Source organism: Brevundimonas sp. UBA2416 (assembly GCF_002343105.1).
In the GTDB taxonomy this organism is placed as follows: Bacteria; Pseudomonadota; Alphaproteobacteria; order Caulobacterales; family Caulobacteraceae; genus Brevundimonas.
Genome location: NZ_DDRM01000011.1, coordinates 1 through 56079, shown reverse-complemented (window position 1 = coordinate 56079; position 56079 = coordinate 1). Strand labels below are relative to the sequence as shown.

The following is a 56079-nucleotide window of genomic DNA, read 5'->3' as shown; positions in this document are numbered from 1 at the left end:
GAGGTGGCGAGCGGCTATCTGGCGGTTCTGGCCGAGGCGTCGGCCAAGGCGTGATCCCGGACCCCAAGGCCTTCATCCTCGCCAACACCCGCCTCCAGCCCGTGCCGCACGCGCCGGAGATTTCTCTGTGGCTGGCGGATGAGGTCACGCCGATCTGGCGGCTGACCGAAGAGGAATTGGGCGAAATGGGCCTGCCTCCGCCCTTCTGGGCCTTCGCCTGGGCTGGTGGTCAGGGGCTGGCGCGCTGGCTGCTGGACAATCCGGCCGAGGTCGCCGGGAAGCGTGTGCTGGATCTCGCCGCCGGATCGGGCCTGGTGGGCATTGCAGCCGTGCAGGCCGGCGCGACCTCGGTGCTGTGCGCCGACATCGACCCCTTCTGCGCCGCCGCGGTTGCGCTCAACGCCGCGGCCAACGGCGTGACGCTCGCGTTCACCGACACCGACCTGCTGGACGCAGGCCCGCCCGAGGCCGATGTGATCTGCGCCGGTGACGTCTTCTACGAACAGCCTATGGCCGGGCGTGTCCTTGGCTGGCTGACCCAAGCGGCAGACCGGGGAACCCGGGTTCTCGTCGGCGACCCCCTGCGGACCTACTTTCCGAAGACCGGCTTTGACCTGCTGGCCGAATACGCCGTCCCCACGACGCGCGAGCTCGAGGACGATGCCGTCAAACGCACCCGCGTCTGGACCCTGGCTCCGGTCCGCTGACGGCCACGCTTGGAGGTCGGCGCGGCAGGCGTCATCATCCTCCCATGACCGCACTCCGCGCGTTCCTCGCCCTGATCGCCCTCGCCATGACGCCGGCAGTGGCTCAGGCCCAGACCTGGCAGCCACATCCCGGCGCGCCCGCGGTCGACCCGCATCGCTATCAGGCGGACCAGCACCGGCTCGAAATGGACCGCCTCCGCGCCCGGGCCGACCAGCGCGACACCTTTGCCCGCCAGCTGGAGACCGAGACCCGTCTCAACCGCCAGCAGATCGAGGCCGCGCGCCTGCCCGAGCCGGTTCAGCTGCCGGGGCCCCGCGCCCTGCGCTCGCCCGAGGAAGAGCTGGCGCTACGCCAGTCAGCCTCCGGTCGGCGCGCCGCCGCCGCGTCGGAGGTGGGTCAGATCGACACCTGGCTGGATCGCCCGCGCGACTAGCTCCGGCGAACAGAGTTCGCCTTTCAGGCTGCATCCCTTCCCCTCGTCCTGCGTTCCGGCCTAGCTTGGGCATCAGGCCTGAGGGAGAACAATCATGCGGTGGCAGGGTGGACGGCGCGGCGGCAACATCGACGACCGGCGCGGCGTCGGCGGCGGGGCCATGGCCGGGGGCGGAATCGGCGTCGTGATCCTGGCCGCGATCGGCTATTTCGTCTTCGACATCGACCCCGCCACCACGACCCAGCTGGCCAGCCAGTTCGGCGGCGCCGGCGTCTCCGAGGGCCGCCGGGGCAGCCCGTCGGATCAGGCGGGCGCCTTCGTCGACGTTATCGGATCCAACATCGACGATGTCTGGAAGACCAAGATCCAGGGCTATCAACCGCCGACCGTCACCCTGTACGAACAGGGCACTTCGACGGGCTGCGGTTTCGGTCAGGCGGCCATGGGACCGTTCTACTGCCCGGCGGACCGACATGTGTATCTCGACCTGTCCTTCTGGTCGCAGCTCGAAACCGATCTGGGCGCGTCCAGCGCCGACTTCGCCCGCGCCTATGTCATCGCCCATGAATACGGGCACCATATCCAGACCCTGACGGGCCTTTCGGAACAGGTGCGCACGGCCCAGCAGCGCGCTTCCGGCCAGGCCGAGGCCAACCGCTATTCGGTCGCTCTCGAGCTGCAGGCCGACTGCTACGCCGGCGTCTGGGCCCGCAATGCCGCCGCGGCCTCAAACGGCGAGGTCGCTCTGGAGGCGGGCGATCTGGAAGCCGGTATGCAAACGGCCTCGGCCATCGGCGACGACACCCTGCAACGTCGCCAGGGCGGACAGGTCCAGCCCGAAGGCTTTACCCACGGCACCTCCGCCCAGCGGGTCGAGTGGCTGCGGCGCGGCTATGAATCGGGCGACCCGGCAGCCTGCGACACCTTCCAGACGCTGTAAGGTTCAGCTGACAGTCAGGTCCAGCGGACGCGACACGAAAAGCGCGCCGGCGCCGAGGTCCATGGCCACGCGACGGCCGTTGAACGCCTCCATCCCGACCAGCCCGCCGGGGAAGTTCGGCAGGGGCGGCTGGTCGAACACGCCGACGGCTACGCGTCGGTACAGGTGGCCCGCGAAGGTCACGGTGCGCGCCTCGACGATGGTGGAACGCAGCGCCCCACCGAGAACAAGACTCACCCCGCTGCCCTGCGGCCTGCCGTCCAGCAGGCCAGCGCCGCTCGCCGCCTCGCGACTCAGGCCCAGCAAGGCTGAGGCCCCTGTGTCGACGACGGCCTCGATCACCGAGCCCTCCACCGTCACCTCTGTGACCATCGACCCGCCCTTACGGCGCACGGCGGCCGGGGCCAGATCGGGCGGACGTACAAAGGCTTCGCGCCGCACCAGCCGCGCGTGCCGCCGGCGCGGGTCCAGCGCAAGCACCGCCTCACCCAGCACGTCCTGACCCAGGATCAATGGGGTTCGCAGCCCCTCCTCCGAGGCCAGCGGCCCCAGATCGAGGATGGCCGCCCGCAGACCGCGAACAGCCAGTCCGGGCAGATCGACAGCCAATGTCGTCCCGCGCCCCACCTGCGCCCCGCCGCCGACGCCATAGGCCACGAGCGGCATGTCGAACAACGACCGGCTCGCCGCCGGCAGCGCCGCCACCAGCGCCCGGTCGATCACCGAATACTGGGCTCCGCTATCGATCAGGGCGACGATTTCGAGATCGCCCAGCCTGACCCTCACGGTCGGCACCAGCGCATTCCGCGCATAGGCCAGCCAGGGCGTCGCGCCGCCTTCGCCAAAAGTCAGCGTCGGCTTGGGCCACAGCAGTGTCTCACGCGCCCACCAGGCTCCGCCGACGACGGCGGCCAGTCCTGCGGCGCGGATCAGAAGGGAGCGGCGGTTCATGCCTGCCGAAGATGGCGTTTGCCCGCCCCTCGCGCCAGCGTCGCCGTCGTCGCGTCAGGCTGCTTTGGGTGTCGCGGCCCGGCCGGCGCCCCCCGACGCCGGCCAGACCGCCACTGCGAAACCCTCCCCCAAGGGCCTCGCGGGTTCCGGCCTGTCGCCAGGGAACCCCGTGGATCTCCATCTGATGTCGCGCAGGCGCGGCCGTCGACCGGCTTCTCCGTCCACGCGAGCCCGGCTCGCCTAACGGGGGCCGAAGGGGACCACCTTGTTGTGACGGTCATGGCCGATATCCGCGGTCCCGAGGTATGGAATACCCGACCGTTCACACCAGTAACGGCAGATCTCTTCGGCGGTCAGGCCAAAGTCGGGGTCGTTCTCGACGATATCCGACACTCGCCCCATCCGGATGCCCGCCACCTTTCGGATCGAGGCCTGGCCGGTCAGGTGAAACATCATCCGGTCGATCCGGTACATTGGCTCGGACACATCCTCCAGCATCAGCACATGGCCGGTCAGGTCAGGCTCCAGCGCCGTCCCGACCAGCGCGTCCAGAATACTGAGATTGAAGCCGACCGCCGGGCGCGGGTCCTCGGCGAGCGAAGGCTCCCACGACGTCGGATCGCCCGACCTCAGCCAGTTCAGCGCCCGCCAGGCCGTGGGATCGTTGCGCACCGCGTCCGAGGCCATCGGCCCGTGCGCCACATGCGGAAATCCGGCCTTGTAGAGCAGGGCCAGGATGCTGCCGGCGTCCGAATAGCCCAGATACCGCTTCTTGCGCGCCACGGCCGTCAGACGGGGCAGCACCGCCTCGGCGATCCGGCACGAGCCATAGCCGCCGCGCGCGAACCAGACGGCGTCCAGCCGCGGATCATTGGCGTATTCCACAAAGGCATTGGCCCGGCTGGCGTCGTCGCCGCCGAAATGTCCGTGCTTGCCGAAACTGGCCGGGTGGAAGCTCGCCGTGACCGAGCCGTCCGGAAAATTGGTCGCGAACCAGGCCAGGACAGCCTCGGCGCGCGCCTTGTTAAGTCGCGAACTGGCGTTGACGATGCCGATCTTCATGCTCAGCCGCTGGCCTCCAGCCTCGCCCGTGCTAGTCAGGCCGCCGGACATTCCCCGGTTTCGCCCTCATGAATCAAGACGACTATTTCTTCTGCGGCATCGGCGGTTCGGGAATGCTCCCGCTGGCGATGATCGTCCAGGCGCGCGGAGGCCGTATCGAGGGCTCCGACCGGTCCCGTGACCAGGGCCGCACACCCGAGAAATTCGCATGGCTTGAGGCGCAAGGCGTGACCCTGCATCCGCAGGACGGCTCGGGCGTGACGCGGCCGGACCAGACGGTTGTGGCCACCGGCGCGATCGAGGACACCGTGCCCGACATCGGCGCGGCGAAACGCGCCGGGGCCCGTATCATCACCCGTCCCGAGCTGCTCAGCCAGCTGTTCAATGCCGCCCCGACGTCGATCGGTGTGGCCGGCACCAGCGGCAAGTCGACCATCACCGGCATGATCGCCTGGATCCTGCATCAGGCGGGCCGCGAGCCGACCGTCATGAACGGGGCGGTGATGAAGAATTTCGCCGACGCCGCTCACCCCTTCGCCAGCGCCCTGATCGGCGGCCCCACCCTGTTCGTCTCCGAAGTCGACGAGTCCGACGGCTCCATCGCCCGCTACAAGCCGACCGTCGCCGTGGTCTCCAATATCTCGCTGGACCACAAGTCGATGGAGGAATTGCGCGACCTGTTCGGCGGCTTCACCGGCCGGGCGGCCAGGGCGGTGCTCAATCTCGACAATGTCGAGACCCAGGCGCTGGCCCAGTCCCTTCCGGCCGACAAGGTGATCACCTTCGCCCTCGGCGAGGAATCGGCCACCCTCAATGCCCATGATCTCGAGCCCTTGCCGACCGGCATGCGGTTCACCCTGACGGAGCTGGGCGGGGCGAGACACGCGGTCGTCCTCAATGTTCCCGGCGCCCACAATGTCGCCAATGCGCTGGCGGCGCTCGGCGCTGTCCGGGCCATCGGCGTGCCGCTGGACCAGGCCGTCGCGGCCCTCGAGACCTTCGCCGGCATCCGCCGCCGCATGGAGGTGGTCGGGACCGCCGCCGGCGTCACCGTCATCGACGACTTCGCCCATAACCCCGACAAGATCGCGGCCACCCTGAAGACCCTGCACGCCTTCGAAGGCCGGCTGCTGATCCTGTTCCAGCCCCACGGCTTCGGACCCCTGCGGCTTATGAAGGCCGAGTTCATCGACGGTTTCGCCGGCCTCATGCGCGAGGACGACGTCCTGCTGATGCCCGAGCCGGTCTATTTCGGCGGCACCACCGACCGGTCCGTCGGCAGCGAGGACATCGCCTCGGGCATTCGCGCCGCCGGCCGCAACGCCGAGGCCCTGGCCACCCGCGAAGCCTGCGGCGACCGGCTGATCGACCTGGCTCGCCCGGGCGACCGGATCATCGTCATGGGGGCCCGCGACGACACCCTGTCAGTATTCGCGACGGCGCTTCTCGACCGTTTGGGCGATCGCGCTGCATGATCCAGCTCCCCCCGCCCGAACTCCCTGAGGTCACCGTCACCGCCGCGCGCTTGCCGCCCGCTGCCGGGGAAGCCGCCTTCGCGGTCATCCGGCTGGCCGAGGCCGACCTGCACGCTGAACAGCGCCTCGACGAGGCCCTGGCCTCTGTCCCGGCCGTCTCCCTGTTCCGTCGCACCTCCAGCCTGTCCGCCAATCCGACCACACAGGGAATCAGTCTGCGCGCCATCGCACCGTCCGGCGCGGGACGGACCCTTGTCACCCTGGACGGAGTGCCCCTGAACGACCCGTTCGGCGGCTGGGTGATCTGGTCGCAGGTCCCGACCGAAAGTCTGTCCGGCCTCGATATCGTGCGCGGCTCGGGGGCCGGGCCATACGGCGCCGGCGCCCTGACCGGCGTCATCAGCTTGTGGGAACGGGACGACGGCGCTGTGCTTGACGCCTCCATCGCCGACGGCGGCGGCCGAGTGTCGGCCTCTGGCACGGCGACCGCCGGTCCCGTCCGGTTCGTCGCTTCCGGCCTGTACGAAACCCGCGACGGACATGTCCCGGTCCGGGGCGCCGCCGCGGGCGCCGCCGACACGCCGCTCGACCTTGAGGTCCGCAGCGCAGTCCTGCGGGCCGACTTGCCTGTCGCCGACGCCGTGATCTCCCTGCGCGCCGCCGCCTTCGACGAGGACCGCGGTTCCGGCCTCGCCGGCGCCCGGGCGACCGCCAGCGGTAACCTGCTCTCCGCAACAGCGGTCGCAGGCTCACGCGCCGATCGGCTCGGTTGGCGGCTGCAGGCCTGGCGCCGGGAAAGCGACCTGGCCAACACCTCGGTCGCCGTCGCCGCCGACCGCGCGACGACCACGCCTGCCAACGACCAGTTCGAGACTCCCGCGACCGGCTGGGGCCTCAACGCCGCCCTGCGCCGCACCACGGTGTCGGGCATCGGTCGGGCCGAATGGGAACTCGGCGCCGACGCCCGCTTCAACGAGGGCGAGACCCGCGAACGCTTCCGCTACATGGCCGGTGCCTTCACCCGCGACCGCGTCGCTGGCGGCGAAACCTCGGTCGTCGGCGCCTATGCCGAGGGGTCATCCTCCATCGGCCCGTGGCTGATCGCGGGCGGCCTCCGCATCGACCAGTGGCGCAATGAGAGCGGCCGCCGACTCGAGCCCGACCTGTCCACAGGTCTGCCGACACTGGATGAGACCGATCCGGATCGCTCTGGCGAGGTCGTCAGCGCCCGTTTGGGCGTCCGGCGCGAGATCGCGGCGGACCAAGCGTTACGGCTGGCCGCCTACACCGGCTTCCGGCCGGCCACCCTGAATGAGCTGCACCGCCCGTTCCGCGTGGGCAACGACCTGACCGAGGCCAATGCGGCGCTGGAGCCCGAGCAGCTGACCGGCGTGGAGGCCGGTTGGGCATGGACCGGCGAGCGGGCTTCCCTTACCGCAACGGTGTTCTGGAACGAGATCAAGGACGCGATCGTCAATGTCACGACCGGCGTCGGCCCCGGCGTCTTCCCTCGCGCCGGTTTCGTGCCCGCCGGCGGCGTGCTGCGCCAGCGCATGAACGCCGGGACTATTGAAGCGACCGGGCTGGAGATCGACGGACGCTTCGAGGTCAGCGACGCGCTGTCGGTCCGCGCAGCCCTGTCGCTCACGGATGCCCAACTCGACGGTGGCGTCCTCGCCCCTCAGCTGACCGGACTGCGTCCCGCCCAGGCGCCCGATTGGAGCGCCACGACCGGCGTGGACTGGCGCCCTGTCGACCGGCTCTCCCTGGCCGCGGATCTGCGCTGGGAAAGCAGCCGGTTCGAGGACGATCTCAACAGCCGGGTTCTCGAGGCCGCCGTGACGGCCGATCTGCGCGCCGAATGGTCGGCGTCTCCCTCGGCGACCCTGTGGTTCGCCGCCGACAACCTGTTCGATGCGGAGGTAGAAGTCTCGGAGACCGCCACGGGTGTCGCCGGCTTCGGCCCGCCCCGCACCTTCAGTCTCGGCGTCCGGCTATCGCGCTGAGTCCCGGCTACCGGCCATTGATGATCGTTCGCAAACTCGGCAGAAGCCGTAAGGTGACTGTCGCCTCTCCCGCAGCAAGGCCCTTGAGGATGCCGAAGACCGCGTTCGACGTCGCGCGGTCATTCAGGCTCGGGCAGCAGGCCTGCAGCCTGCAGGGCGACGGCGTCGGAGACAGCCTGCCATGACGGGCGCCGGCTACGGACCGACCAGCATCGCTCCGCCCTCGCTGATCGTGGGCGGGGAGGCCGCGCCGCGTCCGGAGAACCGCGTCCTGATCCCGACCCACGGCCGCAAGCCGTCCCGGCCGCCGGGCGCCCACATCTGGGACTTCGCGGGAGAGACCATGGGCTCGACTTGGTCTGTGCGTTTGATCCCGCCGCCAGCCCTTGACCGCGCCGCCTTCCAGGCGGCCATCGAGGACGAGCTGGCCCGGATCATCGCCCTGTTCAGCCATTGGGATCCGAAGTCGGAACTCTCGCGCCTCAACGCCGCCCCTCCCGGCTTCTGGGCCGTGTCGGAGCCGTTCTGGGAGCTGCTCAACAGAGCCATGGATCTGGCCGACGACACCAACGGCGCCGTCGATCCGGCGCTGGGAGCGCTGGTCGATCTGTGGGGCTTCGGCCCGCCCGGCCCCCGCCCGCTCAACGGCTTCGGAACCGGTCCGACCGTGCCCTTCGAGGAAGAGATCGAGGCGGCCCGCGCCCTGTCGGGCTGGGGCGTCGTCCGCTTCAACCGCGAAGCCCGAGCAGTGCAGCAGCTGGGCGGCGTCAAGCTGGACCTGTCCGGCATCGCCAAGGGGCACGCCGTCGATCGCGTCTCCGAGCGCCTGACCGGCATGGGTGCGACCCATCATCTGGTCGAGATAGGCGGCGAGTTGCGCGGCGCGGGCGTCAAGCCGGATTTCATGCCTTGGTGGGCCGACCTGCAGCAGGCGCCCGGCGCCCCGGGTCCGCCCGCCGTCGCCGCCCTGTTCGATATGGCCTGCGCCACCTCCGGCGACTGGGTGCGAAACTACGAGGTCTATGGCCAGACCTACAGCCACACCATCGATGGGCGGACCGGCCGACCGGTCGAGAACGGCGTCGCCTCCGTCACCGTCCTGGCCGAAACGGCGATGTACGCAGACGCCATGGCCACTGCCCTCACGGTCATGGGCCCCGTGGAAGGTCCGGCCTTCGCCACCGCGATGAACATCGCCGCCGCCATCGTGGTGCGGACCGGCGACGGCATGATCGAGACTGTCACCCCCGCCTTCACTGCCATGCTGTCCGAGGGCGCGTGACCCACGACCCTGTTCGCTGGCTCTGAGCGGCTGTCGCCGTCGGCCTGTGGCTGCTGGTCGCCTTCGCCAGCCAGACCGGGCTCGCCGAGGAGCTGGCATGGATGACTGCGCGCAGCCTTTCCGACTCAGGGACCTCCGCCCGCGTGGCGCTTCTGGGTGACCCGGAACCCGCCGAGCTGAGGGCCGCGGGACGGGGCCCGATCGCGGAACACGCTGCGGACCTGTCCGACCGGGTCGAGCGCGGCGCGGCGATCCTCGTCTGCGGCAGCTTGGAAGGCATTTCGAAGGGTGTGCACGAGGCGCTGAGGGCGGTCCTCGGCGGCGACCATTGCTCGATCTCGCCGTGTCGGCGCGCTATCGCCGGGACGTCTACTGAGCGATCACGGAGCGCTTTGACCGCGACAGTCAGCCCCCCCGGGGGCCGCTCCGCGAGGCGGCGGTTTCCTGTTGCTAATGAGAATGTGTCGCATTATTGAGATCGTCCTTTCAATGACAGTGCGGTCACTTCCCGATGCGTATCCTTCTGGTTTCAGCCTCCCTCGCCATGGCGACACCGGTCACGGCATGGGCTGAAGAAGAGCCCGCGACACAGCTGGCGCCCATCATCGTGACGGGCCAGAGCCGGGGATATATCGCGCTCGATTCCGTCACCGCGACCCGGACCGACACCCCGCTGATTGACGTGCCACAGACGGTCAATGTGGTGACGCGGGCGCAACTCGACGATCAGGCGCTGCACAGCCTCGGCGACGTCCTGCGCTATGTGCCCGGAACCACGGTCGGCCAGGGCGAGGGCAATCGCGACCAGATCACCCTCCGGGGCCAGAACACCACCGCCGACTTCTTCCTCGACGGCGTTCGGGACGACGTCCAGTATTTCCGGGGCCTGTACAATCTGGATCGGGTCGAGGTGCTGAAGGGGCCCTATGCGCTGATCTTCGGGCGGGGCGGCGGAGGCGGCATCATCAACCGCGTGCAGAAAACGCCCAGCGCCGGAGGCTTTTCGGCGAGCGGGCGGGCAAGCGCCAGCAGCTTCGGCGCCTGGGACGTCTCGGCGGACATCAACACCCCGCTCGGCGACAGCGCAGCCTTCCGGATCAACTCCGTCTATGAAAACCTCGACAATCACCGGGACTTCTTCGAGGGCGAGCGATATGCGGTGAATCCGTATGTGGCCATCGACCTCGGGGCCGGTTGGCAGGCCGGACTATCGTACGAATATGTCAACGATGACCGCGTCACGGATCGCGGCATCCCCTCCCTGGGCGGAGCCCCCATCACCGGCTACCGCGACCGGTTCTTCGGCGTGCCGGGCGTGAACCGAACCACGCTTGAGGCCAGTATCGTTAAGTTGCGGCTGGACGGCGCACTGGCGGACAACGTCCAAGTCTCGGCCACGGTCCTCTACGGGGACTACGACAAACTCTATACCAACGTCTTCGCCAACGGGTCCGCCACGGCGCAGAATGGCACGGTTCCGTTCTCGGCCTACACCGATCCCACCGACCGGCAAAACCTGCTGATCCAGGGCAATCTGGTCTGGGAGAACTCCGTGGGCGGCATGGAACACAAGGTCCTGGTTGGCCTCGAATACGGCGTTCAGGACTCGGCCAACCAACGGCGCAACGGCGTCCTGTCCAACACGACGTTCAACCTCGCCAATCCGGTGTTTCCGACGGTTACCTTCCCGGCGCTGAGCCGCGACACGGTCTCGAATGTGGAGGCCGTCTCGGTCTATGTGCAGGACCAGATCAGTCTCGGCGACCGGTTCGAGATCGTCGCCGGCCTGCGCTACGACCGCTTCGACATCGACGGTGTTGACCTCCAGCCGAATCCGGACCGCCGCTTCGCCCGTACGGACGAGAAAGTCTCGCCGCGCCTCGGCCTGATCTACAAGCCGCGGTCGAACGTCTCCATCTATGGCAGCTATAGCCAGTCATTCCTGCCGCGTTCGGGTGACCAGTTCCTCAGCCTGACCACGACCCAGCAGAATCTCGAACCGGAGGAATTCACCAACCACGAGATCGGGGCCAAATGGGACATCCGGCCCGACCTGAATTTCACCGCGGCCGTATTCAGGCTGGACCGCACCAATGCCACGACACCGGACCCGCTGAACCCGACGGTCACCATCAACGTCGGCGAAACCCGCACCGGGGGGGTCGAACTGGCGCTGACCGGGCGTGTGCGGTCGAACTGGCAGATCAGCGGCGGCTATTCATGGCTGGATGCCCGGCTGCAGGGAAATGACTCGGTTCGACTGGCGCAGACACCGAAGCAACAGTTCAGCGTCTGGAACCGCTACGACGTCAGTCGCCGGCTGGGCTTCGGCCTCGGCGTAATCCACCAGTCCAGCCAGTTTGCGGCTATCCGGACCTCCGCCACCACCACCCGGCTACCCGCCTTTACCCGTGTCGACGCCGCCGTCTACTATCGGGTCAGCGACACCGTCCAGCTTCAGCTCAATATCGAGAACCTGCTCGACACGACGTATTTCTCCGACGCCCACAACAACTTCAACATCTCCACCGGCGCGCCGTTGAACGCCAGGCTGACCCTGACCTCGCGGTTCTAGCCGATGCGGAACGGGACCGGGTGTCAGCGCGTGACGACGTCCCGCCGCATCGGCGCCAGCTTGGCGAGGAAGCGGTTCTGCGTCCGGAACGGCACGCCCTCGGCATCCATGGCGTCCTGCAGATGCTCGACCAGCGCGCCCATGTCGGCGGGCTGCAGGCCGATGTCGTCGTGGGCGTCCCGCATCGACCGGCCCGTGTAGGCGCAGCCGCCGTTCAGGATGTAGCAGAACTGCTCCTTCAGGGTCCGGCGCAGCCGCACCATGTCGGTCGCGACGAAGATCTCCGCGATTCTGGGATCGGCGACCGAGCGATCGAGCATCCCGTCGACGATCCGGTCCGATCCCTCGCGACCGTTGAAGGCCTCGAGCATGGCCGTGCCCTCGAACGGGGCGACGCCCGCATTGGCGTCGGCGACCGTATAGGGTTCGACCGCCTCCTCCCCCGGGCGATGCGCCGGGTCCTGGGCCATGGCGGGAAGGGCGCAGGCCGCCGCCGCGGTGGCTGCTGCCAAAGTCAGTTTGCTGATCATCAGAAGCCCGCCTGAAGGGAGAGGTAGAGACCGCGCTGATCCTCAAAGGTGGCGATCGAGCCCAGATCCGCCCAGGCCGCCGTCACCGACACATGTTTGTTGATCGCCCAGGCTGCATAGATGTCGAACCAGTCATCCTCGCCGGCGAAGGACAGATTGTCCGGCTTGGTCCGATATTCGGCGCCGATCACCAGATTACGGCTCAGCAGCCAGCCGACCGACCCCTCGAACTGGGCCTCATGATCGTCATTGGCGTCACCGCCGAAGCCCAGCAATCCCGTCTGGTTGGCGTTGGTCCAGCGCACCGTGCCGCTGACCAGCATGCTCTCCGCCAGAGACAGTTTCGATGCTGCGATGTAGAAATCCGTACCCTGATCATCCTGCCCGCCGACGGCGGCGATGATCGCGCCTTGGTCGTTGGACTTGTGCTGCAGGCCGATCGCGATCTGGGGCAGCCAGGTATCCTGATCGTAGACGGCGTCGCCGGTCAGCCGGACCTTCACCCCGATCACGTCCTGGGTGAAGGTAAAGCCCTGACCCAGACCCAGCAGGGCGCCGGTGTCGCCCGTGTCGAACTCCTGCCGCGCCGCCGACAGCTCGACCCGGTCCCACAGACCGACCGCCAACCCGGCTGTGCGAAACTGATAGTCGGGCAGATCGACGATCGTGACATGGGCGTTGCCGCCGATCCCGTCTTCCTCGCCATAGCCGGTGATCGTGGCCCAGGTGGAGAGCCCCCCGCCGCCCGACCCCTCAATGGTCGAAACCCCGCCGGTCAACAGCAGCTTCCCGCCGCTGCGGGAGTCCGGAATCGGGGATTGCGCCTCGGCAGCGCCGGCGACCGCGGCGATCGAGAGGGCGAGCGCCCAAGCACGATAAGTCATCCTGGTCCCCAACTCCGCCCTTAGGAATCCGGATATGGAAACACGGTTAAGCTGAAGTAAATTCCCGAACGGCCAAGCTTGGGTATATCTGGGGTTGCGTCGCGCGTTGCAATACTCAAACCGGGCATTTGAGTTTACTTCGATTTCATCTTGCTTTTGTACAGCTTGGGCAATGCGTGTTCTCTTTGCCCTCCTCGCGGCGCTGGTTTTGTGTTCCCCGGCGATGGCGGGCGACCTGACCGTCAGTGTACGCGACACAGCCGGCCGGCCGGTTCAGGACGCGGTCGTGACCGTGCATCCGACCGCCGGCGTGCCCCGCGGCGCGATCCGCTTCGCCTGGCCGCTACGCATGTCGCAGCAGGATATCCAGTTCCAGCCCTATGTCCTGGTCGTTCCGGTGGGCGGGACCGTGTCTTTCCCCAACCTCGACCGGGTCCGCCACCAGGTCTATTCCTTCTCGCGGGGCAACCGGTTCGAGCTTCAACTCTACGGTCGTGACGAGAGCCGGACACACACCTTCGCCGCCGCAGGCGTGGCGGCCCTTGGCTGCAATATCCACGATCAGATGCTGGCCTACATCAAGGTGGTCGATACGCCCTGGGCGGCCAAGACGCCGGCGAACGGCGACGTGACGCTGAGGGCCATTCCCGCCGGCGCCGCCACCTTGCGGGTCTGGCATCCGCGACTGGCCGGTCGCGGCAATGAAGTTTCGCAGGCCGTCACCATCGCGACCGCAGCGGACCGGCGCACGGTCACGGGTGACTTCAGCGCCCGGGCGGCCGTACGGTGAGCGCGACGAAGATTTTGGGCCTCGTCCGCTTCCGCAACCTGCGGACCCGGCTGACGGTAGTCTATATGGGCCTTTTCGGCCTCGCCCTGCTGCTCGCCGCCATCGCTGTCGTCACCGCCGTGACCAACAGCGCCCAGCGCGTGGTGCGCGATGAAATGACCGCCGCCGGCGCCGTCTACAGCCAGCTCTGGACCGCACGCTCAAGTCAGCTCCAGCAAGGTGCCGGGGTCCTCGCCCAGGACTATGGGTTCCGCGAGGCCGTCGCCACCAATGACGAGGCCACGGTCCGCTCCGCTCTGGACAATCTCCGCGCACGGCAGGGCGTCGACGGGGCCCTGATCCTTGGCGTCGATGGCTATGCCACAACGACCGGCCTGGCCCTCGACGACGCCGCCCTCGACCGGCTGTTCACCGGACTGGAGTCCGGCCAGATCGAATCCGGTGTTCTCGCCATCGACGGTCAGGCCTATCAGGTCGTCGCCGCGCCTGTGAACGCTCCCGTCCTGATCGGCTGGGTCGTGTTCGCCGAGCGACTGGATGCGGCCCAGATGCGCAATCTGGAACAGCTGTCTGCCATTCCTCTGTCGGCCGCCGTGGTGCTCAACCGCGTCTCGGCTCCCACAGGAGACGGGCCGATCACTGTCCGGACCCCCGATGGCCCCTCCATGCGTCTGGACCGGCCACTGCCGAGCTTCGACAAGGCGGCGCCCGCCGATCTGGTCCTGACCTATCCGCTGAAGCGCGCCATGCGGCCGTATGAGGCCCTGTTCTGGTGGCTGGCCGCGATCGGCGTGGCCGGCCTCGCCCTGCTGATGGGCGGCACCTGGGCGCTTTCCCGCGGCCTCACCCGCCCGATCAGCGCCCTTGATGAAGCGGTGCACCGGCTGCAGCAGGGCGACTATGTCGAGGCCCCGGTGACCTCCGCCGACGAGATCGGCCGCCTGGCCGCCAGCTTCAACGCCATGGTCGGCGACCTCCGGGACCGCGAGGCCAGACTCACCCATATGGCCCTGCACGATCAGGAGACCGGGCTGCCCAACCGCCTGTCGCTGGAGCGACAGGCCGCTGCCCAGGCCGACGCTTGGGTGGTGCTGTTCGGAGTCGACCGCTTCGAGGTCGTCCGCAACGCCATCGGCTATGATTCCATGGCCAGGCTTCTGGCCGCGCTCGGAGGCCGCCTGTCCGCTCTCGCCGACGGCGCTCCGATGGCCCGCGTCGGCGCCGGGGCCCTTGGCCTCGTGATCGTCGCCGCCGACGAGGCCGAGGCCGTCGGGATCGCCACCCGGCTGGCCGAGGCGGCCCAGGCGCCGCTGATGATCAATGGCGCGCCCGTGGACATCGCCCTGACCGCCGGCGTCGCCGGACGCGGGGCGGCGAGTTCCGACCTCGCCTCACCCGTCGATCGCGCCGCCATCGCTGTCGATCAGGCCCGCGCGGCCCGCCGGATGGTCGCTGCCTTCGACGAGGCCGCCTATGGCGATCCGGGCGACAACCTGTCCCTCATTTCCGAGCTGATGACCGCCCTGCGTGACGGCGACGTCACCCTCGCCTACCAGCCCAAATACGACTTCCGCGCCGAACGGATAACCGGGGTCGAGGCGCTGATGCGGTGGTCCCATCCGCGGCGCGGCTTCGTGCCGCCCGACCTGTTCATCGGCATGGCGGAAGAGACCGGCCACATCAGGCCCCTGACCGAATGGGCCATCCGCCGCGCCATCGCCGACCAGAAAACCATGGCCGCCGCCGGCCATGTCCTGACCGTCTCGGTCAATATTTCCGGCCGTCTGCTGTCCGATGAGAGCTTCGCCGACTTCGCCCTCGCGGAAGTCGCCGCCTCAGCGGCCGATCTGTGTTTCGAGATCACCGAGACGGCGGTGATGGACAATCCCGAACTGGCTCTGCACATCATCGCCCGCTTCGCCGAGGCCGGCATCGCCGTCTCGCTGGACGACTACGGCGCCGGCCTGTCGTCCCTGACCTATCTGAAGCAGATCCGCGCCGACGAACTGAAGATCGACAAGAGCTTCATACTCGGGCTGGATCAGTCCTCGCGTGACGCCCTCCTGGTCAAGTCGACCATCGACCTGGCCCACAGCCTTGGCCTCAAGGTCACCGCCGAGGGCGTCGAGACCCCGACGGCGCTGGCCCTGCTGCGCGGCATGGGCTGCGACATGGCGCAGGGCTATCTGATCGGCCGGCCCGTGGCGCTCGCCCTCCTGACCGAACAGCTGGCCGCGCCCGTCGTCGAACTCGACCTCGCGCGTCAGGCCTGAGCCGCCGCGACTTCTTTCATCGACACGGACCGGTCGGCCAGCCTCACGGCGTCCACCGCCTGCCCACGGGAAATCATCAGTCGTCCGGCCATGAATTCCGCCGGCGCGTTGACCGCCTCGACGCAGACGATCCGGTCTTCGGCCAGATGGAAGACGGCGAACGCCCCGCCCTCGACATCGCCGCGCACGACCTGACGATCCGCGCCGTCGGGGAGTCCCGCGATCTGCAGCTTCAGCTCATACTGGTCGGACCAGAACCAGGGGACTTCGGGCGTCGGGGCCGCGCGTCCCGTGATAGCGGCCGCGGCCTGTTTCGCCTGTTCCAGCGCATTGGGCACGCTCTCCAGCCGATGCCGCCGTCCGCCGTGCACCGGGATCGGCCGGAAGGTCATGTCGCCGATGGCCCAGATCGCCGGGTCGGAGGTTCGCGCCGTCTCATCGACCGCCACGCCGTTCTCGCATGCCAGTCCCGCCTCCCGAGCCAACCCGTCGCACGCCAGCGCCCCGACCCCGACCAGCACCGCGTCCGCCTCGATCAGCCGTCCGTCGCCCAGCCGGACCCCGCCGTCCTCCAACCCGGTCACCTCGGCCGAGGTCAGCACCTCGACCCCGTGGCTCCGATGATGGGCGGTGAAGAAGGTCGACAGAGTCTCTGACGCCACCCGCGCCAGCACCCGGTCCATCCGCTCGATGACCACCGCCTCGGCCCCCAGCGCCCGCGCCGAGGCCGCCGCCTCCAGCCCCACATAGCCGCCGCCGACCACCGCAAGCCGCTTGCCCGGCCCCAATACGGCCTTCAGCCTCTCCGCATCGGCGAGGGTCCGTAGCTCCAGCAGGTCAGGCCGGTCGGCGCCGGGGATCGTCAGCTTCCGCGCCGTCGATCCGGTCGCCAGGATCAGGGCGTCATATGGCTCCACCGTCCCGTCGGCGAAGGTGACGGTCCGCGCCGCCGCATCAATGGCGGTCGCCGTCACCCCGGTCCGCAGCTCGATATCGTGCTCGGCATAGAAGACCTCGGGTCGCAGCAGCAACGCCTCCAGATCGGCCTCGCCCTTCAGCCACGCCTTGGACAGGGGCGGCCGCTGATAGGGCGCCGCCGGCTCCTCGCCCGCCAGCACGATCGGCCCTTCATGCCCGTACTGGCGCAGCAACGCCGCCGCCGTCCCGCCCGCATGGCCTGCGCCGATGATCAGTACCTTGGTCATGGGGCTGAAATAGAGGGGCGAGGGGCGACGGGCTAGGGGCGACACAAACACCGCTTGACCGTTCCAGTGTTACAGCATAGTGGAACACGCCATGACCGACACCCTCCCCCGCAACGCCGCCGCCACGGCCAACAGCCGCGTCGCCCTTTATGACGCCCTGCTGCTGCTGAAGACGCGCGACGAGGTCGACGCCTTCCTGGCCGATCTTTGCACCCCGTCCGAGGTGCGGGCCTTCGCCGAGCGCTGGGAAGTCGCCCGCCTGCTCGACGCCGGCGGCAGGTCGTATCGCGAGATCGCCGCCGAGGCCCAGGCCAGCCCGACCACGGTCGTCCGCGTCGCCCGCTTCCTCAAGGAAATGCCGCACCAGGGCTACCGCCTGGTGCTGGACCGCCTGAAAACCAAAGCCTGAAACCGAAAGTCTGAGTATCCCGTCATGAGCACTGTCCAGGGTCGGCTGCGTATCGCCGTCCAGAAATCCGGCCGCCTGTCCGAGCGCAGCCTCGACCTGGTCCGCGACGCGGGCCTGCGCGTGGTCAAGGGCAACAACGACCTGCTCTACCGGGTCGAGAATTACCCGATCGACCTGCTGCGCGTGCGCGACGACGACATCCCCACCTTCGTCGCGGACGGGGTCTGCGACCTCGGCATCGTCGGCGAGAATGTGCTGGAGGAGGTCCGCAACGGCGGCCCGACCGCCGAGGTGCTGATGCCGCTCGGCTTCGGCCGCTGCACCCTGAAGATCGCCATCCCCCCGACCCTCGCCTATGACGGCCCGGCCTCGTTGGATGGCCTGCGCATCGCCACCTCCTATCCGAAAATCCTGCGCCGGTTCCTCGACGAGCAAGGCGTCTCCGCCGACATCGTCACCATGCGCGGCGCCGTCGAGGTCGCGCCCCGGCTCAAGCTCGCCTCCGCCATCTGCGATCTCGTCTCCACCGGCGCGACGCTGGAGGCCAACGGTCTCGCCGCCAAGGAGACGGTGCTGGACAGCCAGGCGGTGTTGATCAAATCGCCCGTCGCCCCCGAGCCCGGCCTGCAGCACCTGCTGGACAGCATCGTCGAGCGCATGGCCGGGGTGGTGTCCTCGCAGGGCGCCAAATACGTCATGCTGAACGCGCCCCGTTCGGCCCTGGCCGAGATCACCGCCATCCTGCCCGGCGCCGGCGCGCCGACCGTCATGCCCCTGTCCGGCCGCGACGACGCCGTGGCCGTCCACGCCGTCTGTCAGGAGGCGGTCTTCTGGGAGACCCTGGAGCGCCTCAAGGCCGCCGGCGCCTCGGCCATCCTCGTCCTGCCCATCGAGAAGATGATGTGATGAAACGCCTCGACTGGAGCACTCTCGGCGCAGCCGGCCGCAGCGAGGCCCTGGCCCGCCCCCGCCGCCGCACCGATATGCGCGTCACCGACACGGTGCGCGAAATCCTCGACGACGTCCGCACGCGCGGCGGCGTCGCCGTGACCGACTGGAGCCTGAAACTCGACGGGGCCGCGCCGCACCGTCTGGAACTGACGCCCGACCGCGTCGCCGCCGCCCGCGACGCCCTGCGTCCTGCCGACACCCGCTCCATCCGCATGGCCGCCGAGAACATCCGCATCTTCCACGAGGCGACCCGCCCGGAGGATACCCCCGATGTCGAGATCATCCCCGGCGTCCGTTCCCGCCTCGTCTGGCGTCCCCTGCGGTCGGCGGGCCTCTACGTCCCGGGCGGCTCCGCGCCCTTGTTCTCCTCGCTGCTGATGCTGGCCCTCCCGGCCGCCGTCGCCGGGGTCGGCCGTCGCGTCGCCGTCACCCCGCCCTCCGCCTCGGGCGAGCCGCACCCCGCCATGATCTTCGCCGCCGCCGAGGCCGGTCTCGACGCGCTCTGGCTGATCGGTGGCGCCCAGGCCATCGCCGCCCTGACCTTCGGGGCCGAACTGGACGACGGCGTCATCGAACCCTGTGACAAGCTGTTCGGCCCCGGCAACGCCTGGGTCGCCGAGGCCAAGAAGCAGGCGGCGAACCTGCCGGGCGGCCCCGCCGTCGACATGCCTGCCGGCCCCTCCGAACTGCTGGTCATCGCCGACCGCGACGCCGACCCGGAGATCGCCGCCGCCGACCTGCTCAGCCAGGCCGAGCACGACGCCGACGCCCAGGTCATCCTCGTCTCCGAGAGCCGCGCCAATATCGACGCCATCCTCGCCGAGGTGGAACGCCAGCTGGAAACCCTGCCCCGCGCCCACATCGCCCGCGCCTCCCTCGCCGAGGGCCGCGCCATCCGCGTCCGCGACGTCGCCGAGGCCTGTGAGGTCGCCAACCTGTACGCCCCCGAACACCTCGCCCTTCAGACCGTCGAACCCGACAAACTCCTCAGCCGCATATCCGCCGCAGGCGCCGTCTTCGTCGGAGCCTTCGCCGCCGAGACCCTGGGCGACTACGCCGCCGGCCCCAGTCACGTCCTGCCCACCGACGGCGCCGCCCGCACCATGGGCGGGGTCACGACGGCCAGCTTCATGACCACCATGTCGGTGCAGGTTGTGACCGAGGCCGGGGCCGCCGCCCTGGCCCCCGTCGCCGCCCGCCTCGCCCGGCTCGAGGGCCTTGAGGCCCACGCCCGGGCCGCGGATCTGAGGACCGGCGGATGAACAACCTCCCTGCCCCCTTCGCCCCGCTGGTCGCCGGCGGCGACGGCCTCGACCGCTATCCGGCCGAGCCGCGCGCCCTCGCTGCCCGTATGGCCGACATCTATGGCCTGCCTCTCGACAGCGTCCTGCCGGTCCGCGGCCTGACCCACGGCCTGGAGCTGGTCTTCCGCCTCGCCGCCCGTGACGGCCTGCGGGTCGAAGCCCCCGACGCCGAGCCGTACCGCGCCCTCGCCGCCCTCTACGCCGCGCCCGCCCCCGATGCCGCGACCGGCGCCATCATCCTCCGCGCCCTCGGCTCGCCCGAGGCGGTGGCCGAAATGGCCGAGCGAGTCGCCCCCGCCCTGCTGGTCATCGACGAGGGCATGGCCGAATTCGCGGACGCGCCCTCGGCCGCAAGCATTATCGGCGACCACGCCAACCTGATCGTCCTGCGCAGTCTGTCGCTCGCATACGGCCTCGCCGGAGCCCGCGTCGGCGCCGCCCTCGCCCAGCCGGAGACGCTCGCCCGTCTCACCTCTGTGCAGGAGCCCTACGCCCTGCCCGAGATCTCCATCCGCCTCGCCCTGCAGGCGCTCGATCCCTCCCGGATGATAGAGACGACGGCGCGCATCGCCCTTGTCCGGTCGGAGCGTGACCGGCTGGTCAAGGCCCTCGCCCGCGACATGGCGATCGAGCCGGGCTTTGGCCCCGTGATCATGGCTCGTCCGGCCGACCCGGACGCCGTCCTCACCGCCCTGGCCCGCTTCGGCCTCGCCGCCGAACGCGCCGGCGACCGGCTGCGCCTGCCCGTCTCCGCCAGGGCCGAGGTCAACGACCGGCTGCTCGCCGCCCTCGGCCTCGGCGCCGCATCCGGCCGCGCCCACCGCACCGGCGAGGCCGTCCGCGACACGAAGGAGACCCGCATCGTCTGCGCCGTCGACCTCGACGCCACCGGCCCCGTCTCCATCGCCACCGGCGTCGGCTTCTTCGACCACATGCTGGAACAGGTCGCCGCCCATGGCGGCTTCTCCCTGCGGCTGGCCTGCGAGGGCGACCTGCACACCGACCCGCACCACACCATCGAGGATTCGGCCATCGCCCTCGGTCAGGCCCTGAAACAGGCGCTCGGCGAGCGTCGCGGCATCGCCCGCTACGGTTTCGTCCTGCCGATGGATGAGGCCAACGCCAGCGTCTCCATCGACCTGTCCGGCCGCCCCTATCCGGTGTTCGAGGGGACCTTCGCCACGCCCTTCATCGGCGACTACCGCACCGATCTGACCGCCCACGTGTTCCGCTCGCTGGCCGAACACCTCGGCGCCGCCATCCATGTCTCGGTCACCGGCGACGACGACCACCACAAGACCGAGGCCGTCTACAAGGCCTTCGGCCGCGCCCTGCGCCAGGCCATCCGCATCGAGGGCGACGCCGTACCCAGCACAAAGGGCGTGCTGTGATGACGGCATTCGTTTCCTTCCCCCCTTGCGGGGGAAGGTGGCAGGCGAAGCCTGACGGATGGGGGGTCACACACCCCGGCATCCAGATCAGCGCTGTTCCCGCCGCCTCTGCGGCTGAACCATCGCCCCCATCCGTCTCGCTTCGCGAGCCACCTTCCCCCGCAAGGGGGGAAGGATGAGCGAGGTCACCGTCCTGGCCTACGGCGCCGGCAACACCGCTTCCGTCCAGTTCGCCCTCGAGCGGCTGGGCGCGACCGTGCGCCTGACCGACGACCCGTTGGCGGTCACGGAAGCCGAACGGCTGATCCTGCCCGGCGTCGGCGCCGCAGCCTACGCCATGGCCCGGCTGTCGACGCTCGGTCTCGTCGAGCCGATCCGTGCCTTTCCGCGGCCCCTGCTCGGCGTCTGCCTCGGCCAGCAACTGCTGTTCGAGACCAGCGAGGAGGGCGAACCCGTTCCCCTGCTGAGCCTCATCCCCGGCGCCGTCCGACGCCTCGAACCCGGCGCCGGCCTGACCGTGCCCCACATGGGCTGGTCGAGGCTGACGGCCGTCCGCGACGACCCCTTGCTGGAGGGCGTCGAGGACGGCGCTTACGCCTATTTCGTCCACGGCTTCGTCTGCCCCGACGGCCCCGCCACCCTCGCCCGCGCCGACTACGGCGGCCCGGTGCCCGCCATGGTCCGCAGCGCCAACCGCTGGGGCTGCCAGTTCCACCCCGAGCGCTCGGCCGCCGCCGGCGCCCGCATCCTGCGCAACTTCCTGGAGCTTCCCGCGTGATCGTCTATCCCGCCATCGACCTGAAAGACGGGATCTGCGTGCGGCTGATGCACGGCCGGTTCGATCAGGTCACCCGCTACGATAACCAGCCAGCCGCCCGGCTGGCCGCCTTCGCCGCCGCCGGTGCGACCTGGGCCCATATCGTCGACCTCGACGGGGCCGAGGCCGGCCGTGCCGTCCAGCACGCCCTGATCGGCGCGCTCGCCCGCTCGATCGACATCCGCATCCAGTCCGGGGGCGGCGTCCGCTCCGCCGACGACGTCGCCGCCCTGATCGACGCCGGGGTCGCCCGCGTGGTGGTCGGTTCTCTCGCTGTGTCGCAGCCGGAGACCGTGGCCGACTGGCTGCGCCGCTTCGGCCCGGACCGGATCACCCTGGCCATCGACGTCAAGGCAGACGGCGATCGCTGGGTCCCGGCCCTCAAGGGCTGGACCGAGGCGGCCGGGGTCGACCTCTGGACCGCACTCGACCGCTACCCGCCCAGCCTCGCGCGCCACCTGCTGGTCACCGACGTCGGCCGCGACGGCGCCCTGACCGGACCCAACCTCGAACTGCTCGGCCAGATCGTCCGCCGCCGGCCCGACCTCAAGGTCCAGGCCTCGGGCGGCGTGGCCACCGTCTCCGACCTGACCGCCGCCGCCGCCCTCGGCTGCGACGGCGCGATCGTCGGCCGCGCCCTCTACGAGAACCGCTTCACCCTCGAAGAGGCGCTCGCGGCATGACGGCGCGGCGCATCATCCCCTGCCTCGACGTCCGCGACGGACGGGTGGTCAAGGGCGTCCGCTTCCAGGGTCACACGGACATGGGCGACGCCGCGGATCTCGCCGCCCGATACCGCGACCATGGCGCAGACGAGCTCGTCTTTTACGACATCACCGCCAGCCCGGAAGGGCGCACCCTCGACTACGGCTGGGTCCGCGACATCGCCCGCCTGCTCGACATTCCCTTCAGTGTCGCCGGCGGCATCCGCTCGGTCGATCAGGCCGCCCGCTGCCTCGACCACGGCGCTGACAAGGTGTCGATCAACTCCCCCGCCCTCGAACGCCCCGAGCTCATCGGCGAGATGGCGGACCGACTCGGGAGCCAGTGCGTCGTCGTCGGCGTCGACTCAAAGCGTTCGGGCGACGACTGGGTCGTGCACCAGTACACCGGCGACCCGGACGCGAGCCGCGCCGCCGGCCGCCGTACCCTCGACTGGATCGTGGAGGCGCAACGGCTCGGCGCCGGCGAGATCGTGCTCAACTGCATGGACGAGGACGGCGTCCGCCGCGGCTACGACATCGCCCAGCTCGCCGCCGCCCGCGCCCTGCTGACCATACCGCTGGTCGCCTCGGGTGGCGCCGGCGCGGCCTCGCATTTCCTCGACGTGTTCGAACAGGCCGACGTCTCGGGCGCCCTCGCCGCCAGCGTCTTCCACACCGGGGCCCTGGCCATTCCCGATCTCAAGGCGTTCCTCTCTGACGCCGGACAGGAAATGAGACTGTGATCGATCCTTCCACCCTCGACTTCGACAAGTCCGGCGGCCTCATCCCCGTCGTCGTCCAGGACGCCGCCACCCTGCAGGTCCTGACGCTCGCCTATATGGATCGCGCCGCCCTTGAGGAGACGATCACCTCCGGCGAGGCCACCTTCTTCTCCCGCTCCCGCGGCGGGCGCTGGCGCAAGGGCGAGACCTCCGGCGATCGGCTGCACGTCGTCTCCATCACAGCCGACTGCGACGGCGACGCGCTCGTCCTCAAGGTCCGCCCCGTCGGCAACGCCTGCCATCTGAACCGCATCAGCTGTTTCGGCGACGAGGACGCGCCGGGCCTCGGCCGTCTCGCCCGGCTGGAGGCGAGCATCGCCGAACGCGCCGCCGCCGACCCTTCCGAAAGCTGGACCGCCCGCCTGCTCGCCGAGGGCGTCAAACGGGTCGCCCAGAAGGTCGGAGAGGAGGGCGTCGAGACCGCCCTGGCTGGCGTCGCGGGCCCGGATTCGGAACTGGCAGCCGAGGCCGCGGATTTGGTCTATCACCTGATGGTCCTGCTCCGCGCGCGTCACATGGTGTTTCAGGACGTCCTCGACGTCTTGGCGCAGCGGGCGGAAGCGGCCAGACACAAACCCGGTCCAGCCGGGACCTGAATGAAGGAGAGCGCATGGCGGCCCTGGTGCTGTTCGGCGGCGGCGGCGACCTCGCCATGCGGATGCTGCTGCCTTCGCTCTATTTTCTCGAGCACGACGGCCTGCTGCCCGACGGTCTGAAGATCATCGGCGCGGCCCGCTCGGACGAGAGCCGCGAGGAATATGTCGCCAAGGTCCGCGCCGCGGTCGAGGGCAAGGCCCACGCCGACGACGCCTGGTCGGACGAGGCATGGGCCCGGCTGGACGCCCGGCTCGACTATCTACCGGTCGACGCCACCGACCCGGCCAGCCTGAAGCCCCTCAAGGACAAGGTCGGTGACATGAGCGCCGCGGGGGGCGTGACCAGCTTCCTCGCCGTCTCGCCCTCGCTCTACGGCCGCATCGTCACCGCTCTGAAGGCCGCCGGCCTGGCCGAGGCGACCGACCGTGTGGTGCTGGAGAAGCCCGTCGGCCGCGACCTCCAGTCCTTCCTCCAGATCGATGACGCCGTCGCCCACGCCTTCTCCGAGGACCAGGTCTTCCGCATCGACCACTACCTCGGCAAGGAGACGGTCCAGAACCTGATCGCCCTGCGCTTCGGCAACACCATCTTCGAGCCGCTCTGGAACAGCCTGTCGATCGACCACGTCCAGATCACGGTCGCGGAGACCTTCGGCGTCGGCGACCGCTGGCCCTACTATGACGAGTACGGCGCCCTGCGGGACATGCTGCAGAACCACATGCTCCAGCTCCTCTGCCTCGTCGCCATGGAGCCGCCGTCCGACCTCGATCCGGACTCGGTCCGCAACGAGAAGGTCAAGGTTATCCGCTCCCTCCGTCCGATCACGGAGCACGAGGCCGATCGCGTCACGGTGCGCGGCCAGTACGTCGCCGGAACCAGCGAGGGCAAGCCCGCGAAAGCCTACAGTGAGGAGCGCGGCCAGCCATCTGACACCGAGACCTTCGTCGCCATGCGCGTGGACATCGACAACTGGCGCTGGGCCGGCACCCCCTTCTTCCTGCGCACCGGCAAGCGGCTGGCCGAGAAGCGGACCGAGATCGTCATCCAGTTCAAGCCCGTGCCCCACTCCATCTTCGATCACGGGGCGCGTGGCGAGATCGCCGCCAACCGGCTGGTCATCGAACTCCAGCCCGAGGAAGACATTGCCCTGTCGGTGATGAACAAGAAGCCGGGACTGGACCAGCGAATGCAGCTCCAGCCGATCCAGATGTCACTGTCCTGGGGCCAGGGCGACAAGGCCGCCAAACCACCCCGCCGCCGCATCGCCTATGAGCGGCTGTTGCTCGACGCCATGGCGGGGGACTCCACCCTGTTCGTGCGCCGCGACGAGGCCGAACAGGCCTGGAAATGGATCGATGAGGTCTCCGACGCCTGGCACGGCGCGGCCTTCAAGCCGAAGGAATACGCCGCCGGAACCTGGGGCCCGGTGGAAGCCGACCTGCTGCTGGAGCGTGACGGCCGGGCGTGGAACACGGGCCATGGGTGAGGCCGCGCCCGCTATCGAGACCTTCACCGACTGCGCCGGCTGGGCCGAAGCCTGTGCCGCTCGCCTGACCAATGCGCTCGCCGCCGCCCTCGCCGAAACGGACAAGGCGGTCTTCGCTGGCTCCGGTGGCTCCACCCCCGCGCCGATATACCGCCGCATGGCCGGAGCCGATCTCGACTGGTCCCGGGTGGCTGTCACCCTGATCGATGAACGCTACGTTCCCGAGACATCGCCCGAGTCCAACGCCACCCTCCTGAAACAGACCCTGCTGACCGGCCATGCAGCCGCGGCGCGCTTCGTCCCCCTGTTCCATCCTGCCGTCACCGTCGACCGCGCCGCCGCCCTGGCCGCCCATGCGCTGGCGGCGGAGGGCGGCAAATTGGACGCCGTCCTTCTAGGCATGGGGGAGGATGGCCATATCTGCTCCATGTTCCCCGACAGTCCGACCCTGAAAACCCTGCTCTCGCCCGCGCTCCGGCCGACCGTGCTCGGCGTTCCCCACGGCCGCGACGGCGCGGCCCCCAGCCTTGAGCGGCTGACCATCAACCTGCCCTATCTGATGACCGCCCGCCGCGTGGTCCTGGCCCTGACCGGCGCCGCCAAACGCGCGGTGTTCGAGCGCGAGGCCGCCGGCGATCCGGCGACCCAGCCCATCGCAGCACTTGTCGCGGCCAAGGTTCCGCTCGACGTTCTGTGGACGGAGAAAGCCTGATGCCGACCCTGAATCCCGTCGTCGCCGAGGTCACCGCCCGCATCGTCGAACGCTCGAAGGCCACCCGCGCCGACTATCTGCGTCGCATGGACGCCGCCGGCTCTTCCGGCGTCGGTCGGGCCAAGCTCAGCTGTGCCAACTGGGCCCACGCCTTCGCCGGCGCCCCGGTCAAGGACAAGCTCAACGCCATGTCCGGGACCCAACCGAACGTGGGCGTGGTCACCGCCTATAACGACATGCTTTCGGCGCACCAGCCGTTCGAACGCTTCCCGCAAATCATCCGCGACGCCGTGCGCGAGGTGAACGCCACCGCCCAGGTCGCCGGCGCCACGCCCGCCATGTGCGACGGCGTCACGCAAGGGCGCCCGGGCATGGACCTGTCGCTGTTCAGCCGCGACGTGATCGCCATGTCCACCGCCGTGGCCCTGACCCACGACGCCTTTGACTCGGTTATCTGCCTCGGCGTCTGCGACAAGATCGTGCCCGGTCTGTTCATGGGCTCGCTGGCCTTCGGCCACCTGCCCGTCGTCTTCGCGCCCGCCGGCCCCATGCCGTCCGGCATCCCCAATTTCGAGAAGGCCCGCGTCCGCGCCGAATATGCGCAAGGCAATGTGAGTCGGTCCGTCCTGCTCGAGAGCGAGATCGGCTCCTACCATTCGCCCGGCACCTGCACCTTCTACGGCACGGCCAATTCCAACCAGATGATGATGGAGCTGGGCGGCCTGCACCTGCCCTCGACCGCCTTCGTCCACCCCGAGACCGGCCTCCGCGACGCCCTGACGGCGGCCGCGGCGAAACGCGCGGTCGAACTGGCCCGCACGGGTCAGGGCCGGATGGCCGACGTCATCTGCGAGAAGTCGGTCGTGAACATGATCGTCGCCCTGCTGGCCACCGGCGGCTCGACCAACCACGCCATTCATCTGGTGGCCATGGCGCGGTCTGCGGGCGTGCTGATCGACTGGACCGACATGGACCAGCTGTCGTCCGTCACGCCCCTGCTGGCCCGGGTCTATCCCAACGGCTCGGCCGACGTGAATGCCTTCCAGGCCGCGGGGGGCGTCGCCTTCGTCGCCCGCGAACTGGCCGGCGCCGGCCATATCCACGCGGACGTCACGACCATCATGGGCGAGGGCATCCAACATTATTTCCAGGAGCCCATGCTCATCGACGGCGAACTGGTCTGGAAGGACGGCGTCACGGAAAGTCTGGATACGGACATTCTCCGCCCCGCCTCCGACCCCTTCGACCGCGAAGGCGGCCTGCGTCTCGTCCAGGGCGACCTCGGCCGGGCGGTGATCAAGGTCTCGGCCGTCAAGCCGGAGAACCGCATTGTAGAGGCCCCCGCCGCCGTGTTCGAGACCCAGGAGGACGCGCTGCAGGGCTTCAAGGACGGCAAGCTCGACCGCGACGTCGTGGTCGTCCTGCGCTTCCAGGGTCCTCGCGCCAACGGCATGCCCGAACTTCACAGCCTGTCTCCGGCACTCTCGGTGCTGCAGGACAAGGGCTTCAAGGTCGCCTTCGTCACCGACGGCCGCATGTCCGGCGCCTCCGGCAAGACCCCAGCCGCCATCCATGTGTCGCCCGAGGCCCTCGCCGGCGGACCACTGGCCCATGTGCGCGATGGCGACATCATCCGGCTTGACCCGGACGCCGGCGTACTGACCACGATCGGCGTTCCCGACCTCGCCAACCGCCCCGCAGCCCTCCGCACGACCGCCCACGCCACCGGCGCCGCCTGGGGCTATGGCCGCGAACTGTTCGGCGCCTTCCGCCAGATGGTCGGCACGGCCGAAGCCGGCGCCTCCATCTGCTTCGCCTCGCCCACTGGCGGTCCGGCCGAGGCCGATGCGCCGCCGGACCCCAATCTCGTCGACCGCACGGTGGACGCCTGATGAGCGATCAGACCCTTCTGGTCGGCGACGTCGGCGGCACCAACGCCCGCTTCGCCATTGCGCGCATGATCGACGGCCGCCCCGTGCTCGAACACCACGAGAGCTTTCCGGCCGAACGCCAGCCGACCTTCCTCAAGGCGGTCGCCGCCTTCATTGACGGCTCTGCGGTCAAGCCGACCGCCGGCGTTATCGCCGTGGCCGGGCCGGTTACGGACGGCGAGATCGACCTGACCAACTCGCCGTGGCGCGTGTCGGAGGCCGAGCTCGCGACCCTCGGTCTGAACCCGATCCGGCTGATCAATGATTTCGAGGCCTTGGCCTGGGGCGCGCCCCTGATGTCCGGCCCGGAGCTGGCGTCGCTGGGCGGTCCGGCCGAAGGCGATCCGCTCGCCACGCTCGCCGTCCTCGGCCCCGGCACAGGCTTCGGCGTCTCGGCTCTCGCCCGCGACATCCACGGAAATGCCGTCGCCATGCCCTCTGAGGGCGGCCACGCCTGTTTCGCGCCCGGCGACGCGGTCGAGGACGAGATCCTGCGCATCCTGCGCCGCCGCTACGACCGGGTCTCGATCGAACGGCTGATCTGCGGTCCCGGCCTGCTCAACCTGCACCGCGCCCTGGCCGAGATCGACGGGCGCGAGAGCCATATCGACGACCCGGCCCTGATCACCGCCGAGGCGCTGGAGAATCCGAACAGCCATTGCGGCGCCACCCTGGCCCGGTTCTGCGCCATCCTCGGATGCGTCGCCGGCGACATCGCCCTGACCACCGGAGCCCGCGGCGGCGTCTATATCGCCGGCGGCATCGCCCCGCGCATTCTGCCCTTCCTCAAGGCCAGCCCCTTCCGCGAACGCTTCGAGCGCAAGGGCCGCTTCCAGGACTATATGGCGGACATCCCGACGAACGTGATCCTGCACAAGCATGCCGCCCTTCTGGGCGCGGCCCGCGTGGCCTTCTCTGCAGAAGTCTGAGGTTCCAACACTTTTTTCTCACGCGCCCGTGAACCCGATCGGCGCGGCGGAGTTATGAGGTTTCCACTCTGGAAGGATATCCTCATGCGTAAACTCATCATCGCCGCCGCCGCCACCTTCGCCTTCGCCGGCCTCGCCGCTTGCGGTGAAAGCGCCGCCGACAAGCAGGCTGAAGTGCAAGCCGACGCCCTGGAAGAACAGGCGGCTGCCGCTCCGACCGAAGCCGCTGAAACGGCCCTCAACGCCGAAGCCGACCGTATCGAACAACAGGCAGGCAATGCCGACGGCGGCATGACCACGTCGAACACGCCGAACACCTCGCCGAGCACCTCGCCGGCCAACCCGAACAACTAATCGGGACGGCTCCGGGGCGTCATGACCCCCGGTGCGATCAGAACGGTCAGCCCCCGTCGCGCAAGCGGCGGGGGTTTTCCGTCAGTGGCCTGTGCTTCTCAGAGCTTCTTCGGCGGCCAGGGGATGAAGGCGCTGGTCCGGCGCACATAGTCGGCATAGCCCGGCCGCGTGCCATGGATGGCCTTTTCGGTGATGCCGATCCCCGACCATTTCGTCAGGGTGAAGGTCAGGAACAGCGGCCCCGCGATCGCCCACAGCCCCGGGGCGGTCTCGGCCGCAATCAGATACAGCCCCCACCACACGCAGGCGTCGCCGAAATAGTTGGGGTGACGGGTCCAGCGCCACAGGCCTGTGTCCAGCACCTTGCCCTTGTTCGCCGGATCCTTGCGGAAGGCGGTTAGCTGGGCGTCGCCGATGCTTTCGAAGCCGATGCCGATGACCGCGAGCACCGCCCCGGTCCAACCGATCCAGCCCACCGCCGGTTCAAGGGCAACCTGTCCCAGCTGCACTGGCAGGGAGGTCAGCCAGGCCAGAACGGCCTGCGGCACAAACACCACCAGCAGCGCCGTCTTTCCAAAGCCCCAGCCACGGTTGGTCTCCATCCGGGCCAGCAGGTTGAGATACCGGCCATCCGCCCCATGCGCCCGCCAACGGCGATAAAGGTGCCAGCCCAGCCGCAGGGCCCAGATCCCGACCAGCCACAGCAGCAGCCATTTGCGCGTCGGATCCCCCTCGGTCCGCGGAAAGGTGACCAGGGCCAGAAAGAGCATGGCCATGGGCCAGACGGCGTCGATGAAACTGACGTCCCTGACCTTCAGGGAAACCAGCCACAGGGCGGTCATCACCGCGATGATGAGGGCAAGGTTCAGGCCCAGCAGGGCGGCGATCTCGGTCAGGCTCATGGTTCAGAAACGTCCTTGAAGAGGCGCCGGATGCAGGGTGGTCAGTCGACGCAGATCGTGGCTTCGGCCTTGCCGCCTTCGATCGTGGTGTAGCAGCCAAACCGGCTGCTCGAGGCCTGACACTGGCCCACGGCGTTGGTTCCGGCGGCCGGGGGATTGGCCACGTCCTCCACGCGACAGTCGCCCTGGCAGTCATCGCCGTCGGTGCAGCGTGTCCCGGCGTCAGCATATGTGATCACGCAGCGCACCGATTGCATCCGTCCCTGCGGCAGCATCTTGCCGCCGGCCCGTGCACAGGCCGCCGCATCCTCGCTGCCCGCGACCGACTGGACCGCGGGCGCTGCCTCGGCGAGATCGGTCCGGCTATCCGCCGGCAAGGGCTGGCAGGCCGCCATCAACACCGCCGCCGCGATCAGTATGCGCTTCATGTCACCCGGCCCTTTTCGAAGCCTGTCCAGACGTCATCGTAGTCCAGTTGCATCGTCGGACTGGTTTGCGCCCATTCCGTGGTCCGGATCGGCGCCCGGGTCTCAAACATAAAGGCCAGGGTGTTCTCGATCTTGACCGGCTTGAGGTCAGCGGCCACCGCCTTGTCATAGCTGGCCTGGTCCGGCCCATGCCCGCTCATGCAATTATGCAGCGAGGCGCCGCCCGGTGCGAACCCGCCCTCCTTGGCGTCATATTCGCCGGTCACCAGCCCCATGAATTCGCTCATCACGTTCCGGTGGAACCACGGCGGGCGGAAGGTGTCCTCGCCCACCATCCAGCGCGGCGGGAAGATGACGAAGTCGCAGTTGGCCGTCCCCGGCGTATCCGAAGGCGAGGTCAGGACCGTGAAGATCGAGGGATCCGGATGGTCGAAACTGACTGTGCCGATCGTGTTGAACCGGGCGGTGTCGTACTTGTACGGCGCGTAGTTGCCGTGCCAGCCGACCACATCCAGTGGCGAATGCGGGAAGGTCGTGGTCCACAGCCGCCCGCCGTATTTCTGCACGCACTCGGTCGGCCGGTCGACATCCTCGAACGCCGCGACGGGCGTCTGAAAGTCGCGGTGGTTGGCCAGCCCGTTCGCGCCGATCGGCCCCAGGTCCGGCAGGCGGAACAGCGCGCCGTAGTTCTCGCAGACATAGCCGCGGATCGGACCGGAGCATTCGACCCGGAACCGCACCCCGCGCGGAATGACCACGATCTCGCCGGGCCGGGCGTCGATCCGCCCCATCTCGGTGACGAAGGCCTGATCGCCCTCTTGCGGCACGATCAGCAGCTCGCCGTCGGCGCAATAGAAGACCCGGTCCGTCATCGACCGGTTGGCCGCATACAGATGGATGCCGATGCCCGACAGCGCCTCTGCATCCCCCGTCCCGCCATAGGTGACCAGCCCTTCGACCCAGTCGGTCGGCGCGGTCGGCAGCGGCAGGGGGTCCCACCGCATCCGGTTCGGCGACGGCGGCGCGTCATGGAAGGGTCCGGTCCGCACCAGCCCCTGGGCGAACGGCCTGTAGGCGGGGTGTTGGGCGCTCGGCCGCAACCGATAAAGCCACGACCGCCGGTTCTCGCTGCGGGGAGCCGTGAAGGCCGTCCCCGAAAGCTGTTCCGCATAAAGCCCCATCGGCGCCCGCTGCGGCGAATTGCGGCCTTCCGGCAGGGCGCCGGGCACGGCCTCGGTCGCGAAATGATTGCCGAAGCCGCTCAGATATTGAGGCGCGTTGGATCGCGTCGTCATGGTCAGAGTCTCCCTGCCCCCCGATCTAGGACAGGCCGAACCGGTTGGCCACTCCGGCGTGACCCGGAGGCGTCATGCCTGCGCCGCGGCCTGCTGAATCCGGGCCACCATATCCCTGGCGGCGCGCGTCACACCGACGATGGTGGCCGAGGCCGCTCCGGTCCAGTCGCCGTAGCCCATGAGCCAGAGGCGAGGCTGCCGGATCGATCGGCCATCCTCGACCGCTGCACGGCCGTCCGCTTCCACGACGCCGAGCGGGTGGAGATGATCCAGGGCGGGGCGGAAACCCGTGCACCAGATCACCGCATCGATCGACTCGTCGCTGCCATCCGGCCAGGTGACGCCCTGTTCGTTGAAGGCTGTAAACGGACGACGGCTGTTCAGGTCACCACGGGCGCGCGCCGCCCTGACGCTTGGGATGGCTACGATGTCGCCCAGGCCGCCGATGGGCGCATCGACGGTGCGGCCCTCCATCTGGGCTTTCCAGCGGTCGGTGGCGCGCTGGAACAGGACCCGGCCATCGACATCGTCGGGCAGAAACAGCGGCTCCGTGATGGTCACCCAGGTCGCGTCAGCCACCAGCGAGACCTCGGCCATAATCTGCGCCCCGGAGTTCCCGCCGCCGACCACGAGAACGCGCTTGCCGACGAAGGCATCGGGCGATTCGTAGCGTGCCGAATGCAGCTGCACGCCGCCGAACGCCGAACGACCGGGGTAGTCGGGAATGAAGGGCTGACTCCAGGTTCCGGTCGCGCTGACAACCATTCGAGCTTTGCGAATGCCCCTGTCGGTGACGATCTGCAGGCCTCCGTCGACAGCGTTGACCGCCAGAACCTCGACCGGGCGCTCCACAGGGAGCTGATACCGCTGCTCATAGGCTGAGAGGTATTCGATCACGTCATCACGGGTCGGATAGTCAACACCCGGCTTTGCCGGCATGGGCCAACCCGGGAGTGAACTCCAGCTGCTGGGCGAGAACAGCCGCAGAGAGTTCCACGCGTGCCGCCAGGCGCCGCCGGGCGTCTCGCCCGCATCGAGTACGACATAGGTCAGGCCAGCCCGGCGCAAGTAATAGGCTGTGGCCAGCCCAGCCTGCCCCCCTCCAATCACGATGACATCCAGCAGGGCCGCGTCCGGTTCAGTCGTCGTGTTCACCGGAGCCGGTCCTTTCTGAAAGGGCTTGGTGACCCCCGGAACGCGCAGGGCCGAAATCCGCCCCTCGGAAAGCGCTCTCTCGGTCAAAAAATCGCCCGTCTAGAACCCCTGCGCCCGCGCCATCCGCTCCTGATGGAACCCCGCGTCGCCGAGCAGTTCGTTCAGCACCCGCACCCGCTTCATGAACAGGCCGACGTCATATTCGTCCGTCATGCCGACGCCGCCGTGCATCTGCACCGCCTCCTGCACCGCCAGTTCGGCGACGCGCCCGGCCTTGGCCTTGGCCACCGAGACGATCAGCCCGGCATTCTCACGACCCGCATCCAGCGCCGTCAGCGCTCCCATGACCGCTGCCCGGGCGATCTGGATCTCGCTGAACAGATGCGCCGAGCGATGCTGCAGCGCCTGGAATTCGCCGATCAGTTTCCCGAACTGTTTGCGAGTCCGAAGGTAGGCCATCGTCGTCTGGAAGGCCTGATCGCCCGCCCCGTTCAGCGACGCCGCCGCGCAGGCCCGGCCCAGATTCAGCGCGCCCTCCAGCAGCGCCTCCCCGCCGTCGACCGAGCCGATCACCGCATCCGCATCGACCTCGACATCCGTCAGCGTCACACGCGCCGCATTGTGCGCATCGACCATGACCGTGCGCTCGATCTCGACCCCGGCCGTTTTCGGATCGACGAGGAACAGAGACAGCCCGTTCTCGGTCAGTGCCGCGACGATCAGCGCATCGGCGACATGACCGTCCAGCACGAAACCCTTGGCCCCGTTCAGTTTGAAGCCGTTGCCCGACCGTTCGGCGACGGTGGCGATCCGCGTCGGCGCATGTTTGGCCCCTTCGTCCACCGCCAGAGAGACGATCGCCTCGCCCGCCGCGATCCGGGGCAACCAGGCCGCCTGCTGTTCGGCCGAACCGCCGTCCAGAAAGAGCTTGGCGGAGAGCACGCTTGACCCCAGGAAGGGCGACGGCGTCAGCGTCCGCCCCAAGGCCTCAGCCATCACCCCGGCCTCGACCGCGCCGAGGCCGGAGCCGCCATGTTCCTCCGGGATGATCACCCCCGCGAACCCCATCTCTCCGAACGCCCGCCACAGATCGCGCGAGACGCCATCCGCGTCCTTCGAGTCGCGCAGCTTCCTCAGGTGCGCGATCGGGGCGTGCTCGTTCAGGAAGCCGTCGGCGGCCTCCTTCAGCATGGTCTGCTCTTCGGTCAGGATCAGAGTCATCTCAGCACCAAAGTGGATGCGTACCCGGCGTTCGCCAGCACTTGGAGGGGGATCGTGAGGAGCAGCGTCAGCTCTGGCCAAGGCGACTTCTTGCCAGTCAGAGATAGCGCGATCGCAGCGAGACCCGTTGCAATCGGCACAACAATCAATGCTGCGGCCGGTATGGCCCTCTCGGGTGGAGTCGCGAGGAAGAAACCGAAAGACCAGTCAGCCATCTCGAAAAAGAAAATGGAGACGCAGAGTCCCAACACGATCGAGAGCGCCGCGATCAGGCGCATTCCGAGCAGGGCGACTGAGCGCGGGCGGGGCACCATCACGCCCCTGGCAGCTGAAGCAGGTGTTTGGCGATAATGTTCAGCTGCACCTCCGAGGTTCCGCCCTCGATCGAATTGGCCTTGGTTCGCAGCCAGTCACGCGCCGCCTTGCCGCCCCGCGACCGCTCGCCCTCCCACTCCAGCGCGTCCGAGCCGCCCGCCGCCATCAGCAGTTCGTGCCGCCGCTTGTTCAGCTCCGACCCATAGTATTTCAGCATCGAGGCGATGGCCGGATGGGCCTGCCCCGCCTTCACCTGATCCCCGGCCCGCTCCATGGCCAGACGGAAGGCCGCCGCGTCGATCTCCATCTCGGCAATCCGTGCACGGAGCATCGGCTCGTCCAGCCGGCCCTCGTCGTCGGTCCCGATCGAGCCTGTGGCCACCTGGCCCAGCGGCCGCCCGCCTCCCAGCTCGCCCATGGCCCCGATCATGGTCCGTTCATGGGCCAGCAGATGCTTGGCCACGTCCCAGCCGCGGTTCAGCGTCCCGACCAGATTGGCCTTCTCCACCCGAACATCGTCGAAAAAGGTCTCGCAGAACGGGCTCTTGCCGCTGATCAGGGTGATCGGGCGCGTGCTGACGCCCTTGGTCGCCATGTCGAACAGGACGAAGGAGATCCCCAGATGCTTGGGCGCCTCCGGGTCGGTCCGGACCAGACAGAAGATCCAGTCCGCCTTGTCGGCGTATGACGTCCAGACCTTCTGGCCGTTGACGATCCAGTGGTCGCCGCGATCCTCCGCCCGCGTCTGGATCGCCGCCAGATCGGACCCCGCGCCCGGCTCGGAATAGCCCTGGCACCAGCGGATCTCGCCCCGCACGATCTCGGGCAGGAAGCGCTGCTTCTGTTCCTCGGTCCCGAAGGCCAACAGGGCCGGGCCCAGCATCCAGACGCCGAAACTGGCCAGCGGGGCTTGGGCGTCTATGCGGCGCATCTCCGAATGCAGCACCTTGGCCTGCTCGCGGCTCAGCCCGCCGCCGCCGTACTCCGTCGGCCATTCCGGCGCGGTCCAGCCCTTCGCGCCCATGCGGTCCAGCCAGGTCTTGTGCGCGGGGGTCGGGAAGACGGCATTGCGCCCGCCCCAGACCCGGTCCTCGTCGCTCTCCACCGGCCCGCGGCATTCTGCGGGACAGTTGGCCTCAAGCCAGGCGCGGGTCTCCGCGCGGAACGCATCAAGATCGGTCATGTCAGCCTCCGTACCGGACTGTTAGCAGCGTTTCGCGGGTGACGCTGCGTCAGCCCCCGCCCGGCAGGAATGGCGAGAAGGTGATGACCGTGAACGTGTCGCGGATATTGGCCCGGGTCTGGACCGATTTCGTCACGAACGTCCCGATATCGAGGTCCTTCGGCAGCTGGAACTTGGCCAGCAGGTCATACTGGCCTGAGGTCGAATAGACCTCCGAGACATATTCGACATTGTCCACCATATCGGCCGCCACGTCATTGGCGTGGCCCAGCTCGCATTTGATGAAGACGAAGATGGCGGTCATCATGGAGGCGGTCCTTCCGGGTGTTGGACGGTGTCTAGCGGATGGATGCGTGTCAGGCGAGATCGACTTCGAGGCCCAATACAACAACCGCGCCCACGTGCCCGACCACCCCGCCGTCATGCAGCGCTGGCGCGAAACCGCCGAGGCCGTCCGCGCCGCTCATCCGCCGCTCGAGCTCGCCTATGGCCGCGGCCCGCGCGAGGTCATGGACCTCTTCTCCGCCGGAGACGCCGCTCCTGTCGCCGTTTTTCTGCACGGCGGCTACTGGCAGGCCCTGGACAAGGGCTGGTTCTCCGGCATCGCGCCCGCCCTGCTCGCCCATGGGATCAGCCTCGCCATCCCCTCCTACGACCTCTGCCCCTCCGTGCGGCTCGGGACGATCCTGGGCCAGGTCCGCACCGCCGTCGAAATGATCCGCGAGCGAACCGGCGCCCGGCCGGTGGTCTTCGGCCATTCCGCTGGCGGCCACATGGCCGCCTGCATGCTGTCCGAGGGCCGCGCCAAGGCCGCCATCGCCATCAGCGGGATCTTCGACCTCGCGCCCCTGATCCCGACCTCGCTGAACAAGGCGCTCGATCTCGACGACCGCGAGGCGGCCGCCCTGTCGCCGATCCACTGGCCCGTCCCCAACGGCTCCACCCCCGGCGGCACGGTGCTGGTCTGCATCGTCGGCGCCGACGAAAGCCCGGAATTCCTGCGTCAGTCGCGCATGATGACCGACCACTGGGGCGCCCACGGCGTAGAGACCCGCTATGAGGCGCTGACCGGCCTCAACCATTTCACCGTGCTGGATCCTCTGTTTGATGGGGACAGCGAGATGACGCGTCGCATTGCAACCTTGAGCGAGGTACCCAAAATTGTGTAGAAGCCAATACCGTATCCGGTAACGGACGGCCTTGACCCGACCCGTGTCGTCTCTCCGGGAACTTTATGCTTAAAGCGTTCCGCAAACTGATCCGACAGCTTCGTTGCCGCCGTCATCGCTGGCGCCCCGACCGCCGCGTCGACGGGCGCGAGTTTTGCGACCTCTGCGGCGCGAAGCGACAGACGACCTGATCGGTCGGGCCGGTCTCGAAACACAAAGTTCCACGTGTCCCTGCACCGGCGCTTTCCCGGAACGCGACGGGTGGGATAAGCATGGCGGGCTGCCGGAGCGACCGGCGGAGGAAATCAGACCATGCGCCACGACCGCCTCGCCGTCTTGACTGCTCTGGAGTCCCAGGGCGTGGCCCCGGTCTTCTACCATCCTGATCCGCGGGTCTGCCTCGACGTCATCCGCGCCTGCGCCCGTGGCGGCGCGCCCGTGATCGAGTTCACCAACCGCGGCGACTTCGCTTGCGACCTGTTCGGCGAGATCGCGCGTGAGCTGCAGCAGACCGACCCCCACGTCATCCTCGGCATCGGCTCGGTGGTCGATGCGGGCACGGCGTCGCTGTACCTCAACCGGGGCGCCCGGTTTGTGGTCAGCCCCTGCCTGGTCCCCGAGGTCGCCCGCGTCTGCAACCGGCGCATGGCGGCGTATTTCCCCGGCTGCGGCTCGGTGACCGAGATCGGCCAGGCCCATGAGCTGGGCTGCGACATCGTCAAACTGTTTCCGGGCGGCAGCGTCGGCGGGCCGGACTTCATCAAGGCGGTCATGGCCCCCATGCCGTGGACCAAGATCATGCCCACGGGCGGCGTCGATCCCGACGCGGCCAGCATCGCCAGATGGTTCGGCGCCGGCATCGTCGCTGCCGGCATGGGCTCGAAACTGGTCACCGACGCCGCCGTCAAGGCCGGCGACTGGGCGGGCATAGAGGCAAATGTGCGGAAGACGGTCGAGGCGGTCGCCGCCTTCCGCGCCGCAAGGTGATTAGTGGCTAGTGGCTAGTGGCTAGTGGCTAGTGGCTAGTGGTCGTCGTGGCGCAGACGCTGGGCCGACAAGCCCGCCCTGCAAACAGCCCCGGTCACTCGCCACCAGTCACTGGCCACTATCTACAGCCCCAACGTCGGACTGTTCAGATCCAGATCCGCCGCCGGGATCACGACCACATCCGGGTGCGCGGCCCGCAGGGCGTCGATGAACTCCGACGCCTGGCCGACCACCACCACCCAGGCCTGGTCCGCACTGACACGACGCGCGGCCTCGGTCAGGCTGGCGGGCGTGGTCGCCGCGACCCGGGCCGGATAGGTTTCGATCTCCGACAGCGGCAGGCCATAGACCACCGCATCGGCCAGCACACCGCCCAGACCGCCCGTGGTCTCCAGCGCCCGCGAGAAGCCGCCGGTGATGAAGGTCTCGCGGTTGGTCACCTCCGAGTCCGCCACCGGCTCGGCAGCCAGCCGGTCGAACTCGGCCAGCACCAGGCCGACGACCTCGGCCGCGCTCTCGTTCTTGGTCTGGGTCGAAGCGGTCAGCAGGCCGCCGTCGATCCGGGCGCCGACCGAGGAGTTGGCCCCGTACGACAGACCCCGCTTGGCGCGGATTTCCTGGAACAGCCGCCCGTTCTGGCCCGATCCCATCACGGCGTTGGCGACCAGCAACGGATAGTAGCCGTCGTCATCACGGCGCGGTCCGCGCACAGCCGCCGTCACTGCCGCCTGACCGGCGCCCGGCAGGTCGACCACCACGATGCGGGGAGCCGGCGCTGCTCCGGCCCGGTCGCCGATGATCGGCGCTGCTTCCGACGGCCGTTCCCAGCCGCCCAGGGTCCGCTCGGCGAAGGCGAAGGCCTCTTCCGGCTCCATCCCTCCGGTGATGATCAGGGCGGCGTTGTCAGGCCGCCACCAGCGGTCGTGGAAACCGGCGATCTGGTCGCGCGTCATCGCCGCCACCGAGTCCGGCGTACCCGTCGTTGGCGCGCCATAGGGCGCCGCGCCGAAGGCCAGCCGGTTCAGCACCAGCGAAGCCAGCGGTCCCGGCTGGCGCAGGTTGACCCGCAGGGCGTTGACCGCCTGGGTCCGGCTGCGCGCCACCTCTTCCTCGGCGAAGGTCGGGCGTTGCACGACGTCCGCAAACACCGCCCCGGCCGCCTCGGCCGAAGCCAACGGCGCCGACAGGAACAGGGTGGTCGAATCCGCCCCGGCGCCGCCGCCGATATTGGCGCCCAGCGCCTCCAGCGTCCGCGCGATCTCCGGCGCCGACCGGTCGCCGGCGCCCTGGCTGGCCAGTCCGGCCGTCATCGCCGCCAGCCCCGGCCGGTCGGCCGGGTCGCCCGCCGCCCCGCCGGCCATGACCAGCTGGACGTTCATGATCGGCAGGGCGGTGGACTTGGCCACGATCACTCGCAGACCGTTCGAAAGCGTCCGCTCCACGATCTGCGGCGTCGCCATCGCCCTGACCTCGCCGAGGGGCGGCGGAGCCATGCGGTCGCCCTCGGGCAGCAGTTCATTGGCCGCCAGAATCGCCGGCGGCACGGTCAGGAAGGTCGGGACCGGCGCAGGATTGCGCCAGCTGTCTTCCGGCACATCGGCCGGCCGCGCGCTCTCGTCCTGATACCGGACCGAGACCCGCGCCTGATCGTTGAGATACGTCCGGGCCACCCGCTGCACATCTGCCGCGGTCACCGCCTGAATCGCCGCCAGCCGCTCATCGGCCGCGCGGGGGTTGTTCTCCGACACGATCGACTGGCCCAGGATGAAGGCCCGCCCCGACGACGTCTCGCGCTGGCGCAGTTCGCCGGCCACGATCTCCATCCTCGCCTCCGCCAGCTCCGCAGCCGTCACCGGCTCGTCGCGCACCCGCGCTAGCTCGGCGTCCAGCGCCGCCTCGACGTCCGCCATCGCCTTGCCCTGGGCCACCACGGCGGTGACGGAGATGACACCGTCCTCTTCCATCGAATTGGCGCCGAAGCCGGCGTTCGAGGCCAGCTGCGAACGATAGACCAGCGACTGGTACAGCCGCGAGCTCTCGCCACGGGACATGATGGCCTGCAACACTTCCAGCGCCGCATTGTCCGGATGGTCGGCCGCCACGCCCGGATAGATCACCCCCACCGCGGGAAGGGGCACATTGGGCGCATAGGCTTCGACCCGGCGCGGGGCGGTGCGGGGGGTCTCGACCGGCCGTTCGAAGACCGGCACCGGGCGGTCCGGGTTGCGGATGTCGCCGAAATACTGATCCACCCAGCGGTTCAGCTGGGCCGGATCGAAATTGCCGGAGACGATCATCGTCGCCGTGGCGGGGCGGTAATAGGCCTCGTGGAAAGCCCGGGCGTCCTCGATCTGCGCCGAATCCAGTTCCTCGATGGAGCCGATCACGCTGCGGCGATAGATGCTCTCGTCGAAACTGTTGTCGCCCAGCACGAAGCGCTGGAAGCGGCCGTACGGCGGCGCATAGACCCGCTGGCGCAGCTCCTCCTTGACGATCGAGCGCTCCGCGTCGAACACCGCCTGGTCGACCACCGGCCGCGCCATCCGCTCGGCGTGGGTCCACAGCATGGTCTCGAGATACTGCGGCGGCACCGTCTCATAGTAGTTGGTGAAGTCCTGCCCCGTGGAGGCGTTGCGCGAGCCGCCGGCGTTCTCGACCATCGTCGAGATGCCGCCGTAGGGGATGTTGACCGTCTTGCGGCTGAGGATGTGTTCGAACAGGTGGGCGAAGCCGCTGCGGCCTTCGGGGTCATCCTTGCCGCCGACGTCGTACCAGAGGGTGACCGTCACCGTGCCGGCCGTGGCGTCCGGCATGGCGTAGACGTCCAGCCCGTTGGCCAGCTCGCGATGGGTGAATTCCAGCGGCGGCACGGAGATCGACGCGGGCGTCTGGGCGAAGGCGGGCGCGAATGTCAGCGGAGTCAGAGCCAGCAGCGAGGCCCCCAGAAGCGCGGCGGTGCGGGTCATGTCGGCGGTCCCCAGTCGATCAGGTCTGAACAGGTCCGCGACCCTAACAGCGACCCGCCGCCGCCCTAGTTACGACCCTGTAATGATCGACTCGACCTCATCCCGCGTCGGCAGGGACGGCTGCGCCCCCGGCCGCGTCGCCGCGATCGCCCCCGCCGCGCAGGCGAACCTCAACGCCGCTTCCGGCTCCATCCCTTCCAGCAGGGCGACGCAGATCGCCCCGACGAAACAGTCCCCCGCGCCGGTCGCATCGACGGCCTTGACCTTCGGCGGCGCGGCCCGGGCGATCTCCGCGCCGCGCTGGTACATGACCGCGCCCCTCGCCCCCAGCGTCACCACGACGCGGCCGCCGCCCTGATGCAGCAGATCGCCATAGAATTCCGCCTCGGTCTCATTGACCACCAGCAGATCCGCCCGACGCAACAGCTGGTCCGACACCGGCGCCGCCGGGGCCAGATTGATGCAGACGAATTCCGTGGCCCGCCCCGCCGCCGCCTCAACCGTCTCAATAGGCAGCTCCAGCTGCAGGATCAGCGGCGCCTCGATCCGCGCGGGCAGTTGTTCGGGCATGGCGCTGTGGTTCGCCCCCGCCGCCACCACGATCTGGTTTTCGCCCTCGGAATCGACCGCAATCAGGGCCACGCCGGTCGGCGCGGTCGCATCCGTCACGACCCCGCCGACATCGACATCGTCGGCCATCAGAAGGGCCATCGCCTCCTCGGCCATGCCGTCGCGCCCGACCCGGCCGATCATGCAGACCTCGGCGCCCAGCCGCTGCGCCGCCAACGCCTGGTTGGCGCCCTTGCCGCCCGGATGTCTCGCCAGCGTCGCCCCGGTGACCGTCTCGCCCGCGCGCGGCAGGCGCGGCGCGGTGGCCACAAAATCCAGATTGATCGAACCGACGACGGTGATCCTCAACGCGACTTCTCCAACGTCAGAACAGGCGCGAAACCCCCTGGCCCTCGCCGGGGCTCGCCGGCGGGGCTCCCCCGGGACCAATACCATAGGTCTGGGCACGACTACGCCCGCCGATCACCGCCACGGGGGCCACGATCTCGGGCGACAGGCGCATCACCGCCACCGATGACCCGCTCGGGCAGAAGGCGCGACCTTCGGGGTAGCGGTCGAACACCATCTGGTTCAGCCGCTCGACCTCGGCCGGGTCGGTAATCTCGACGGCCCGGCCAGCGAGGGACACACCCACCGTGTCGGCGTCCGCGCCTTCGGGCCGGATGGCCACCGAGACCCGCGGGTCCGCCTGTATGTTGCGGAATTTCTGACTGTCGCGGGCGATCACGAAATAGAGCTTAAGACCGTCGTTGACGTAGCCGATCGTCGTCACCTGGGGCCAGCCGTCCGGACGGTTGACCCCGAGGGCCATGAGCCGCGCCGATCCCAGCAACTCCGCCACGGCAGCGACCGCGCCGCCGTGTATGGGTGTGGTCTCATTCACCGCTGTCATTGATAGTCTCCTCGCCTTCGCGCTGCAGACATACGCACGGCGCGGCCGGACGAAGACTATAGTCCCCGCCGCGACCGCGCCGCCAGTCAAGCGATTGTCAGACGCCTAGAATTTGCGCCCGATGCCGAGAGACACGACCCAGGGATCGAGATTGACGTCGCTGGTCAGGGCCCCGCCGTTGACCGTCGCCTCGGTCTCGAACCAGACCTTCTTGACGTCGAGATTGAGGGTCCAGGGACCCGTCAGGGCGACATCGGCGCCAGCCTGCAGGGCGTAGCCGAAGCCGTCCTCCAGATCGACTGTGAAGCCGTTCTTGTCCTCGCCGCTGTAGAACAGCATGTAGTTGATCCCGGCCCCGACATAGGGGCTGACGCGGGCCTCGGGCATGGGCCGGTACTGCAGGGTCACCACCGGCGGCAACACCCAGGTCTCGTGCACGGCGACGTCGGTCGCGCCGCCCTGGGCCCGGATTTCATGCTGGGTCGTACCGAGGATGGCCTCGACCGAGATGTTGTCGGTCAGGAAATAGGTGAAGCCGAGGGTCGGCATGATGCTGTTGCCGACATCGACGTTCAGGCCCGTGTCCACGCCGCCCGAGGTGAAGATCGAATCGTCGGCGCTGCTCGAGACATCGGTGATCCGACCCGTGACGATCCAGTCGCCCTGTCGCGCCACCTGCCAGTCATTGGCGCTCTGGGCCATGGCGCTGCTCGCAACGCCGGTCGCCAGCGTCATCACCGCTACAGCGGCCGCCAGCCTCATGTTCCGTTTCATCTTCGTCTTCCACGACGCGGTCCGGTCGCGACATGCAGCCGGTGCGGGCGTCGCGGTGGTCTTGGTCCTCCCTTTCAAAGGCGACCTTGCGTCAGAGCAAACCCGGGCCTTGCCGACGTGCGTCAGATTGTCCGGCGCCTTCGCCCGACGTCAGCTGACAGCCTTGGTGATAAGGTCGAAGATTCCGTCGGCGTCCACGTCCCTCGCCCACCGGTGACGCAGCGGTTCGCCCGCCACGGCCTCGCGGAACTCCACCGCCGTATGTCCGCGGGTCAGGTCGCTCTCCGTCTCCACCGCGATCCGGCACGCCTTCAGCTTGAACAGGTCCGGCTTCAGCAGCCATGCCACCGGGCAGGGGTCATGCACCGGCGGCGCGTCCCAGCCGACGATCTCGCGCTCGACCCGTTGCGAGAACCGCATCATCGACGCCGCCGCTTCCGCCATCGGCGTGCCCACAGCCTCCAGCGCCGAGATCCGCGCCGTCGTCGCCCGCACCTGATGCGTCGCGTCCAGCCCGAACAGCACCACATCGCAGCCCGTCGCCAGCACCTCGGCCGCGGCGTCCGGGTCGGCCCAGAAGTTGAACTCGGCCGAGGCGGTGATATTGCCGCCCTCCGACCGCGCTCCGCCCATGACCGCGACCGGTCCCAGCCGCTCCGCCAGCGCGGGTTCCTTCCTCAACGCCAGCGCCAGATTGGTCAGCGGCCCCAGCACCGCCAGCGCCACAAACTTCGCGGGCCGGCCCATGACCAGCGCGATGATCGCATCCGCCGCATGCCCGTCCGCGCACGGCGCGGCCGGCTCGAACGGCGCCATGTCGCCCAGCCCCTCGGCGCCGTGGAACTCGCCCGCCCCCGCCGGCTCACGCCGCAGCGGCCGGTCAGCGCCCATGAACACCGGAACGTCCTCTCGCCCGGCGATCTGGCGCAGGATGCGCGCGTTCCGCGCCGTCTTCACCACCGGCACATTCCCGCCCACGGCGGTGATCGCCAGCAGTTCCAGGTCGCTCGACCCGAAGGCGAGCATCAGCGCCACGGCGTCGTCCACGCCGGGATCGCAATCGATGATGAGGGGGGTTCGGGTCACTTCGGCTTTCGGCTCGCTCAATCCTCGTCGCGTTCCGCGCGCCAGAGGAAGCCGGCGAAACTGTCCCAAACTCCAGTCCGGATAGCGGCGATGCGCAAGGGCAGGCTCAGGTCCGGACGCGCGGTCGCACTCGATGCCTGGGCGTCCGCGCGTGAGGCTACCGTGGCATAGGTCCGCTGATAGCCGTCATAGATCGAGGCTGGCAGGCGACGCTCGGCCCGGACAAACCAGTCCGCGACCGCCGCCTGGGTCGCCCCGCGCGCCCTTGCGCTACAGATGCGGAGCACACGTTGGTTCATCTCTGCGGTGGTGGCGGCATAGGACGACGAACACCGCTCCATGACCGTCGAAAGGCAGGCCGCGAATGCGTCATCGCTGGTGTTGTCCGGCAGGTCGGTCATGCAGGCTATGGCTGTCCGGTTGTCGGCGCCCGAGCCGGGACAAACGCCCCGGTTGTCGCCGCGGTCCGCGCAGGCCTCGCTCGCGGTGACATCTGCATCGGTGAAGGTCGGTATCGACATAGCCTGACCCCCGCCGGCCAGCAGAATGAGGACAGCGAAGCTCATCGCGACGATCCCGGGTCCATCACTTGCACCGCGCCACGCACGCCGCCGCCAGCACCTCCGCCGAATCCACCAGCGGTACGGACACATCCTCCGCCGACAGCAGCAGCGGCACCTCGGTGCAGCCGGCGATCACCGCCTCGGCTCCCGCCGCGACCAGCAGGGCGGCCAGACGGCGCATCTCGGCGCGCGGGGCCTCGCCGACGTCGCCGCGCTTCACGGCGTAGACACAGGCCATGAAGCCCTCGCGGGCCGCCCCGCTCAGGCGCACGATCTTGGCGCCCTTGGTCTGCAGCGAGCGGGTGTACAGCGCCTCGCCGCCCGGCGTGGCCAGCACGCCGATCTTCCTGGCCCCGCCCGCGGTCGCGACCTCCGTGGTCTCGGCGATCATGTCGATGAAGGGCGGGCCGACTTTCTTGATGCCCGCCGCCTGGGCGTGGGCGGTGTTGCAGGGCATGCACAGGATCTGCGCTCCGGCGTCGCGCAGCCGCATCGCCATCTGTCCCAGCGTCTTCTCGGCCGCGTCGGGCTGACGGTTGCGATCGGGCACCTGCGGATTGATGTCAGCGATGATGCGGATGTGATCCTGATCGCCCTCGGCCGGCGTCAGCGCCTGCACGCGCGCCAGAAAGGCCACGGTCGCGGCCGGACCCATGCCGCCCAGAACGCCCAATACCTTGCCCATACGATCCTCAAACTTTTTCGCCGCCCTTGCCAGGCGAACGGTCTGCCGCCCTTATGCGCGGAAACGACAGGGAAACGCCATGCCGCCTGAAGCCGAAGCCGCCACGGCCCTCATCACCAACGACGCCGTCGTCCTCGGCATTCTGGCCGCCATCCTCGGCGCCGTCTTCTGGGCCTCGAACCTGTCGCACCCCTGGGTGAAGCGGTTCTTCACCATCATCCCCGCCCTGCTGCTCTGCTATTTCCTGCCCTCGCTCCTGACCACCTTCGGCGTCGTCGATCCGGAAGAGTCGCGGCTGTATTTCATCGCCTCGCGCTTTCTGCTGCCCGCGGCCCTGGTGCTGCTGACCGTCTCGGCCGACCTGCCGGCGGTGTTCGGCCTCGGCCCCAAGGCGCTGATCATGTTCCTGACCGGCACGGTCGGGGTGATGATCGGCGGTCCGGTCGCCCTGCTGCTGACCAGCTGGGTGGCGCCCGAGCTGATGGGCGCGGGCCCCGAGGCCATCTGGCGCGGCATGTCCACCGTCGCCGGCAGCTGGATCGGCGGCTCGGCCAACCAGGCGGCGCTGTACGAGATCAATGCCCCCTCCGCAGACACCTTCTCCATCTGGATCGCCGTCGATGTGGTCGTGGCCAACATCTGGATGGCGGTGGTCCTGTTCATCGCCGCCAACCAGCGCGGCTTCGACAAACTGTTCCGCGCCGACGCTTCGGCCGTCGACCGCGTCCGCGACAAGGCCGAGGCCTATGAGCTGGAACACGCCCGCATCCCGTCGCTCAAGGACCTGATGCTCATCCTCGCCGTCGGCTTCGGCGCGGTCGGCCTGTCCCACGCCATCGCCGACCCCCTGTCGGCCTGGTTCGGCGAGACCTACCCCTGGGCCCAGCGGCTGTCGTTCGACTCCAGCTTCTTCTGGCTGGTGCTGGTCGCCACGGTCATCGGCGTGGTCCTGTCCTTCACCCCGGCGCGCAAGCTGCAGGGCCCCGGCGCGTCCAAGGTCGGCTCGGTCTTCGTCTATGTGCTGGTCGCCACCGTCGGACTGAACATGAACATCGCCGCCGTCCTCGAGAGCCCGGTCTATTTCGTGATCGGCGGCGTCTGGATGCTGGTTCATGTCGCCCTGATGTTCGGCATGGCCTTCCTGATCCGCTCGCCCAGCTTCTTCCTCGGCGTCGGCTCCATGGCCAACATCGGCGGCGCCGCCAGCGCGCCCGTCGCGGCGGCCGCCTTCCACCCCTCGCTGGCCCCGGTCGGGGTCTTGCTGGCCGTGGTCGGCTACATCATCGGCACGGCGGCGGCCTGGTTCACCGGCCTGGTGATGATGCAGATCGCGGCGGGAGCGGGCTAGGCTCCGGGTCGACTCTCAATTCCTGCACCTCGAGAGGTCTCATGCTGAACCTTCGTTCGCTCCTGGTCGGCCTCTGCGCCGTCCTGTTATCACCGGCGCCGGTAACGGCTCAGGTCGCAGACCCGGCGAGCCTCAGTCCCGGCGAACACCATACGGTGGTCAACGGGGTACGGCTCTGGTACCGCGTCGCCGGTCGACCTGAGGGCACGCCGGTCGTTTTCCTTCACGGTGGACCGGGTCAGGGCGGCCAGACCTTCGCGCGTTTCGCGGGGCCGGGGCTCGAGCCTCACCTGCGTATGGTCTACCTGGATCAGCGTGGCAGCGGCCGGTCCGAACGCCCGTGGAACGACGCCTATTCGCTCGACCTCCTGGTCGATGACCTCGAACAGTTGCGACGCGCATGGGGTGTCGAAAAGATCACGCTCGTGGGTCATAGCTTCGGGACCATCCTGGCCCTCGAATACGCTGCGGAGCACCCCGAGCGCACCGAGCGTGTCGTGCTGACCGCCGCGGTGCCGGACCTGCAGGGCGCGCTCGATCTCCAGTGCGTCCGTCTCGAGCGGCTGGACCCGACAACCTACGCAAGGGCGGTGGCCGAACGGCCCGAGGACTTTGCCGCTCGCTGCAACCCTTTCGCCGCGGGCAGGGCGTTCGTTGACGGGGCCATGTATCCCGACCCCGCGACAATGGCGCTGGTGGACGCGACCGACTCGGCTGATGGGCTCAGCAACACCGGCGAGATCGGGCGGGTGCTCTTCGGCGGCGGTCTCATGCGCTATCGCTTCGACCGGCACGCGCGCCTGACCATGCCGGTTCTGGTGATCGCCGGGCTCGCCGACTTCCAGACGGTGGTCGAGCCGCAGCGCGATCTGGTCGCCGCCCTTCCAGACGCCCGTATTCTCGAATACCCGGACCGGGGTCACTTCATGTTTGTGGAAGATCCTGCGCGGTTCGCTGCGGATGTCGTGGGATTTCTCGCCCCGTGACCGCTTGCCGGTCGTTGTCGGCCGGCCTCAGTGCCCCGTCGCCGCCGGCAGATGATCCTTGTCATGTTTGCCCACCCGGTCGATCAGCGTCCGCCCGGCCTCGTTCATGCCGATGACCTCGACCTCAGCCCCCTGACGGCGATAGCGGAACACCACCTTGTCGACCGCGGCCACCCCGGTCAGGTCCCACAGATGCGCCCCGGTCATGTCGATCTCGACCCGCACCGGATGCCCGTGGTGCTCGAACGCGGCGGCGAACACGTCGGCCGAAGCGAAGAACAGTTGGCCGGTCACGCGATAGCGCAGCACCCCCGCCTCCGGCGTCTCGATCTCCTCAACCACCACCGTCTTGCCGACCTTCCGCATGAAGAAGATCGCCGACAGCACCACCCCCAGAACCACCCCCTTCGACAGGTCGTGGGTGATCACCACCGTCGCCGTCGTCGCCACCATGACGATGGACGACTGGATCGGCGTCGAGCGCAGGTTGATCACCGACTTCCAGTCGAAGGTCCCGACCGAAACCATGATCATCACCGCCACCAGCGCCGCCATCGGGATCCGCGCCACCCAGTCCTGAAGCACCAGGATCAGGAACAGCAGGAACAGCCCGGCCCACAGGGTCGACAGCCGCCCCCGCGCACCCGAGGTCACATTGATGATCGACTGGCCGATCATGGCGCAGCCGGCCATGCCGCCGAACAGCGACGCGGCGATGTTGGCGATGCCCTGACCGCGCGTCTCGCGATCCTTGTCCGACGGGGTGTCGGTGATGTCGTCCAGCAGATTGGCGGTCAGCAGGCTTTCCAGCAGCCCCACGAACGCCAGCGTCGCCGCGATCGGCCCGATGATGACCAGCGTCTCCCACGTCAGGGGCACGGCCGGGATGTGGAACATCGGAAGGGTCGAGGGCATCTGGCCCATGTCGCCGACGGTGCGCACATCGAGCCCGCTCCAGATCACGAAGCCGCTCAACAGCACGATCGCCACCAGCGGCGACGGCACGGCTTTCGTCAGCCGCGGCAGGCCGTAGATGATCACCAGCGCTGCTGCGACCAGGGCGAAGGTCTGCCAATTGGCCCCGACCAGTTCGGGCATCTGGGCCAGGAAGATCAGGATCGCCAGCGAATTGACGAAGCCGGTCATCACGCTGCGGCTGACGAATTTGATGTACCGCCCCAGCTTCGCGATCCCGACCAGGATCTGGAACACCCCGGTCAGCAGCGAGGCCGCAAACAGATATTCGATGCCGTGGTCGCGCACGAGCGTCACCATCAGCAGGGCCATGGCCCCGGTCGCCGCCGAGATCATCGCCGGCCGTCCGCCGACGAACGAGATGGTCACGGCGATGATGAAGCTGGCGTACAGCCCCACCGCCGGATCCACCCCGGCGATGATCGAAAAGGCGATGGCCTCGGGGATCAGGGCCAGGGCCACGACGGTCCCCGCCAGCAGGTCGCGGCGAGGGTTGGCGAGCCACTGCTGGCGCGCGGAAGCGATGACGGACATTCGGGATTTCAACTGGGTGGACCGCGCGGCGCGGCCCGATTTCCCGACGGATAGGCGGTCAGGATAGCCACCCGCCACCTGCGTTCAGGGGAGGGTCCAGGGTGATGTCGCGTCTTTGCCTGTATGGTGCGGTCGAAGCAAGGCCGCGCCGCAGTCGACCTCAGCCCGGCCGGACCATATGGCCTTCCTCCGGACGCGCCGTGCCGGCGAGCACCGTCTGGTAGATCGCCGCCAGCGCCTCGGGACCTGTGTGCGTCGTCACCTCCAGCCAGCCGTTTTCGACGATGAAGGCCTCCAGCGCGGTCTGGATGCGGCTGTTCAGCGCCTCGCCGCCCCAGTCCTTCGACCTTTGCCGCAACCGCTCGGGCGCAAAGAAGAAGGTCGGCCGTGGTCCCGGCAGGCGACCCGGTCCGACCGGACCGTCGGTCTGGTGGGTGCTGCCGACCACGGCGCTGTGGGCCAGTCGGTCGCCCAGGCTGTTGTGGACTGCGGCCACGACGCGAGGGTCGCCGGCGAAGTCGACGAACACCGCTTGCCCCTCTACCGGCGTATCGGCAAAGGCGTCATAGGTCCGGGTCTCGGCATAATAGCCGACGCCTTCGACAAAGCCGGTGTTCCGCGCCGAGGTCAGGCCGATCACCCGCACCCCGCGCCGGGCCAGCAGCCAGGCCAGCCCCAGGGCGGTCTTGCTCGAGGCGCTGGACAGGATGAAGCCCGTGGCCCCGAAGTCCGCATTCTCGGCGAAATAGTCGTCCAGCAGGAAGGCGGTCAGGAACAGCGGCCGCAGCAGGGCGATCTGGTCGTCCAGCGGGCCGGGCGCAGCCTCGACCAGGCTGTTGTAGGCCGCCGGAAGTTCGGCGCGATGCGGCGAGACGTCGACCACGCCCCAGGGCCGCCGCTCCAGCCGGGTCACGAAGTAGGTCGCCATCGGCAGATAGCCGAACAGCCGCGTACCGACCGGGATGGTCTCCACACTCGACCGCCGGACGGTGGCGAACCCCCAGACCGGGATCCGGCCCCAGTTGTCCTCCGCCGGAAAGAACCGCCAGTAGCCGAGCCGGTCGCCATAGACCCCATAGGTGATGTTGTTGGCGGTCAGGGCAAACCGTTCGATCTCCAGCAGGACCTCGCCGTCGTCCAGGACCACCGAATCCGCGGCGGGCAGGGCCCGCACCTCGGTGCGGGACAGCTCCGTACGGTCGATCAGAAAATCGGCGTGGTGCGTCATCGGAGCCTCCGTTCGTGTTCGGCGGGGCGGGTTGTCTAAAACAACGCCGGTCTTAAGCTGTGATGCGCCGCGAACGCGGAGGGGACAAGACCGGATGACGCGACCGATGGAGATCGAGACCGACTATCTGGTCGTGGGCAGCGGGGCGGTGGGCCTGGCCTTCGCTGATACGCTCCTGACCGAAAGCGACGCCCGGATCACCATCGTCGACCGCCACGGCAAGCCGGGCGGACACTGGAATGACGCCTATTCCTTTGTGACCCTTCACCAGCCCTCGGCCTTCTATGGCGTCAACTCCCTGCCGCTGGGGTCAGGCCTCAAGGATACGCACGGGCTCAACGCCGGCCTGTATGAGCTCGCATCGGGTGCGGAGGTGTGCGGCTATTTCGACACTGTGATGCGGCAGCGGCTGCTCGCCAGCGGCCGGGTCGATTATTATCCAATGACGGATTATCGCGGTGAAGGCCGGATGGTCTCCCTGCTCAGCGGGGCGGAAACCCGCGTGCAGGTGCGGCGCAAGACCGTCGATGCGACCTGGTTCGGCACCTCGGTCCCGTCCACCCATACGCCCGCCTTTACGGTCGCCGAAGGGGTGCGTCTGGCGACGCCCAACGCCCTGCCCCATCTCGCGCAATCGGGTGGGCCGGTCCCGGATCGTTATGTGATCCTCGGGGCGGGCAAGACCGCCATGGATGTCGGGGTCTGGCTGATCGGCGCGGGCGTGCCCGCCGATCGCATCACCTGGGTCCGGCCGCGTGAGTCCTGGCTGCTCAACCGCCTCTGCACCCAGCCGGGCGAGGAATTCTTCCACGACTCGATCGGGGCCCAGGCGCGGGCCTATGAGGCCTTCGCCACAGCGCCGACCGCCGACGCCCTGTTCGAACAGCTGGAAGCCGCCGGCAATATGCTCCGGATCGATCCGACGATCCGCCCGCAGATGTTTCACTATGCCACCGTCTCGGCCGGCGAGGTCGAGGTGCTGCGCCGCATCACCGATGTCATCCGCCACGGCCGCGTCCAGGCCATCGAGGCCGGCGGCCTGCGCTTCGACTCAGTCTTCGTCCCGGTCGGCGAGGGGGCGCTCTACATCGACTGCACCGCCTCGGCGGTCACCCGCCGGCCGTCGGCGCCGGTCTTCGACGGCGACCGCATCACCCTGCAGATGATCCGGATGCCCGCCCCTACCTTCAGCGCCGCCCTGGCCGCCTGGGTCGAGGTCCATATCGAGGATGAAGCCCGCCGCAACGAACTGTGCACCCCCTGCCCCCTGCCCGATACACTCGCAGACTATCCGCAGACGGAGCTGGCCAATCTGCGCAACCAGCTGGTCTGGTCATCCGAGCCCGACCTTCGCCGATGGATCCGGGACAGTCGCCTCGACGGCTTCGGCAAGGTCGCCCGGGCGGTGACGCCGGACCAGACCGACAGGATGGCGGTGCTCACGACCCTGCGGGACCGGGCCTGGCCGGCGGCGGCCAATCTGCAGCGGCTCGCCGGGCTGGCGACGGGCGGCGCCGCAACCTGAAGCGCGCGCCGCCTAGAGCGCCCCCTCGATCTCGCCCTGGTAGCCGAACAGCCCCTGCGCCCCGCCGGTGTGCAGGAAGACGACCGTCTCGTTCTCGAACCGTCCCGCCTTCGCCAGGGCGATCAGCCCCTTCATGGCCTTGCCGGTGTAGACCGGGTCCAGCACGATCGCATCGGTCCGCGCCGCCAGCACAAGGGCGTCGATCACCGCGTCGTCGACCAGCCCGTAGCCCTCGCCCACATAGTCGCAGTCCGCGACCACCATCTCCGGCGTCACCGCCCCCGGCCGGCCCAGCAGGGTCGCCGTCTCGCGGGCCAGCTTCAGCACATTCTCTTCCTGCTTTTCCTTCGGGGCCCGCACGCCGATGCCCAGCACCGGAATGTCCGCCCCCATCACCGCCAGCCCGGCCACCAGACCCGCATGGGTCCCGGCGCTGCCCGTGGCGGTGATGATCCGGTCGACCTGCATGTCCAGCTCATCGGCCTGGACCACGATCTCGCGGGCGCAGTCGACATAGCCCAGCGCCCCGACCGGGTTCGAGCCGCCGCCGGGGATGATATAGGGCTTGCCGCCGCGCGCCCGCACCTCGGCGGCCGTCTGTTCCAGCTCGGCCGGCATGTCCGAGCCGCCGGGCACAGTGCGGATGCCCGCCCCGAACAGCCGGTCCATCAGAACGTTGCCGTTGCGGGTGTAGTCGATCGCCTTCGACCCGGTCCGCTCTTCCAGAATGACCTCGCAGGCCAGGCCGTGCGCCGCCGCCGCCGCCGCCGTCTGGCGCACATGGTTCGACTGCACTGCCCCTTGCGTCACCAGCGTATCGGCCCCGCATTCGAAGGCGTCGCCCAGCAGGAATTCCAGCTTGCGCGTCTTGTTGCCGCCGCCGGCCAGGCCGGTGCAGTCGTCGCGCTTGATCCAGATCTCCACCCCCAGCGCCTCGCTCAACCGGGGCAGGGGCTCCAGCGGCGTCGGCAGGTGGGCGAGGCGGATGCGGGGGAAGCGGGCGAGGTGCATGGTCAAACTCCGGCGGGACCCGCCTCCGTTACCACCCCGACGCCCGTCCGGCGAACGGCGGAGATAATCCCGGGAACCGATTTCGCCGATCGCAGTTTATCGAACGGACCTTGCGGCGATGCGCGCTCGACAGAGTCTACCGCGGCCCGGCCCTGCGAACGCCCCCCCGATGCAGGCCGGGTCGCACCTTCCACCTTCGCTGACCGCCCCGCTTGCCGACTCAGTCCGTGCGGCCCGATGCTGCGCCCATGGCCGAATCGCCCGTCCGTCTGAGAAGCCGACCCGCCACCGAAGCCCTCATCGTCGAGGCCGGCGAGCGCATCCTGCTGCGCGACGGTTTCCCCGGCCTCAATGTCCAGACCCTCGCCGCCGAGGCCGGCTGCGACCGCAAGCTGGTCTATCGCTATTTCGACGGCGCCGACGGCGTGGTCGCCCGGATCGCCGCCCGCGCCCATGCCGAGCTGGTCCGCACCCTCGACGCCACGCCCCCGGCCGGTTCGGAGTCCCTGCGCGCCTTCGCCCGCGAGAGCCTCTCGGCCTGGCTCGCCGCCCTGCGCGCCAGCCCCCTGACCCTGCGCCTCATGGCCTGGGCCCTGGTCGAGGCCTCGTCCCTGCTCAACCGTATCGAGGCCGAGCGCTCGGCCGTGCTCCAGGCGTGGCTGCGCGAGCGCCGTCCCCGCCTGCGCCTGCCGCCGTCCGGCGACGCCGTAGCCATCAACGCCGTCCTGCTCGCCGCGGTCCAGCACCTGGCCCTGACCGGCGAGGCCCGTCCCGGCTCCGGCGGCGTGGCGCTCGACGCCGCCGGCTGGACCCGGATCGAGGGCGCCCTCGACGCCCTGCTCGCCGCCTTCCCGGATTGAACCGCGCCGCCCATCGGCCTAGGGTCCTCCCGTTCTCCGGGGGGTCGCGCTCGAGCGGCTGAGATTGGCGTGATCGCCTGACCCGTCGAACCTGATCCGGGTCATGCCGGCGAAGGGATGAGTAACGCGCGGGTCCACGCCACAGGACCCCCTCGCCCGACGTCGGTGCCCTCCACATCGAGGCCGCCATGAACATCGCCGTCACCCCGCCCGCCCTTCCCGAAGAGCCCAATGTCGACCTGGCTCTGAAAGACGCCCGCGATCAGGTGATGCGCGAGACCGGGACCATCCCCACCGGCGAACGCGCCGGCAGCCGCAAGGTCTATGTCGCCGGCGAGCTCTACCCCGACATCCGCGTCCCCTTCCGCGAGGTCGCCGTCCACCCGTCGGCCAATGAGCCCCCTGTCACAATCTACGACAGCTCGGGCCCCTACACCGACCCGACCGTCGCCATCGACATCACCAAAGGCCTCCCGCTGGTGAAGTCGTCGTGGCAGCTGGACCGTGGCGACATCGCCCCGGTGGCGACCCCCCGCGAGGTCAAACCCGAGGACAACGGCCACGCCAGCGGCAAGAACCTGGCCCCCCGTTTCGACACCAGCCGCCACAAGGTCTTCAAGGGCGTCGAGGGCCGCCCGGTCACCCAGTACGAATATGCGAAGGCCGGCATCATCACGCCCGAGATGGAATACGTCGCCATCCGCGAGAACCTGCGCCGGGAACAAGGGATGAGGGATGAGGGAAGAGGGATGAACCCCGGATCCCCCACCATCACCCTCCACGACGGTTCGACCGTCCCCGCTCCCTCATCCCTCACCCCTCATCCCTCATCCCCCCGCGACGGCGAACCCTTCGGCGCGGAGATTCCCGACTTCGTCACGCCCGAGTTCGTGCGTCAGGAAATCGCCCGCGGCCGCGCCATCATCCCGCACAACATCAACCACCCCGAAGTCGAGCCGATGATCATCGGCCGGAACTTCCTGGTGAAGATCAACGCCAACATCGGCAACTCCGCCGTCCTGTCCTCCGTCGACGACGAGGTCGACAAACTGGTCTGGGCCACCCGCTGGGGCGCCGACAACGTCATGGACCTGTCGACCGGCCGCAACATCCACAACATCCGCGACTGGATCATCCGCAACTCCAGCGTCCCCATCGGCACCGTGCCGATCTACCAGGCGCTGGAGAAGGTCAACGGCGTGGCCGAGGACCTGACCTGGGAGGTCTATCGCGACACCCTGATCGAACAGGCCGAACAGGGCGTCGACTATTTCACCATCCACGCCGGCGTCCGCCTGCCCTTCGTGCCGATGACCGCCAAACGCGTCACCGGCATCGTCTCACGCGGCGGCTCCATCATGGCCAAATGGTGCCTGTCGCATCACCGCGAGAGCTTCCTCTACGAGCATTTCGAGGACATCTGCGACATCATGCGGGCCTATGACGTGTCGTTCAGCCTCGGCGACGGCCTGCGCCCCGGCTCCATCGCCGACGCCAATGACGAGGCCCAGTTCGCCGAGCTGCGCACCCTCGGCGAGCTGACGAAGATCGCCTGGGCCAAGGGCTGCCAGGTCATGATCGAGGGCCCCGGCCACGTGCCGATGCACAAGATCAAGGCGAACATGGATGAGCAGCTGAAACACTGCCACGAGGCGCCCTTCTATACGCTCGGGCCCCTGACCACCGACATCGCCCCCGGCTACGACCACATCACCAGCGCCATCGGCGCCGCCATGATCGGCTGGTTCGGCACGGCCATGCTCTGCTACGTCACGCCCAAGGAGCACCTCGGCCTGCCCGACCGTCAGGACGTCAAGGACGGCGTCATCACCTACAAGATCGCCGCCCACGCCGCCGACCTGGCCAAGGGCCACCCGGCCGCCCGCCTGCACGACGACGCCCTCAGCCGCGCCCGGTTCGAGTTCCGCTGGGAAGACCAG

General features: G+C 68.9%; 53 protein-coding genes, 1 riboswitch and 1 other annotated feature (1 of these 55 only partly in view). Of the genes, 30 read left to right on the top strand and 23 right to left on the bottom strand.

Features of this window, described 5'->3' with window-relative positions; all coding sequences use genetic code 11:
- From B3E43_RS03260 to B3E43_RS03245, 4 genes are all read left to right on the top strand, one after another.
- On the top strand, positions 1-54 hold the 3' end of the coding sequence (locus B3E43_RS03260) for a fatty acid desaturase family protein (RefSeq protein WP_349677552.1). The gene continues 786 nt to the left of window position 1, outside the view; only the last 54 of its 840 coding nucleotides appear in the window; its start codon lies off the left edge, out of view; it ends in the stop codon at positions 52-54.
- The gene (locus B3E43_RS03255) at positions 54-707 is read left to right on the top strand and encodes a class I SAM-dependent methyltransferase (RefSeq protein ID WP_292026572.1); all 654 of its coding nucleotides are present in this window, start codon (positions 54-56) and stop codon (positions 705-707) included. Before B3E43_RS03260 ends, B3E43_RS03255 begins: the two co-directional genes overlap by 1 nt.
- Before the next feature lie 44 nt (positions 708-751).
- Positions 752-1141 (top strand): hypothetical protein, encoded by a 390-nt coding sequence (locus tag B3E43_RS03250; RefSeq protein ID WP_292026546.1) that lies wholly within the window; start codon positions 752-754, stop codon positions 1139-1141.
- A gap of 94 nt (positions 1142-1235) precedes the next feature.
- Entirely contained in the window at positions 1236-2081 is an 846-nt protein-coding gene (locus B3E43_RS03245; RefSeq protein WP_292026544.1) for a KPN_02809 family neutral zinc metallopeptidase, read from the top strand.
- 3 nt (positions 2082-2084) lie between these two features.
- Here the strand turns inward: B3E43_RS03245 and B3E43_RS03240 are convergent, their stop codons facing one another.
- Both B3E43_RS03240 and B3E43_RS03235 read right to left on the bottom strand, forming a co-directional pair.
- Positions 2085-3032, bottom strand: a complete 948-nt coding sequence (locus B3E43_RS03240; protein WP_292026542.1) for a pepsin/retropepsin-like aspartic protease family protein — start codon at positions 3030-3032, stop codon at positions 2085-2087.
- A 240-nt stretch (positions 3033-3272) separates the two neighbouring features.
- A complete protein-coding gene (locus B3E43_RS03235; protein ID WP_292026539.1) occupies positions 3273-4145 on the bottom strand; it encodes an LD-carboxypeptidase in 873 nt (290 codons plus the stop codon).
- A 17-nt stretch (positions 4146-4162) separates the two neighbouring features.
- On the opposite strand from B3E43_RS03235, the gene B3E43_RS03230 reads away from it, so the two are divergent.
- From B3E43_RS03230 to B3E43_RS03215, 4 genes are all read left to right on the top strand, one after another.
- Positions 4163-5569 carry a UDP-N-acetylmuramate--L-alanine ligase gene (locus B3E43_RS03230; protein WP_292026537.1) on the top strand — a complete coding sequence of 469 codons (1407 nt, stop codon included), beginning with the start codon at positions 4163-4165 and terminating at the stop codon, positions 5567-5569.
- Complete coding sequence (locus B3E43_RS03225; protein WP_292026535.1) at positions 5566-7575, top strand: TonB-dependent receptor; 2010 nt, start codon at positions 5566-5568, stop codon at positions 7573-7575. Before B3E43_RS03230 ends, B3E43_RS03225 begins: the two co-directional genes overlap by 4 nt.
- Positions 7576-7756: 181 nt before the next feature.
- Positions 7757-8857, top strand: a complete 1101-nt coding sequence (locus B3E43_RS03220; RefSeq protein WP_292026533.1) for an FAD:protein FMN transferase — start codon at positions 7757-7759, stop codon at positions 8855-8857.
- A gap of 511 nt (positions 8858-9368) precedes the next feature.
- Positions 9369-11432: a TonB-dependent receptor gene (locus B3E43_RS03215; RefSeq protein WP_292026532.1), complete on the top strand. Its 2064-nt coding sequence runs from the start codon at positions 9369-9371 to the stop codon at positions 11430-11432.
- Between the two features lie 23 nt (positions 11433-11455).
- Here B3E43_RS03215 and B3E43_RS03210 read toward each other — a convergent pair whose 3' ends face one another.
- Both B3E43_RS03210 and B3E43_RS03205 read right to left on the bottom strand, forming a co-directional pair.
- The gene (locus B3E43_RS03210) at positions 11456-11962 is read right to left on the bottom strand and encodes a group I truncated hemoglobin (protein WP_292026530.1); all 507 of its coding nucleotides are present in this window, start codon (positions 11960-11962) and stop codon (positions 11456-11458) included.
- Entirely contained in the window at positions 11962-12846 is an 885-nt protein-coding gene (locus tag B3E43_RS03205) for a DUF3034 family protein (RefSeq protein WP_292026528.1), read from the bottom strand. Before B3E43_RS03205 ends, B3E43_RS03210 begins: the two co-directional genes overlap by 1 nt.
- 172 nt (positions 12847-13018) lie before the next feature.
- Between B3E43_RS03205 and B3E43_RS03200 the strand changes: the two genes are divergently transcribed.
- Both B3E43_RS03200 and B3E43_RS03195 read left to right on the top strand, forming a co-directional pair.
- Positions 13019-13636, top strand: a complete 618-nt coding sequence (locus B3E43_RS03200; protein ID WP_292026526.1) for a methylamine utilization protein — start codon at positions 13019-13021, stop codon at positions 13634-13636.
- Positions 13633-15909: a putative bifunctional diguanylate cyclase/phosphodiesterase gene (locus B3E43_RS03195; protein WP_292026524.1), complete on the top strand. Its 2277-nt coding sequence runs from the start codon at positions 13633-13635 to the stop codon at positions 15907-15909. The genes B3E43_RS03200 and B3E43_RS03195 overlap by 4 nt, the downstream gene beginning before the upstream one ends.
- On the opposite strand, the gene B3E43_RS03190 is transcribed toward B3E43_RS03195, so the two are convergent.
- A complete protein-coding gene (locus B3E43_RS03190) occupies positions 15900-17114 on the bottom strand; it encodes an NAD(P)/FAD-dependent oxidoreductase (RefSeq protein ID WP_292026522.1) in 1215 nt (404 codons plus the stop codon). The genes B3E43_RS03195 and B3E43_RS03190 overlap by 10 nt on opposite strands.
- A 91-nt stretch (positions 17115-17205) precedes the next feature.
- Between B3E43_RS03190 and B3E43_RS03185 the strand changes: the two genes are divergently transcribed.
- The 13 genes from B3E43_RS03185 to B3E43_RS03125 all read left to right on the top strand — a co-directional run bounded on the left by B3E43_RS03185 (position 17206) and on the right by B3E43_RS03125 (position 29481).
- On the top strand, positions 17206-17523 hold the full coding sequence (locus tag B3E43_RS03185; protein WP_292026521.1) for a YerC/YecD family TrpR-related protein: 318 nt from the start codon (positions 17206-17208) through the stop codon (positions 17521-17523).
- A gap of 24 nt (positions 17524-17547) precedes the next feature.
- Positions 17548-18429 (top strand): ATP phosphoribosyltransferase, encoded by an 882-nt coding sequence (hisG, locus tag B3E43_RS03180; protein ID WP_292026519.1) that lies wholly within the window; start codon positions 17548-17550, stop codon positions 18427-18429.
- Positions 18429-19736, top strand: coding sequence for a histidinol dehydrogenase (hisD, locus tag B3E43_RS03175; protein WP_292026517.1), 1308 nt, complete (start codon positions 18429-18431; stop codon positions 19734-19736). The genes hisG and hisD overlap by 1 nt, the downstream gene beginning before the upstream one ends.
- Complete coding sequence (gene hisB, locus B3E43_RS03170) at positions 19733-21169, top strand: imidazoleglycerol-phosphate dehydratase HisB (protein ID WP_292026515.1); 1437 nt, start codon at positions 19733-19735, stop codon at positions 21167-21169. The genes hisD and hisB overlap by 4 nt, the downstream gene beginning before the upstream one ends.
- 175 nt (positions 21170-21344) lie before the next feature.
- Positions 21345-21947 carry an imidazole glycerol phosphate synthase subunit HisH gene (gene hisH, locus B3E43_RS03165; RefSeq protein ID WP_292026510.1) on the top strand — a complete coding sequence of 201 codons (603 nt, stop codon included), beginning with the start codon at positions 21345-21347 and terminating at the stop codon, positions 21945-21947.
- Positions 21944-22669 carry a 1-(5-phosphoribosyl)-5-[(5-phosphoribosylamino)methylideneamino]imidazole-4-carboxamide isomerase gene (hisA, locus tag B3E43_RS03160; protein ID WP_292026508.1) on the top strand — a complete coding sequence of 242 codons (726 nt, stop codon included), beginning with the start codon at positions 21944-21946 and terminating at the stop codon, positions 22667-22669. Before hisH ends, hisA begins: the two co-directional genes overlap by 4 nt.
- A complete protein-coding gene (gene hisF / locus B3E43_RS03155) occupies positions 22666-23433 on the top strand; it encodes an imidazole glycerol phosphate synthase subunit HisF (protein WP_292026506.1) in 768 nt (255 codons plus the stop codon). The genes hisA and hisF overlap by 4 nt, the downstream gene beginning before the upstream one ends.
- Complete coding sequence (gene hisIE, locus B3E43_RS03150) at positions 23430-24068, top strand: bifunctional phosphoribosyl-AMP cyclohydrolase/phosphoribosyl-ATP diphosphatase HisIE (protein WP_292026504.1); 639 nt, start codon at positions 23430-23432, stop codon at positions 24066-24068. Before hisF ends, hisIE begins: the two co-directional genes overlap by 4 nt.
- A 14-nt stretch (positions 24069-24082) precedes the next feature.
- On the top strand, positions 24083-25555 hold the full coding sequence (zwf, locus tag B3E43_RS03145) for a glucose-6-phosphate dehydrogenase (protein WP_292026502.1): 1473 nt from the start codon (positions 24083-24085) through the stop codon (positions 25553-25555).
- Positions 25548-26267, top strand: a complete 720-nt coding sequence (pgl, locus tag B3E43_RS03140) for a 6-phosphogluconolactonase (RefSeq protein ID WP_292026500.1) — start codon at positions 25548-25550, stop codon at positions 26265-26267. The genes zwf and pgl overlap by 8 nt, the downstream gene beginning before the upstream one ends.
- Positions 26267-28159: a phosphogluconate dehydratase gene (gene edd, locus B3E43_RS03135; protein ID WP_292026498.1), complete on the top strand. Its 1893-nt coding sequence runs from the start codon at positions 26267-26269 to the stop codon at positions 28157-28159. The genes pgl and edd overlap by 1 nt, the downstream gene beginning before the upstream one ends.
- Positions 28159-29127 (top strand): glucokinase, encoded by a 969-nt coding sequence (gene glk, locus B3E43_RS03130; RefSeq protein ID WP_292026497.1) that lies wholly within the window; start codon positions 28159-28161, stop codon positions 29125-29127. Before edd ends, glk begins: the two co-directional genes overlap by 1 nt.
- Positions 29128-29211: 84 nt before the next feature.
- Positions 29212-29481 (top strand): hypothetical protein, encoded by a 270-nt coding sequence (locus B3E43_RS03125; RefSeq protein ID WP_292026495.1) that lies wholly within the window; start codon positions 29212-29214, stop codon positions 29479-29481.
- 98 nt (positions 29482-29579) lie between these two features.
- On the opposite strand, the gene B3E43_RS03120 is transcribed toward B3E43_RS03125, so the two are convergent.
- The 8 genes from B3E43_RS03120 to B3E43_RS03085 all read right to left on the bottom strand — a co-directional run bounded on the left by B3E43_RS03120 (position 29580) and on the right by B3E43_RS03085 (position 36287).
- A complete protein-coding gene (locus tag B3E43_RS03120; RefSeq protein ID WP_292026493.1) occupies positions 29580-30383 on the bottom strand; it encodes a DUF1295 domain-containing protein in 804 nt (267 codons plus the stop codon).
- Between the two features lie 41 nt (positions 30384-30424).
- On the bottom strand, positions 30425-30811 hold the full coding sequence (locus tag B3E43_RS03115; protein ID WP_292026490.1) for a hypothetical protein: 387 nt from the start codon (positions 30809-30811) through the stop codon (positions 30425-30427).
- Entirely contained in the window at positions 30808-32106 is a 1299-nt protein-coding gene (gene hmgA, locus B3E43_RS03110; protein WP_292026487.1) for a homogentisate 1,2-dioxygenase, read from the bottom strand. Before hmgA ends, B3E43_RS03115 begins: the two co-directional genes overlap by 4 nt.
- Positions 32107-32178: 72 nt before the next feature.
- Positions 32179-33261, bottom strand: coding sequence for an ArsO family NAD(P)H-dependent flavin-containing monooxygenase (locus B3E43_RS03105; RefSeq protein ID WP_292026485.1), 1083 nt, complete (start codon positions 33259-33261; stop codon positions 32179-32181).
- A gap of 99 nt (positions 33262-33360) precedes the next feature.
- Positions 33361-34482 carry an acyl-CoA dehydrogenase family protein gene (locus B3E43_RS03100; RefSeq protein ID WP_292026483.1) on the bottom strand — a complete coding sequence of 374 codons (1122 nt, stop codon included), beginning with the start codon at positions 34480-34482 and terminating at the stop codon, positions 33361-33363.
- Positions 34479-34760, bottom strand: coding sequence for a hypothetical protein (locus B3E43_RS03095; protein ID WP_292026481.1), 282 nt, complete (start codon positions 34758-34760; stop codon positions 34479-34481). The genes B3E43_RS03100 and B3E43_RS03095 overlap by 4 nt, the downstream gene beginning before the upstream one ends.
- A gap of 35 nt (positions 34761-34795) precedes the next feature.
- On the bottom strand, positions 34796-35980 hold the full coding sequence (locus B3E43_RS03090) for an acyl-CoA dehydrogenase family protein (RefSeq protein ID WP_292026479.1): 1185 nt from the start codon (positions 35978-35980) through the stop codon (positions 34796-34798).
- Between the two features lie 49 nt (positions 35981-36029).
- Positions 36030-36287: an Lrp/AsnC ligand binding domain-containing protein gene (locus B3E43_RS03085; RefSeq protein ID WP_292026478.1), complete on the bottom strand. Its 258-nt coding sequence runs from the start codon at positions 36285-36287 to the stop codon at positions 36030-36032.
- Positions 36288-36333: 46 nt separating this feature from the next.
- Here B3E43_RS03085 and B3E43_RS03080 point away from each other — a divergent pair, with 46 nt between their 5' ends.
- Together B3E43_RS03080 and B3E43_RS03075 are read left to right on the top strand one after the other, a co-directional pair.
- Complete coding sequence (locus B3E43_RS03080) at positions 36334-37149, top strand: alpha/beta hydrolase (RefSeq protein WP_292026475.1); 816 nt, start codon at positions 36334-36336, stop codon at positions 37147-37149.
- Positions 37150-37461: 312 nt separating this feature from the next.
- Complete coding sequence (locus B3E43_RS03075; RefSeq protein ID WP_292026473.1) at positions 37462-38136, top strand: bifunctional 4-hydroxy-2-oxoglutarate aldolase/2-dehydro-3-deoxy-phosphogluconate aldolase; 675 nt, start codon at positions 37462-37464, stop codon at positions 38134-38136.
- A 122-nt stretch (positions 38137-38258) separates the two neighbouring features.
- Here B3E43_RS03075 and B3E43_RS03070 read toward each other — a convergent pair whose 3' ends face one another.
- The 7 genes from B3E43_RS03070 to B3E43_RS03040 all read right to left on the bottom strand — a co-directional run bounded on the left by B3E43_RS03070 (position 38259) and on the right by B3E43_RS03040 (position 45672).
- Entirely contained in the window at positions 38259-41102 is a 2844-nt protein-coding gene (locus tag B3E43_RS03070; protein WP_292026471.1) for a M16 family metallopeptidase, read from the bottom strand.
- 69 nt (positions 41103-41171) lie between these two features.
- Entirely contained in the window at positions 41172-42020 is an 849-nt protein-coding gene (locus B3E43_RS03065) for a ribokinase (protein WP_292026469.1), read from the bottom strand.
- 16 nt (positions 42021-42036) lie between these two features.
- Complete coding sequence (locus tag B3E43_RS03060) at positions 42037-42564, bottom strand: pyridoxamine 5'-phosphate oxidase family protein (protein ID WP_292026467.1); 528 nt, start codon at positions 42562-42564, stop codon at positions 42037-42039.
- A gap of 105 nt (positions 42565-42669) precedes the next feature.
- Positions 42670-43338, bottom strand: coding sequence for an OmpW/AlkL family protein (locus B3E43_RS03055; protein WP_292026465.1), 669 nt, complete (start codon positions 43336-43338; stop codon positions 42670-42672).
- 150 nt (positions 43339-43488) lie between these two features.
- Positions 43489-44424 carry a nucleoside hydrolase gene (locus tag B3E43_RS03050; protein WP_292026463.1) on the bottom strand — a complete coding sequence of 312 codons (936 nt, stop codon included), beginning with the start codon at positions 44422-44424 and terminating at the stop codon, positions 43489-43491.
- Positions 44425-44441: 17 nt separating this feature from the next.
- On the bottom strand, positions 44442-44990 hold the full coding sequence (locus tag B3E43_RS03045) for a hypothetical protein (RefSeq protein WP_292026461.1): 549 nt from the start codon (positions 44988-44990) through the stop codon (positions 44442-44444).
- 19 nt (positions 44991-45009) lie between these two features.
- Positions 45010-45672, bottom strand: a complete 663-nt coding sequence (locus B3E43_RS03040) for an aspartate/glutamate racemase family protein (RefSeq protein ID WP_292026459.1) — start codon at positions 45670-45672, stop codon at positions 45010-45012.
- A 79-nt stretch (positions 45673-45751) separates the two neighbouring features.
- Here B3E43_RS03040 and B3E43_RS03035 point away from each other — a divergent pair, with 79 nt between their 5' ends.
- Together B3E43_RS03035 and B3E43_RS03030 are read left to right on the top strand one after the other, a co-directional pair.
- On the top strand, positions 45752-47020 hold the full coding sequence (locus tag B3E43_RS03035; protein ID WP_292026457.1) for a DUF819 domain-containing protein: 1269 nt from the start codon (positions 45752-45754) through the stop codon (positions 47018-47020).
- Between the two features lie 41 nt (positions 47021-47061).
- Positions 47062-48006 (top strand): alpha/beta fold hydrolase, encoded by a 945-nt coding sequence (locus B3E43_RS03030; protein ID WP_292026455.1) that lies wholly within the window; start codon positions 47062-47064, stop codon positions 48004-48006.
- A 27-nt stretch (positions 48007-48033) separates the two neighbouring features.
- On the opposite strand, the gene B3E43_RS03025 is transcribed toward B3E43_RS03030, so the two are convergent.
- Positions 48034-49515 carry a SulP family inorganic anion transporter gene (locus tag B3E43_RS03025; RefSeq protein ID WP_292026454.1) on the bottom strand — a complete coding sequence of 494 codons (1482 nt, stop codon included), beginning with the start codon at positions 49513-49515 and terminating at the stop codon, positions 48034-48036.
- Between the two features lie 37 nt (positions 49516-49552).
- Positions 49553-49616 (bottom strand) — a sequence feature (sul1 is cis-regulatory element that is thought to sense ions involved in sulfur or methionine metabolism; They are found in Alphaproteobacteria).
- Positions 49617-49675: 59 nt separating this feature from the next.
- Complete coding sequence (locus tag B3E43_RS03020; protein ID WP_292026451.1) at positions 49676-50743, bottom strand: DUF2855 family protein; 1068 nt, start codon at positions 50741-50743, stop codon at positions 49676-49678.
- Between the two features lie 94 nt (positions 50744-50837).
- Here B3E43_RS03020 and B3E43_RS03015 point away from each other — a divergent pair, with 94 nt between their 5' ends.
- Positions 50838-52268, top strand: coding sequence for an NAD(P)-binding protein (locus B3E43_RS03015; protein WP_292026449.1), 1431 nt, complete (start codon positions 50838-50840; stop codon positions 52266-52268).
- Between the two features lie 12 nt (positions 52269-52280).
- Here the strand turns inward: B3E43_RS03015 and B3E43_RS03010 are convergent, their stop codons facing one another.
- Positions 52281-53279: a D-cysteine desulfhydrase gene (locus B3E43_RS03010; protein WP_292026447.1), complete on the bottom strand. Its 999-nt coding sequence runs from the start codon at positions 53277-53279 to the stop codon at positions 52281-52283.
- A gap of 248 nt (positions 53280-53527) precedes the next feature.
- Between B3E43_RS03010 and B3E43_RS03005 the strand changes: the two genes are divergently transcribed.
- Positions 53528-54139, top strand: a complete 612-nt coding sequence (locus tag B3E43_RS03005; protein ID WP_292026445.1) for a TetR/AcrR family transcriptional regulator — start codon at positions 53528-53530, stop codon at positions 54137-54139.
- Positions 54140-54166: 27 nt separating this feature from the next.
- Positions 54167-54275: riboswitch (TPP riboswitch) on the top strand.
- Positions 54276-54327: 52 nt separating this feature from the next.
- The coding region (gene thiC, locus B3E43_RS03000) for a phosphomethylpyrimidine synthase ThiC (RefSeq protein ID WP_414631334.1) at positions 54328-56079 on the top strand (1752 nt) is incomplete at its 3' end.

What these genes read in the sequence shown, in the direction of transcription:
- B3E43_RS03250 (WP_292026546.1), top strand. Translation starts at nt 752, where the DNA reads ATGACCGCACTCCGCGCGTTCCTCGCCCTGATCGCCCTCGCCATGACG.
- B3E43_RS03245 (WP_292026544.1), top strand. Translation starts at nt 1,236, where the DNA reads ATGCGGTGGCAGGGTGGACGGCGCGGCGGCAACATCGACGACCGGCGC.
- B3E43_RS03240 (WP_292026542.1), bottom strand. Translation starts at nt 3,032, where the DNA reads ATGAACCGCCGCTCCCTTCTGATCCGCGCCGCAGGACTGGCCGCCGTC.
- B3E43_RS03235 (WP_292026539.1), bottom strand. Translation starts at nt 4,145, where the DNA reads ATGTCCGGCGGCCTGACTAGCACGGGCGAGGCTGGAGGCCAGCGGCTG.
- B3E43_RS03230 (WP_292026537.1), top strand. Translation starts at nt 4,163, where the DNA reads ATGAATCAAGACGACTATTTCTTCTGCGGCATCGGCGGTTCGGGAATG.
- B3E43_RS03225 (WP_292026535.1), top strand. Translation starts at nt 5,566, where the DNA reads ATGATCCAGCTCCCCCCGCCCGAACTCCCTGAGGTCACCGTCACCGCC.
- B3E43_RS03220 (WP_292026533.1), top strand. Translation starts at nt 7,757, where the DNA reads ATGACGGGCGCCGGCTACGGACCGACCAGCATCGCTCCGCCCTCGCTG.
- B3E43_RS03215 (WP_292026532.1), top strand. Translation starts at nt 9,369, where the DNA reads ATGCGTATCCTTCTGGTTTCAGCCTCCCTCGCCATGGCGACACCGGTC.
- B3E43_RS03210 (WP_292026530.1), bottom strand. Translation starts at nt 11,962, where the DNA reads ATGATCAGCAAACTGACTTTGGCAGCAGCCACCGCGGCGGCGGCCTGC.
- B3E43_RS03205 (WP_292026528.1), bottom strand. Translation starts at nt 12,846, where the DNA reads ATGACTTATCGTGCTTGGGCGCTCGCCCTCTCGATCGCCGCGGTCGCC.
- B3E43_RS03200 (WP_292026526.1), top strand. Translation starts at nt 13,019, where the DNA reads ATGCGTGTTCTCTTTGCCCTCCTCGCGGCGCTGGTTTTGTGTTCCCCG.
- B3E43_RS03190 (WP_292026522.1), bottom strand. Translation starts at nt 17,114, where the DNA reads ATGACCAAGGTACTGATCATCGGCGCAGGCCATGCGGGCGGGACGGCG.
- B3E43_RS03185 (WP_292026521.1), top strand. Translation starts at nt 17,206, where the DNA reads ATGACCGACACCCTCCCCCGCAACGCCGCCGCCACGGCCAACAGCCGC.
- hisG (WP_292026519.1), top strand. Translation starts at nt 17,548, where the DNA reads ATGAGCACTGTCCAGGGTCGGCTGCGTATCGCCGTCCAGAAATCCGGC.
- hisD (WP_292026517.1), top strand. Translation starts at nt 18,429, where the DNA reads ATGAAACGCCTCGACTGGAGCACTCTCGGCGCAGCCGGCCGCAGCGAG.
- hisB (WP_292026515.1), top strand. Translation starts at nt 19,733, where the DNA reads ATGAACAACCTCCCTGCCCCCTTCGCCCCGCTGGTCGCCGGCGGCGAC.
- hisH (WP_292026510.1), top strand. Translation starts at nt 21,345, where the DNA reads ATGAGCGAGGTCACCGTCCTGGCCTACGGCGCCGGCAACACCGCTTCC.
- hisF (WP_292026506.1), top strand. Translation starts at nt 22,666, where the DNA reads ATGACGGCGCGGCGCATCATCCCCTGCCTCGACGTCCGCGACGGACGG.
- zwf (WP_292026502.1), top strand. Translation starts at nt 24,083, where the DNA reads ATGGCGGCCCTGGTGCTGTTCGGCGGCGGCGGCGACCTCGCCATGCGG.
- pgl (WP_292026500.1), top strand. Translation starts at nt 25,548, where the DNA reads ATGGGTGAGGCCGCGCCCGCTATCGAGACCTTCACCGACTGCGCCGGC.
- edd (WP_292026498.1), top strand. Translation starts at nt 26,267, where the DNA reads ATGCCGACCCTGAATCCCGTCGTCGCCGAGGTCACCGCCCGCATCGTC.
- glk (WP_292026497.1), top strand. Translation starts at nt 28,159, where the DNA reads ATGAGCGATCAGACCCTTCTGGTCGGCGACGTCGGCGGCACCAACGCC.
- B3E43_RS03125 (WP_292026495.1), top strand. Translation starts at nt 29,212, where the DNA reads ATGCGTAAACTCATCATCGCCGCCGCCGCCACCTTCGCCTTCGCCGGC.
- B3E43_RS03120 (WP_292026493.1), bottom strand. Translation starts at nt 30,383, where the DNA reads ATGAGCCTGACCGAGATCGCCGCCCTGCTGGGCCTGAACCTTGCCCTC.
- B3E43_RS03115 (WP_292026490.1), bottom strand. Translation starts at nt 30,811, where the DNA reads ATGAAGCGCATACTGATCGCGGCGGCGGTGTTGATGGCGGCCTGCCAG.
- hmgA (WP_292026487.1), bottom strand. Translation starts at nt 32,106, where the DNA reads ATGACGACGCGATCCAACGCGCCTCAATATCTGAGCGGCTTCGGCAAT.
- B3E43_RS03100 (WP_292026483.1), bottom strand. Translation starts at nt 34,482, where the DNA reads ATGACTCTGATCCTGACCGAAGAGCAGACCATGCTGAAGGAGGCCGCC.
- B3E43_RS03095 (WP_292026481.1), bottom strand. Translation starts at nt 34,760, where the DNA reads ATGCGCCTGATCGCGGCGCTCTCGATCGTGTTGGGACTCTGCGTCTCC.
- B3E43_RS03090 (WP_292026479.1), bottom strand. Translation starts at nt 35,980, where the DNA reads ATGACCGATCTTGATGCGTTCCGCGCGGAGACCCGCGCCTGGCTTGAG.
- B3E43_RS03085 (WP_292026478.1), bottom strand. Translation starts at nt 36,287, where the DNA reads ATGATGACCGCCATCTTCGTCTTCATCAAATGCGAGCTGGGCCACGCC.
- B3E43_RS03075 (WP_292026473.1), top strand. Translation starts at nt 37,462, where the DNA reads ATGCGCCACGACCGCCTCGCCGTCTTGACTGCTCTGGAGTCCCAGGGC.
- B3E43_RS03070 (WP_292026471.1), bottom strand. Translation starts at nt 41,102, where the DNA reads ATGACCCGCACCGCCGCGCTTCTGGGGGCCTCGCTGCTGGCTCTGACT.
- B3E43_RS03060 (WP_292026467.1), bottom strand. Translation starts at nt 42,564, where the DNA reads ATGACAGCGGTGAATGAGACCACACCCATACACGGCGGCGCGGTCGCT.
- B3E43_RS03055 (WP_292026465.1), bottom strand. Translation starts at nt 43,338, where the DNA reads ATGAAACGGAACATGAGGCTGGCGGCCGCTGTAGCGGTGATGACGCTG.
- B3E43_RS03045 (WP_292026461.1), bottom strand. Translation starts at nt 44,990, where the DNA reads ATGAGCTTCGCTGTCCTCATTCTGCTGGCCGGCGGGGGTCAGGCTATG.
- B3E43_RS03040 (WP_292026459.1), bottom strand. Translation starts at nt 45,672, where the DNA reads ATGGGCAAGGTATTGGGCGTTCTGGGCGGCATGGGTCCGGCCGCGACC.
- B3E43_RS03035 (WP_292026457.1), top strand. Translation starts at nt 45,752, where the DNA reads ATGCCGCCTGAAGCCGAAGCCGCCACGGCCCTCATCACCAACGACGCC.
- B3E43_RS03030 (WP_292026455.1), top strand. Translation starts at nt 47,062, where the DNA reads ATGCTGAACCTTCGTTCGCTCCTGGTCGGCCTCTGCGCCGTCCTGTTA.
- B3E43_RS03025 (WP_292026454.1), bottom strand. Translation starts at nt 49,515, where the DNA reads ATGTCCGTCATCGCTTCCGCGCGCCAGCAGTGGCTCGCCAACCCTCGC.
- B3E43_RS03020 (WP_292026451.1), bottom strand. Translation starts at nt 50,743, where the DNA reads ATGACGCACCACGCCGATTTTCTGATCGACCGTACGGAGCTGTCCCGC.
- B3E43_RS03015 (WP_292026449.1), top strand. Translation starts at nt 50,838, where the DNA reads ATGACGCGACCGATGGAGATCGAGACCGACTATCTGGTCGTGGGCAGC.
- B3E43_RS03010 (WP_292026447.1), bottom strand. Translation starts at nt 53,279, where the DNA reads ATGCACCTCGCCCGCTTCCCCCGCATCCGCCTCGCCCACCTGCCGACG.
- B3E43_RS03005 (WP_292026445.1), top strand. Translation starts at nt 53,528, where the DNA reads ATGGCCGAATCGCCCGTCCGTCTGAGAAGCCGACCCGCCACCGAAGCC.